The sequence below is a fragment of the Clostridium sp. genome (assembly GCF_030532265.1).
Classification (GTDB): Bacteria; Bacillota; Clostridia; order Clostridiales; family Clostridiaceae; genus Clostridium.
Window position 1 is genome coordinate 1 of sequence record NZ_JAUNLM010000016.1, and the last position, 42,060, is coordinate 42,060.

44 protein-coding genes and 1 riboswitch are annotated in these 42,060 nt (G+C 26.3%); of the genes, 9 read left to right on the top strand and 35 right to left on the bottom strand.

Features of this window, described 5'->3' with window-relative positions; translation table 11 throughout:
• Positions 1–369, bottom strand: a 369-nt coding sequence (locus Q4E08_RS05400; protein WP_303129185.1) for a hypothetical protein, incomplete at its 3' end; no start/stop codon positions are given.
• Between the two features lie 57 nt (positions 370–426).
• On the bottom strand, positions 427–1,308 hold the full coding sequence (locus Q4E08_RS05405; protein ID WP_303129186.1) for a YegS/Rv2252/BmrU family lipid kinase: 882 nt from the start codon (positions 1,306–1,308) through the stop codon (positions 427–429).
• A 206-nt stretch (positions 1,309–1,514) separates the two neighbouring features.
• On the opposite strand from Q4E08_RS05405, the gene pssA reads away from it, so the two are divergent.
• A complete protein-coding gene (gene pssA, locus Q4E08_RS05410) occupies positions 1,515–2,045 on the top strand; it encodes a CDP-diacylglycerol--serine O-phosphatidyltransferase (RefSeq protein ID WP_303129187.1) in 531 nt (176 codons plus the stop codon).
• Between the two features lie 42 nt (positions 2,046–2,087).
• On the opposite strand, the gene Q4E08_RS05415 is transcribed toward pssA, so the two are convergent.
• The 6 genes from Q4E08_RS05415 to Q4E08_RS05440 form a co-directional block, all read right to left on the bottom strand.
• Positions 2,088–2,471 carry a hypothetical protein gene (locus Q4E08_RS05415; RefSeq protein WP_303129188.1) on the bottom strand — a complete coding sequence of 128 codons (384 nt, stop codon included), beginning with the start codon at positions 2,469–2,471 and terminating at the stop codon, positions 2,088–2,090.
• A 138-nt stretch (positions 2,472–2,609) separates the two neighbouring features.
• Complete coding sequence (locus Q4E08_RS05420; RefSeq protein WP_303129189.1) at positions 2,610–2,855, bottom strand: hypothetical protein; 246 nt, start codon at positions 2,853–2,855, stop codon at positions 2,610–2,612.
• An 11-nt stretch (positions 2,856–2,866) separates the two neighbouring features.
• A complete protein-coding gene (locus Q4E08_RS05425; RefSeq protein ID WP_303129191.1) occupies positions 2,867–3,406 on the bottom strand; it encodes a rubrerythrin family protein in 540 nt (179 codons plus the stop codon).
• A gap of 40 nt (positions 3,407–3,446) precedes the next feature.
• Complete coding sequence (locus tag Q4E08_RS05430) at positions 3,447–4,835, bottom strand: SpoVR family protein (protein WP_303129192.1); 1,389 nt, start codon at positions 4,833–4,835, stop codon at positions 3,447–3,449.
• Between the two features lie 6 nt (positions 4,836–4,841).
• Complete coding sequence (gene yhbH, locus Q4E08_RS05435) at positions 4,842–6,023, bottom strand: sporulation protein YhbH (RefSeq protein WP_303129193.1); 1,182 nt, start codon at positions 6,021–6,023, stop codon at positions 4,842–4,844.
• Positions 6,024–6,032: 9 nt separating this feature from the next.
• Complete coding sequence (locus Q4E08_RS05440; protein ID WP_303129195.1) at positions 6,033–7,955, bottom strand: PrkA family serine protein kinase; 1,923 nt, start codon at positions 7,953–7,955, stop codon at positions 6,033–6,035.
• A 451-nt stretch (positions 7,956–8,406) separates the two neighbouring features.
• Between Q4E08_RS05440 and Q4E08_RS05445 the strand changes: the two genes are divergently transcribed.
• Positions 8,407–9,570 carry a dicarboxylate/amino acid:cation symporter gene (locus Q4E08_RS05445; RefSeq protein WP_303129196.1) on the top strand — a complete coding sequence of 388 codons (1,164 nt, stop codon included), beginning with the start codon at positions 8,407–8,409 and terminating at the stop codon, positions 9,568–9,570.
• Positions 9,571–9,782: 212 nt separating this feature from the next.
• Here the strand turns inward: Q4E08_RS05445 and recQ are convergent, their stop codons facing one another.
• The gene (gene recQ / locus Q4E08_RS05450) at positions 9,783–11,549 is read right to left on the bottom strand and encodes a DNA helicase RecQ (protein ID WP_303129197.1); all 1,767 of its coding nucleotides are present in this window, start codon (positions 11,547–11,549) and stop codon (positions 9,783–9,785) included.
• A gap of 183 nt (positions 11,550–11,732) precedes the next feature.
• Between recQ and Q4E08_RS05455 the strand changes: the two genes are divergently transcribed.
• A complete protein-coding gene (locus Q4E08_RS05455; RefSeq protein WP_303129198.1) occupies positions 11,733–12,092 on the top strand; it encodes an SdpI family protein in 360 nt (119 codons plus the stop codon).
• Positions 12,093–12,128: 36 nt separating this feature from the next.
• On the opposite strand, the gene Q4E08_RS05460 is transcribed toward Q4E08_RS05455, so the two are convergent.
• The 9 genes from Q4E08_RS05460 to sdaAB form a co-directional block, all read right to left on the bottom strand.
• On the bottom strand, positions 12,129–13,052 hold the full coding sequence (locus Q4E08_RS05460) for a sensor histidine kinase KdpD (RefSeq protein ID WP_303129200.1): 924 nt from the start codon (positions 13,050–13,052) through the stop codon (positions 12,129–12,131).
• A 13-nt stretch (positions 13,053–13,065) separates the two neighbouring features.
• Positions 13,066–13,803: an ABC transporter permease gene (locus tag Q4E08_RS05465; RefSeq protein WP_303129203.1), complete on the bottom strand. Its 738-nt coding sequence runs from the start codon at positions 13,801–13,803 to the stop codon at positions 13,066–13,068.
• A complete protein-coding gene (locus tag Q4E08_RS05470; RefSeq protein WP_303129204.1) occupies positions 13,796–14,716 on the bottom strand; it encodes an ATP-binding cassette domain-containing protein in 921 nt (306 codons plus the stop codon). The genes Q4E08_RS05465 and Q4E08_RS05470 overlap by 8 nt, the downstream gene beginning before the upstream one ends.
• A gap of 109 nt (positions 14,717–14,825) precedes the next feature.
• Positions 14,826–15,527: a response regulator transcription factor gene (locus Q4E08_RS05475; RefSeq protein ID WP_303129205.1), complete on the bottom strand. Its 702-nt coding sequence runs from the start codon at positions 15,525–15,527 to the stop codon at positions 14,826–14,828.
• Between the two features lie 34 nt (positions 15,528–15,561).
• A complete protein-coding gene (locus Q4E08_RS05480; RefSeq protein WP_303129206.1) occupies positions 15,562–16,071 on the bottom strand; it encodes a hypothetical protein in 510 nt (169 codons plus the stop codon).
• 137 nt (positions 16,072–16,208) lie between these two features.
• The gene (gene thiW, locus Q4E08_RS05485) at positions 16,209–16,718 is read right to left on the bottom strand and encodes an energy coupling factor transporter S component ThiW (protein ID WP_303129208.1); all 510 of its coding nucleotides are present in this window, start codon (positions 16,716–16,718) and stop codon (positions 16,209–16,211) included.
• Positions 16,719–16,786: 68 nt separating this feature from the next.
• A riboswitch (TPP riboswitch) is annotated at positions 16,787–16,897 on the bottom strand.
• A complete protein-coding gene (locus Q4E08_RS05490; protein WP_303129209.1) occupies positions 16,898–17,458 on the bottom strand; it encodes a hypothetical protein in 561 nt (186 codons plus the stop codon). It abuts the riboswitch before it with no gap.
• Between the two features lie 82 nt (positions 17,459–17,540).
• Positions 17,541–18,419, bottom strand: a complete 879-nt coding sequence (sdaAA, locus tag Q4E08_RS05495) for an L-serine ammonia-lyase, iron-sulfur-dependent, subunit alpha (RefSeq protein WP_303129211.1) — start codon at positions 18,417–18,419, stop codon at positions 17,541–17,543.
• A complete protein-coding gene (sdaAB, locus tag Q4E08_RS05500; RefSeq protein ID WP_303129213.1) occupies positions 18,419–19,102 on the bottom strand; it encodes an L-serine ammonia-lyase, iron-sulfur-dependent subunit beta in 684 nt (227 codons plus the stop codon). The genes sdaAA and sdaAB overlap by 1 nt, the downstream gene beginning before the upstream one ends.
• Before the next feature lie 225 nt (positions 19,103–19,327).
• Between sdaAB and Q4E08_RS05505 the strand changes: the two genes are divergently transcribed.
• Complete coding sequence (locus tag Q4E08_RS05505; RefSeq protein ID WP_303129214.1) at positions 19,328–19,810, top strand: hypothetical protein; 483 nt, start codon at positions 19,328–19,330, stop codon at positions 19,808–19,810.
• A gap of 49 nt (positions 19,811–19,859) precedes the next feature.
• On the opposite strand, the gene Q4E08_RS05510 is transcribed toward Q4E08_RS05505, so the two are convergent.
• Complete coding sequence (locus tag Q4E08_RS05510) at positions 19,860–20,207, bottom strand: hypothetical protein (RefSeq protein ID WP_303129216.1); 348 nt, start codon at positions 20,205–20,207, stop codon at positions 19,860–19,862.
• Positions 20,208–20,383: 176 nt separating this feature from the next.
• The gene (locus Q4E08_RS05515; RefSeq protein WP_303129218.1) at positions 20,384–22,042 is read right to left on the bottom strand and encodes a nucleoside kinase; all 1,659 of its coding nucleotides are present in this window, start codon (positions 22,040–22,042) and stop codon (positions 20,384–20,386) included.
• Positions 22,043–22,173: 131 nt separating this feature from the next.
• On the opposite strand from Q4E08_RS05515, the gene Q4E08_RS05520 reads away from it, so the two are divergent.
• Complete coding sequence (locus Q4E08_RS05520; protein WP_303129220.1) at positions 22,174–22,905, top strand: DUF421 domain-containing protein; 732 nt, start codon at positions 22,174–22,176, stop codon at positions 22,903–22,905.
• Entirely contained in the window at positions 22,906–23,286 is a 381-nt protein-coding gene (locus tag Q4E08_RS05525; RefSeq protein ID WP_303129222.1) for a DUF4363 family protein, read from the top strand.
• Between the two features lie 38 nt (positions 23,287–23,324).
• Here Q4E08_RS05525 and Q4E08_RS05530 read toward each other — a convergent pair whose 3' ends face one another.
• Together Q4E08_RS05530 and Q4E08_RS05535 are read right to left on the bottom strand one after the other, a co-directional pair.
• Positions 23,325–23,639, bottom strand: coding sequence for a DUF1540 domain-containing protein (locus tag Q4E08_RS05530; RefSeq protein WP_303129224.1), 315 nt, complete (start codon positions 23,637–23,639; stop codon positions 23,325–23,327).
• 133 nt (positions 23,640–23,772) lie between these two features.
• On the bottom strand, positions 23,773–24,810 hold the full coding sequence (locus Q4E08_RS05535) for a nucleoid-associated protein (RefSeq protein WP_303129225.1): 1,038 nt from the start codon (positions 24,808–24,810) through the stop codon (positions 23,773–23,775).
• Between the two features lie 181 nt (positions 24,811–24,991).
• Here Q4E08_RS05535 and Q4E08_RS05540 point away from each other — a divergent pair, with 181 nt between their 5' ends.
• Both Q4E08_RS05540 and Q4E08_RS05545 read left to right on the top strand, forming a co-directional pair.
• Complete coding sequence (locus tag Q4E08_RS05540) at positions 24,992–25,336, top strand: hypothetical protein (RefSeq protein WP_303129227.1); 345 nt, start codon at positions 24,992–24,994, stop codon at positions 25,334–25,336.
• A gap of 47 nt (positions 25,337–25,383) precedes the next feature.
• On the top strand, positions 25,384–27,054 hold the full coding sequence (locus Q4E08_RS05545) for a hypothetical protein (protein ID WP_303129229.1): 1,671 nt from the start codon (positions 25,384–25,386) through the stop codon (positions 27,052–27,054).
• 14 nt (positions 27,055–27,068) lie between these two features.
• On the opposite strand, the gene Q4E08_RS05550 is transcribed toward Q4E08_RS05545, so the two are convergent.
• Entirely contained in the window at positions 27,069–28,667 is a 1,599-nt protein-coding gene (locus tag Q4E08_RS05550) for a Na/Pi cotransporter family protein (RefSeq protein ID WP_303129230.1), read from the bottom strand.
• Between the two features lie 231 nt (positions 28,668–28,898).
• On the opposite strand from Q4E08_RS05550, the gene Q4E08_RS05555 reads away from it, so the two are divergent.
• On the top strand, positions 28,899–29,444 hold the full coding sequence (locus Q4E08_RS05555) for a class IV adenylate cyclase (RefSeq protein ID WP_303129232.1): 546 nt from the start codon (positions 28,899–28,901) through the stop codon (positions 29,442–29,444).
• A gap of 72 nt (positions 29,445–29,516) precedes the next feature.
• Here Q4E08_RS05555 and Q4E08_RS05560 read toward each other — a convergent pair whose 3' ends face one another.
• The 12 genes from Q4E08_RS05560 to Q4E08_RS05620 all read right to left on the bottom strand — a co-directional run bounded on the left by Q4E08_RS05560 (position 29,517) and on the right by Q4E08_RS05620 (position 41,775).
• Positions 29,517–30,263 (bottom strand): FAD-binding oxidoreductase, encoded by a 747-nt coding sequence (locus tag Q4E08_RS05560; RefSeq protein WP_303129234.1) that lies wholly within the window; start codon positions 30,261–30,263, stop codon positions 29,517–29,519.
• 103 nt (positions 30,264–30,366) lie between these two features.
• On the bottom strand, positions 30,367–30,549 hold the full coding sequence (locus Q4E08_RS05565) for a hypothetical protein (RefSeq protein ID WP_303129235.1): 183 nt from the start codon (positions 30,547–30,549) through the stop codon (positions 30,367–30,369).
• Positions 30,550–30,558: 9 nt separating this feature from the next.
• Positions 30,559–30,972, bottom strand: a complete 414-nt coding sequence (locus Q4E08_RS05570; RefSeq protein ID WP_303129236.1) for a hypothetical protein — start codon at positions 30,970–30,972, stop codon at positions 30,559–30,561.
• Positions 30,973–31,371: 399 nt separating this feature from the next.
• A complete protein-coding gene (gene aroF / locus Q4E08_RS05575; protein WP_303129238.1) occupies positions 31,372–32,385 on the bottom strand; it encodes a 3-deoxy-7-phosphoheptulonate synthase in 1,014 nt (337 codons plus the stop codon).
• Between the two features lie 78 nt (positions 32,386–32,463).
• Positions 32,464–32,970, bottom strand: coding sequence for a shikimate kinase (locus tag Q4E08_RS05580; RefSeq protein WP_303129240.1), 507 nt, complete (start codon positions 32,968–32,970; stop codon positions 32,464–32,466).
• 9 nt (positions 32,971–32,979) lie between these two features.
• Positions 32,980–34,053 carry a shikimate dehydrogenase gene (gene aroE, locus Q4E08_RS05585; RefSeq protein WP_368410165.1) on the bottom strand — a complete coding sequence of 358 codons (1,074 nt, stop codon included), beginning with the start codon at positions 34,051–34,053 and terminating at the stop codon, positions 32,980–32,982.
• Between the two features lie 5 nt (positions 34,054–34,058).
• Entirely contained in the window at positions 34,059–35,138 is a 1,080-nt protein-coding gene (aroC, locus tag Q4E08_RS05595; RefSeq protein ID WP_303129241.1) for a chorismate synthase, read from the bottom strand.
• A complete protein-coding gene (aroA, locus tag Q4E08_RS05600; RefSeq protein WP_303129243.1) occupies positions 35,135–36,409 on the bottom strand; it encodes a 3-phosphoshikimate 1-carboxyvinyltransferase in 1,275 nt (424 codons plus the stop codon). Before aroA ends, aroC begins: the two co-directional genes overlap by 4 nt.
• A 16-nt stretch (positions 36,410–36,425) precedes the next feature.
• A complete protein-coding gene (aroB, locus tag Q4E08_RS05605; RefSeq protein ID WP_303129244.1) occupies positions 36,426–37,478 on the bottom strand; it encodes a 3-dehydroquinate synthase in 1,053 nt (350 codons plus the stop codon).
• 240 nt (positions 37,479–37,718) lie between these two features.
• Positions 37,719–39,149 (bottom strand): cardiolipin synthase, encoded by a 1,431-nt coding sequence (gene cls / locus Q4E08_RS05610; RefSeq protein ID WP_303129246.1) that lies wholly within the window; start codon positions 39,147–39,149, stop codon positions 37,719–37,721.
• A 178-nt stretch (positions 39,150–39,327) separates the two neighbouring features.
• Positions 39,328–39,576 (bottom strand): hypothetical protein, encoded by a 249-nt coding sequence (locus tag Q4E08_RS05615; RefSeq protein WP_303129248.1) that lies wholly within the window; start codon positions 39,574–39,576, stop codon positions 39,328–39,330.
• Between the two features lie 351 nt (positions 39,577–39,927).
• Positions 39,928–41,775 (bottom strand): DNRLRE domain-containing protein, encoded by a 1,848-nt coding sequence (locus Q4E08_RS05620; protein WP_303129250.1) that lies wholly within the window; start codon positions 41,773–41,775, stop codon positions 39,928–39,930.
• Between the last annotated feature and the right edge of the window lie 285 nt (positions 41,776–42,060).

Here is a 42,060-nt window from a genome sequence, read left to right on the forward strand (position 1 = left end):
ATTTAGTATTATTTTTCCTTGACTAAATTTAATAAATATTACATATAAACATATACATATTAAACTTAATAAATATATTTTATTAAACGAAAAATTATCTATTCTAAAATAAACATAATAAATGCAAATTATAACTAACGGAACTATTAAATAATCTAAATATACTATTCCCTTCAAATTATATGCTAAAGATGAGTCTTTTACTATACTCATAAATAATATAGATAAATTTCTAATAAATATTCCAATCATACAAGGTATAAAAAATATTTTTATTTTTATAGGTGAATTTTTATAAAATTTATTTATTGCTATTAAAAATAAAAAAAGTATAAGTAAAATCTGTACATAATATATAATACTTATCATATTAAACACTCCTAAATACAAACTATGTTACTTATACTTATTAAATATTATTTTATTTTATTCCTTTAATCCTAAAACTTGTATTCCACCCTTTATACATTTTATATCAAGAGGGAAGTCAGGACCCTTTTCTCCATCTATATCAGTTACTATATCTTCATCACATTCTACTATAACTTCATCAGTTTTAAAGTGAATTACTTTATCCGATTCTAAATGATCTCCTCTTAATACTTTTAAAAAAAGAGGTAATAATTCTATAACAGGAACTGCTTTAAATAAAATTAAATCTAACTTTCCATCTTGTATATCAGCTTTAGTAGCTAAATTAAGATTTCCAGCTGTTCTACCATTAAAGACTAATAACAAATACATTTCCCCATTATAATTAACTTCTTTTGATTTTAAAGTTACATTTAATTTTCTAAAATTAGGTAACTCCTCAATTCCTTTTATATAGTAAGCAAGCTTTCCAATAGCATTTTTAAGATGTACATCAGTCTTCTGTGATACATCTGTAAAAAGTCCCGTACTTGCAACATTTATAAAATATTTATTATTTATTTTACCTATATCAACTTTTTGAGGTATTGAAGTAAGAATTCTAACACAAGCATCTTTTACAACTTGAGGCATATCAATAAATTTACCAAAGTCATTTGCAGTACCAACAGGAAGTATAGCTATAGGTATATTAACACCTTTTTTCATCATAGCATTTAAAACTGAATCTACAGTTCCATCTCCTCCAGCTATTAGTATATGTGCATAATTATTATCAATACAATCTAAAGCTTCACTTATATCTCTTCCTCGTTCTATTCTATAAGGAATTATTGTGTAACCATATTCTTGATATATTTTTATTATATTATCTAATTCATTTATTATTGCGTTCTCTCCAGAGTAAGGATTATAAATGAAACGTACCCTTTTCATTATTATTCCCCCTTTAGTCAAAGTTAACTAATATTATACATTTTTAAGAAAATATTGTCTACTTATATTTAACTTAAATACAATTAATAATTATTTCTAAAGTCTATCTAAAGATTTTATTAAAATTTAATTTTTTCTTATATTTAAGTAATTTGTATGCTATAATTACTAACTGTAAGTTATTTATGATTTTTAGGAGTGGTTATATGAAAAAAAGTTGTATTCCTAACGTATTTACTTTTATAAATTTATCATGTGGAGTTCTTTCTCTACTTTCAACATTTGAAGGCAAATACGTTCAAGCATCAATATTAGTGTTGCTTGCAGGATTAGTAGATAGGTATGACGGAAGAGTTGCTAGATACTTAAATGTGTCAAGTGAACTTGGAAAAGAATTAGACTCATTAGCAGACCTTGTATCATTTGGAGTTGCTCCTTCTATTTTAATCTATACTTTATTTAATTTTAAATATCTAGGACCATTTGGAATAATAGGTTATGCTATTCTTTTAGCATTCCCAATCTGTGGTGCATTTAGATTAGCTAGATACAACGCATCTACATTTACTGGTGTATTTACTGGAGTTCCTATTACAATAGTAGGTTGTTTTATGTCATTATTCGCAATTATATCATTTTATATCAAAATAGAAAATATAAACGTATTTATTCCAGTAATACTTATGATTTTAGGATCTTATTTAATGGTAAGCACATTAAAACTTAAGAAATTATAGTATTTTAATATCTCAGATATTTTTAAGTATCTGGGATATTTTTTATTCATCTTCATCTCTTATTGTATTTGCTGTATCATTAAATAAATTTAGCTCTGTATCTATTTCTGTCTGTATTATGCTCTTTATTCCGTTTTTTGCTTTTCCATTTGTATAACTATCAAATACAACATCATTTTTTATCTTACTATATTTTAAATAATTGTGTTGATGCTTATTTATAACATCCATTATTTCATCAATCTTCTCTCCAACTGCATCAACCCTATTAATTGCACTTTTAACTTCCTTATCTTTTCTTCCATATATATTATTAAGTTCTGCCGCACCAGCAACTAATAACCTATATGAATCAACATAGGACTTTAATAAATCAGATAATCTTCTAAGTTCTTCATATTGTACATCCATTGCTTTTTTTGGCATAAAGTACTCCTTCAAAATAGTTCTATATTTTTATATTATTTTTTTTTAAAATTTTTATTCCATTAATTTAAATACAAATTATTATACAAATTAATTTTATATAAAATAAAAATAGGGCTGCTAAAAACAGCCCATATATTACTTATTTAAAGTAATTTCATCTGAAAATTCTACATCAGTGTTTATCCATTTTAAAAAATCATCTTGTAATTTTTTATTATTTTTCATTTCTGTTTCACAGCTTATTTTATCTTTATATTTTAAGCATCCATTTTCATCTTTATTTCTATAATCAAATTCAATATCATTAAAATCTTCTAATTCATCATTTAATACATCTACTTTAAAAAAGAATTCATTTCCATCAGGATATCTACAATACATAAAGCTTCCTCCTATTTATTTACCTTACAATAAGGCTTAAAATATGCTCTCTCATATTTACATAATGGACAAACAGCAGGCGCTTCAGTTCCTTCATGTATATAGCCACAATTCATACACTGCCAATAAGTGATTTCATCAGACTTAAACATTTTACCTGTCCTTATTCTTTCACAAAGAGCTAAAAACCTTTCTTTATGTTTTTCTTCAACTTCTCTAAGCTCTCTATAAAACTCAGCAATTTCTTCAAAACCTTCTTCTTCTGCTATTTTTTCAAATTCTTTATAAATATTTTTATCCTCTTCATTTTCAAAATAAGCCGCATCTATTAAATTATCTTCTGTTGAACCAATTTTGCTTAAATATTTTTCAAAAACCTCTCTTGAATGAGCATATTCATTTCCTGCAGTTTCATCAAATATTTCTGCAACCCATCTAAATCCTTCTTCTCTAGCTTTTTCTGCATATAAATTATATTTACCTCTAGCTCTTGATTCTCCAGAAAAAGTTTTATAAAGATTTTTTTCTGTTTTACTTCCCTTTAACTTCACGGTAAACTCCTAATAATATTATTTTCTATTTATTTTATTCTTATCTTTTAAATTTGTTCCCTTCTGATATGGCTACCTTGCCATTCTCACATATAAGAATAAACTCTTCTCCATTTCTATCTTTAGTATTAAGTCTTACTCTATACCCCCAAAGCTTTCCTAAATACCTTAATGTTTCTTTAGCATAAGATAATTCTAGTTCTCTGCCGTCAAAAACATGTTCTAAAGTTAAAGTATAATCTCTCTTATTTAAGTCTATAACCCTAATATGAGGTATACTTCCTATTCCAGAAGAAAATGCTAAATTATCTCTTATACTTTCCCATCCTATATCATCTGAAACTTCTTCAACAACAAAATCAAAACTTCTTCTTCCATATTGAAAAAGATTAAGTTCCTCACATAATTCCTTTGTAAGATATCTTCTTATAAAAGAAGCATCTCTTTCAAGAGCTCTAACTTCAAATACCTTTTCTCTTCCATATCTTTTTTCTAAATCCATAAATATTTTAAAACCTATATAATAAGGATTTAATCCACCAGGTATTGGAGATACTACATCATTATGCCTTTTTAAAAACTCAAGATATAAATCTTCTGATAATCCTAAATTTTTTAATATATTATAATGACAAAAACATGCAAAGCCTTCATTCATAGTTTTAGTTTCTATTTGTGGTAAGAAGTATTCTGTTTCTCTTTTCACTATTCTTAAAATATTTTTTTCCCACTCCTCAAGTTTTCCATATTCTATTATAAAGCCAACTACATCATCTCTTGGCTCTAATGGAATCTTATCAACTTCTGGTTCTTCAATTTTAATATCACTATCAAGAAAATCTCTATTTACTATTTTATCTTTATAATCCTTTATTCTTCTATCTCTTATTTCACTATCACTTAATTCTTTTACACCTATAGATCTTTTTATGCTATATTTTACAGCATGAGCTGCATCTAATATTTTTTCTACTTTATCATATCCTATATTAGGATTATTTATATATCCTCTAATTATATCAGCATCTAATTTAAACATTTCTAATGCTCTATCAGCATTTGTTCCTTCTTTAAATAATCTATTATTTTTAAAAAAGTCATTATGTCCATAAACATGTGCCATAGTTAATATTTGAAGTAATAAAGTATTATCTTTCATAAGATAAGCAAGACAAGGATTTGAATTTATCACCATTTCATAAGGTAAACCAGTAAGATTTAATGAATATAAAGTTTTATTTTTCTCGTAAGCTTTTCCATAACTCCAGTGTGGATATTTAGAAGGCATACCAATATATGCTTCATATCCTATCATTTCATTAAAACCTATTACTTCAAACTCTTGAGGATAGTAGTCTAATCCTAAAGCTTTAGCTTCTTTTTCTATTTTCTCATTCCACATTTCTAAATCTTTTAAATTATATTCCAAGAAAATCTACTCCTCCCCCATCTCCTTACTTAGCATTTGTCTAAGTGCTTCCCATAAATCCTTTTTCTCTTTTACTATAACTGTAACAAAATTATCTTCTTTTATTTCTTTATTAAATCTATAATACATAGTTGTTGAATAGGTTGATGGTAAAAGTTCTGCATATCCAAACATATTACTAATAATACAAAGCTCTTTTACAGCTTCCATAGCATTTTCATTATCTTCAGTCCAGTTATCTCCATCACTTGCGTAAACAGGATAAATGTTCCACATCTCTTTAGGATATTTCTCTTTTATAAGATCTAAAGCTAAATTAAGTCCACTTGATATATAAGTTCCACCTGATTCTGCTTTATGGAAAAACTCATATTCATTAACTCTTTTAGCAACTGTCGTATGTGATATAAACTCAAATGCTAAATTATTATATTTTCTCCTTAAAAATCTAGATAATACAAAGAAAAATGACCTTGCTAAATATTTTTTTGTACTATCCATTGAACCAGATACATCCATTATAAACACCATAACAGCATTACTTTCTCTCTTTGGCTTTTGTTTAACTCTGTAATATCTTAAATCATCTTCTCTAAATGGAAATCTTCCAATATCAACTGGTTCATTATTATTCCTTAATTCTTTAATAGCTCTTTTTTTCCCCTGCTTTCTAGCTATTTTAGACATTACAGTTTTCTTTTTTGCAAGTCTAGGTCTTATACCATATCTTTGGTAACCACTTCTTCTACCTGCACTTTCACTTATTATTTCTGAATATTTTTTCTTATCTAAATTAGGAAGATTTAAATCTTCTGCTATATAATCCAATAATTCATCTAAAGTAACTTCTGTTTCATATATGTCATCACCTTCTGAATTACCAGCACCTTTATTGCCTTGACCTTTACCTGGTCTTCCTTGACCTATTTTATCTCCACGTTTTTCTTCACCAGTACCAGTTGCAACACCTTTTGAATTTTTACCATAAACAAACTGATATTCTTTAATTCCTCTTATAGGAATTTTAAATTTTTTATTTTTACTTTCTCCAATAATGCTTTCTTCAGATAAAATATCACCTAAATTCTCTTTAATGGATTTTTCTACTAATTGCCTATGCCTTCTTCTATCTTCAATAGATCTATCATGGTCTATTGGATTTATAGTATTATCTCTAAATATAGCCATAATTTTTATCTAATCTTTCCATAAATTATTAGCAGCATATTTTAAGATTACATCACAGCAATGTAGACAGTAACCATTTTTTTGCATTTCTTCTACCATAGCATTATATTTTTCAGTTTGCTCTTTATCTCTTACTCTTGATTTTGTTATTATTCTTGAAAGATCCTTGACTGATGCCATAAGCTTCTTTTCTATAGCTTCTTTAATTGGCTCATAAGATGTATATTCCATCTTTCCACCATTTCTAACTAAATAGAACATATATGATGTTACATCAGCTCTAAATCCTTTAGCTGATGATTCAGATACTCCTATTTGTTCTTCTATACTTCTCATAAATTCTTCATCTGGATTTAATTCTTCTCCAGTTGATAAATCTTTTATTTTACTCTTATTTACAAATGCTTCTGCATTATCTATATAATTATTAAAAAGGCTTTCTGCTTGTTCTCTAAACGAATGTATAAACGCCTTTGTAATTTCTTTTTCTAAAATTTTATTGTATTCTTTTCTAATTGTGTCTTGAATAAATCCTAAATATTTTTTCTTGTCATCAGATCCAATATCCATTTCTTTAACTGATTTAATTATGCTTTCCATTATACTAAGTGGATTTATACAATTATGCTCTGAGTTTGAAAGAGCATTATCTATTGCTTTAATTATAAATCTTGTTGAAATTCCCTTCATTCCTTCATAAGAACCTGCTTCTTCTCTAAGTTCTCCTATATCAATTCTCTTAGTTGATCCTTTTTCAACTATTTCTTCACCATTATATATTTTAAGTTTAGTTATAGGATCTACTTTATTTGAACCTGTAAGTCTTGAAAGAATCGCAAACATAGCAGCTATTTCAATTGTATGAGGTGCTATATGAGCATTAAAACTACTCTTTCCTAAAATCTTTTTATAAATTTTAACTTCCTCATCAAGTTCTAAACAATACGGAACTTCTATTTTCACTATTCTATCTAATATAGCTTCATTTGTATGGTCTGCTTTAAACTTGTTCCATTCAGCTTCATTTGAATGAGCTACAATTACCCCATCAAAGTAAATCATTGAACCTTTACCAGGTGAAGGAACTGATTTTTCCTGAGTGGCAGTAATTATTGTGTGAAGATATTCAACATCATTTTTAAATACTTCTATAAATTCAACCATTCCTCTATTACCAACATTAAAAGCACCATTTAATGAGAAAATTCTTGGATCATCTTCTGGATACATGTCCATTTTAGAAATATCAATTGAACCTGTTAAAATTGAAGTATCTTGGTTATTAGGATCAACTGGTGGAACTACACCGATTCCTTTTCTTGACCTTATAGAGAAATTTTTTCTCTCTATAAGCATATCTTCATATTTACCTCCATACTCATGTGTAAGTCTATATTTACATACTGGACATAAATCTCCTTCTATTTTCACACCAAGTAATTCTTCAAACTCTGGTCTTAAATGATTAGGAATTAAATGCAGAGGTTCCTCATGCATTGGACATCCCTTTATACTATAAATAGGCTCACAATGTTCAAGAGCTTTTTTTAATGATTCAACTAAAGATGATTTACCAGCTCCAACAGGACCTACTAAATATAGAACTTGTCTTGATTCTTCACCTCTCATTGCAGCTGAATGAAAGTAATTAACAAGTTTCATTAAAACTTTATCAATTCCAAAAAAGTCATCTTTAAAAAATCCATATTTTCTTATTACTTCATTTCCATAAATTCTTTTTACTTTATAATTATCTTCTCCCTTTAAAACTTCTACTCCATCTTTTAAAATAATGTCATAAAGCCTTTTATGAGATAACTTTGCAATTTCTGGATTCTTCTTAACTATTTCTAAATAATCAAGAAATGTACCATTAAATTTTTCTTTTTCTCGGCTTTCTCTATCACTTTTAATAAACTCTTTAAAATCCATATAGCGTCCCCTCCCTTTGTTAAAATATATTCATTAAGTAATATAATCTATACCAAAAATAATTAGAATTTATAACTTTTAACAATACCCATCTATTTACATTCTAAAAATTCTCATATATAATTTAAATATATTTTAATAAAATTAAATAAAATCAAAAACTTTGATTAGAAAAATATGGTCTATTTAACTTATACAGAGAATTGTCTTTTTAGCTGAGAGAGACTTTAAAGTAATTTACCAATACAAAGTGCCTCTATGAGTTCTTTAATTGAAATTTATTTAAAGTAGATTAAAGCGTGAACGCACGTTATAGCGTTATATAATTTTGAGTTATATGTTTTTACATATAAACAGAGTGGGACCGTGGAAGCTATTACTTCTGCCTCTGTATTTTGGAGGCAGAAGTTTTTTTATGCTTATAAAAATTTTATAAAAAGGGGGAATTTTTTTGAAAAAATTATTTAACAATTTAATTTTTAAGCTTCTTTTAGGAGTTGTCATAGGTATTATAATTGGTAATATCGCCTCTACTTCAGTAATTGGTGTAATAGTTACCATAAAATATATACTAGGACAAATTATATTTTTCTCAGTTCCATTAATAATTTTAGGATTTATTACTCCATCTATTGCAAAACTTAGAGAAAATGCAGGTAAACTTGTAATGTATACAGTTCTTATTGCTTACCTTTCATCAGTGTTTGCAGCACTTTTATCTATGATTGCTGGATATAATTTAATTCCTAAGCTTTCAATAGCTTCAAATGCATCTGGTCTAAAAAAACTTCCAGATTTATTATTTAAGCTAGATATACCACCTATTATGAGTGTTATGAGCGCCTTAGCTTTAGCATTACTTTTAGGATTAGCTACTGGTTGGACAAAATCAGATTTATTTGAAAAACTATTAGATCAATTTCAAAATATTATATTAAGCATTGTAAATAAAGTAATTATACCAATACTTCCATTTTTTATAGCAACAAATTTTGCTGCTTTAACATATGAAGGTGGAATAAAAACTCAATTACCAATTTTCTTTGTTGTAATTTTAATAGTTTTATTTGGACACTTTATTTGGCTTTCTGTTTTATACATAATAGGAGGAATTATTTCAAAAGAAAATCCTTGGGAAGTTGTTAAATATTATGGACCTGCATATCTTACAGCTGTTGGTACTATGTCCAGTGCAGCTACATTACCAGTGGCCTTAGAGTGTGCTAGAAAATCCAAATCACTTAGAGAAGATATAGTTGATTTCGCAATACCACTTTGTTCTAATATACATTTATGTGGTTCTGTTCTTACTGAAGTTTTCTTTTTAATGACAGTATCACAAATATTATATGGAAAACTTCCTAGTCTTCCAACAATGATATTATTTATATTTTTACTTGGAATTTTTGCAATAGGTGCACCTGGTGTTCCAGGAGGAACTGTTATGGCATCATTAGGATTAATTATAAGTATATTAGCTTTTGATGAGGCTGGAACTGCTCTTATTTTGACTATATTTGCACTTCAAGATAGTTTTGGAACAGCTTGTAATGTTACAGGAGATGGGGCAATTGCTCTTATGCTTACAGGTATCGCTAAAAAGAAAAATTTATAATTTTAAAACTTTAAAGTATAAATTTATTTAAATTATATTTAAATAAAAATAAACTAATAGAATATTATATAGATATAGGATAATTAGTATAAATTATTATAAATCCTATATCTATTTTTAATTTCTATCAGTTTACTTTTTTAAAAGTTATTAAAATTTTTTTACTTTATATTTATTGTATTTTCAAAATAATATAACCATAAATATAATCTCTATGTCATACTTTTTATTAAATTTATTATTTCTTCTCCATATTTTAAAAGTTTTTTTTCACCCATACCTCTAACTTTCATAAGTTCATCTTTATCTTCTGGCTTTTTATTTGCAAGCTCTATAAGGGTAGAATCTGAAAATATTATATAAGGTCTAATATTCTCTTTTACTGCTTTAATTCTTCTCCATGATTTTAAAGCATTATATAGTTCCTTATTTAATATCTTTTCACTATCTTTTTCAATTTTCATAAAAACTTTTTCTTCTGACTTTAATACTTTAATTGATTTATTATTTAATATAAGCATAGAATATGTTCCTGGCTTTAAATTTACATATCCAAATTGTATTAAACCTTTTATTATTTCTCTTATAAATTTATTACTATATTCTTTCATAAGTCCAAAAGTTGTAATACTATCTAATTTATTTTGTATTATTTTTGGTCCCTTTATTCCCCTTAATATATCAACTAAAACAGATATTCCAAATTTTTCTCTTGTTCTAAATATAGTTGATAAAATAATTTGACTTTCTCTTGTAAAATCCTGAATTTCATCGCTATTTATGCAATTTGTGCAATTATTACAAAAATCGTTAATATATTTATTATCAAAATACTTTAGTATAAATTCTCTATAACATCCCTCATATTCAGCATAATTAACTATAGATTGTAGTTTTCTAAGAGCTACTTCACGTCTATCAATTACACTACTTTTATTTATTAGAAACTCAACTCGCCTTATATCTTCTCTTGAATAAAAAAGATAGCAATCACATTCTTCTCCATCTCTTCCCCCTCTTCCAATCTCTTGATAATAGCTTTCTAAATTTTTAGGCAATGTTACATGAACTATATATCTTACATTGGATTTATCAATTCCCATTCCAAAAGCATTAGTTGCAATCATTACTAACTTTCTTTCATACAGAAAATCTTCTTGTGACTCATGCTTTAATTCATCAGACATTCCTGCATGATATTTTAAAACACTATATCCTAAATCTTTAAGATTTTCATATATAATTTCCACTTCTTTTCTTGAATTACAATATACTATTCCTGATTCATCTTCATGACTCTTTATTATACTTTTAAGTTCTTCTTCTTTATAAGCTTCCTTAAGTATATGTATATTTAAATTACTTCTATTTATATCTCCTAAGTATATGTAAGGTTTTTTTAATCCTAAAAGTCTTATTGAATCTTTTCTAACTTCATCTGTTGCTGTAGCTGTAAATGCAGAAACAACTGGTTTACTTTTTAAATTATCACAAAATTTATTTATATATCTATAACTCCGTCTAAAATCATGTCCCCATTCTGAAACACAATGTGCTTCATCTATAGCAACTTGAGATATATTTAAATCATTCATCATATTTTTAAAATAATTTGACTCTAGTCTTTCTGGCGATATATATATAATCTTATAAAGACCTAATGAACAATCTTTAAGTATCTCTTTTATTTCATCATTATTTAATGTGCTATTTATATAAACTCCATTTATGCCTATTTCTTTTAAATTATCCACTTGATCTTTCATAAGTGAAATTAAAGGGGATATTACAATAGTAATTCCTTCAAATAATATTGCTGGAATCTGATAACATATAGATTTACCACCACCTGTTGGCATAAGACAAAAAACATCTCTCTTATTTAATATAGTATTTATTATTTCAAGTTGCCCTTCTCTAAATGTTTTATATCCATAGAACTTATATAAAGCATGATAAACCTTCTCTAAATTATTCATTTTAGTCTATCCTCCTCATATATTTCATATAATTAGTTATACCATCTTACTTTAACAAATTCCACTTAAATATAATATTATTTTTACAAATTTAGTTAATTAAATTAACCATATGATAACATTTACATGATATAATATATATATAAATAAAAAACATTTCTCGTACTAAAAGGAGGAGATTTTATGAGTCCATTAAGTCATTTCGTTGATTTTTTATTACCAGTTGCAATGATAATCTTCGGGGTATTATTTGCTATCAATCCCCCAAGTGATATAAATGAAAATTATGGCTTTAGAACAAAGCGCTCTATGAAATCTAAAGAAGCTTGGAGATTTGCAAATACTCAATTAGGTAAACTCTGGATTATTCTTGGTATTGTTTCAATTATTTTTATTGGTATAATTAAATCAACATTAAATCTTACAGATGATTTAGTATCAATGATTGGTTTATTTGGAACATTATTCTCTATATTTATATCACTTGGTATTGTTGAAGAAGAATTAAAATTAAATTTTGATAAAAAAAATAAACTTAAATAAATTTAAAGTGGCGAAATATTTCGCCACTTTTTGTATTTATACAATCTTCCATTTTATAATTATAGAAATTATACTTAAATCTTCATCTTTTTCAGCCCATATCTCATGTCCTTGTTTTTCAACTAAAATTTTAGTTATAGCAAGCCCAAGTCCAGTATTTTGTCCTGTTCTCATTCTATCAACAGTAAAAAATCTCTCAAAAATTCTATCTACATCTATTTCTTCTATTTCATCTGTTCTATTAGAAAATTTAGTTATTATATAATCATTTTCTTTTTTTAATGATATGCTTACACAGTCTTTTGCATATTTTAATATATTATTAATTAAATTTGTAAATATTCTATTTATAGCTTTTTTATCGCCATATACTTTGTATGAGTTTTCATCTATATCTATACTAGGTTCTATTCCCTTACTTGATATTTCTTCATAAAAGGCTGCTATTATTTCACACAATATATTGTTTAAATTAACTTTTTCTATATCTAAGTCATACTCATTAGCTTGAAGTCTTGATAAATCATAAAAACTTGATATTAAGTTTTTAAGAACTATAGACCTTTTTTCTATTATATTTAAATATTCTTCTTTTACATCCTTATCAATACTTTCATCTTTAAGTAACTGAACATATCCAATAATTGATGTTAATGGCGTTCTTAAATCATGTGATATATTTGCTATAGCCTGCCTAAGTTCTAAATCCATACATCTATATTTTTCTTCTGTCTCTTTTCTTAAAATTATACTTTTATTTATTTCTATTATTAATTTTTCAATTTCTATACTAGGATATTTAATCTTAAGTAATTCATTTGTTTTTCTATTATTTAATTTTTCAACATCAAACCTTAGCGCTTTTATATTTCTTATTAGTAAAATTAAAAATATTATTAAAATAATAATTATAAATAATAAGAATACTATTATTATTCCTTGCAAATTAATCACCAACATCTATTTTCATAATTTATTTTATTTCCTGTCTATTAAATATAAATATTCCTATTGAAGTAAATATCACTGTATATATAATTCCACCTAAAACAGAAAATAATAAAGTTATATTACTTGTATTTATTGAGCCTACATTAGATAATAATGTAGTTAGCAAAATATTATTAAGAATATTAAACTTTTTCCATACAAAAGTCTCCATAATCCAAACTATACCACCTATATTTCCAATAACTAAATAATATATTAAATAAATTATTCCTCTTTTTATAGTTATAGCTAATAAATTTGCAATGGAAATTCCAGCTATATATAAAGGTATTGAACACAAAAATCTATTTATAATGTTGCTTAGCAAACTTATAGACATTCCATCAGATGGCAAAAACATTAATGCTATAATTAATGCTATTATACAAATAATCATACATATGAAAGCTAATATTATTTGAGCTATAAATTTTCCTAAATATATTTCAGTTCTAGTTAAATTTGACACTATAATATTTTTATATGTACCTTCTCTATAATCATCTAAAAAAACAACTGCAAATACCATAACAATCATAAGAATAAAATTAAAGGTCATTCCAAAGCTTCCTATAATAATTTCTCTTGTTATACCTTGACCATCAAAAAAATCAATTCCTAACATCATTAAAGCAATCAATCCTATAAGTGCAATAAGTAACTTATATATAAATGATCTTTTACTATACTTATAAAGCTCTGCTTTAACTAGATTAAGCATTTTTATCACCTCCAACTAATTGTAAAAAATAATCTTCTAAATTACTTCCAATCCTTTGGAGTTGATATACCTTTATACCTTCTTTTACTAACATAGAATTAACTATATAAGGTTCATTTATAAAATCATAAATTCTTAAATTATTTCCATTTAATACATCATAAGATTTACAGCCTAATTTTTCTAATACAACTGATGCCTTTTCAGAGTCGTCCACTTTTATAGATATATGATGTCTACATTTTTCCTCTAATTCTTCCGCTGATAATTCTTCTATAAGTACTCCATTATCTATAAATCCATAACATGTTGCAAGTTGAGAAAGTTCACTTAATATATGGCTTGAAATTAAAATAGTAGTTCTTTTTACTCTATTAAGTTCTATTAAAATATCTCTAATTTCTTTAATTCCCATTGGATCTAATCCATTTATTGGTTCATCTAATATTAAAAAATCTGGATTACCAAGTATTGCAAGAGCTAAACCTAATCTCTGCTTCATACCAAGAGAAAAATCTCTAAACTTTTTATTTCCTGTTTTATCAAGGCCAACAATTTTTAATGTCTTATCAACTGAATCCTTCTCTACAATTCCCTTTTGAATTCTATAATATTCTAAATTATCTTTAGCACTTAATTTTGGAAAAAACATTGGAGTTTCTATTATTGCCCCAATTCTCGAGTGTTCTTTTATTCTTTCTTTTTTATTTACTTTTCCAAATAACTCTATTTCACCTGATGTTTCATCTGTTAATGATGTAATCATCTTAATTATGGTTGTTTTTCCGGCACCATTTCTACCTACTAAACCATAAATATCTCCTTCTTTTATAGTCATATTAATATTATTTACTGCAAATTTATTTATATATTTCTTTGTTACATTTCTTGTAATAACTATATTTTCTCTCAAAATTTTTTCACCTTCTTATTAATGTTTATATATAGAGTCTAATGTAAATTTTAAAAGATATATTAAATTAAACATTAAGAAAGTCTTAATTAAATATTATTAGCATGTATTATTGTAACTTAAATCCAATTCCCCATATTGTTTTTATATAATCATTTTCTTTATCTATCTTATTTATTTTAGAACGTATATTACTTATATGTACATTTATAGTATTATCATCACCTAAAAATTCTTCATTCCATACTGATTCAAAAAGATTTGCCTTTGTAAACACTTTATTAGGATTTTCTAATAATAATTTTAATATTGATAATTCCTTTGCTGTTAAAGGTATTAACTCACCCTTAACTTTAACTTCTAATTTTTCCTTATCTAATTCAATTTCCTTATATCTTAAAACAACTTCTTCTTCAAACTTTTCTTGTGGAAATTTTTTGTACCTTCTAAGTTGAGCTTCAAGTCTTGCAAGTAATTCTTCTATATTAAATGGTTTTGATATAAAATCATCTGCACCTATTTTTAATGCATTTACCTTATCTATTTGTGACGTCTTAGCTGATATAACTATAATAGGCATAAATTTTTCTTCTCTTATTTTTTTTATTATATCTTCTCCGCTTATTCCAGGTAACATTAAATCTATAAGCACAGCATCATAATCATAAAGTTCTATGCATAATCTTCCTTCACTGCCTGAAAAAGCTTGAGTAACATTATATCCTTCTTTAGTTAAAATTCTATATATTAATCCATTTATATCTTGATCATCTTCAATTATTAAAATTCTTTCTTCCCCTATGTTTTTCATCTTATCCCTCTTCTTTCAACCTTTTTATAAATAATTATAAACTTTTAAAAAAGACCTTTCTTATATTATAAATTATAATAATTATAATTATAACTACCAAATAATTAAATATTAAACTTAAGTTATAACTGTGCCACAATACTGTGTCCATAATTCTTATATGTTTTCCAATTGGATACCAATCATAAACATTTAATGTTAAAGTATCAATATTATTTATATCATCAACAAAACTGCCCTTAACTAAAAAATCTACATACTTAGGTTTACCTAAATTAAATGTAGATAATTCTTTATATGGAGTATTTCCAATGGCATTAACTTCTGAATAATTTATATCATTTAAATTATTTACACTTGCATATGCTTTTATATAAGAAGAACCTTTTATAACTAATGGTTCCTCTTTATTTATATTGTATTGAACTATTAAATTAACTCCATTTCCATCAAAACATGTATAATCTGCTGCTTTCTTGTATGGTAAATATGGTATGCCAAATAAAATTATTAATAAAGCTATATTTATTATAATTTTTTTCACTGTAACACTCCTTTGTTTAGTAGTCATTTGTATAATTATATAAAGTAGCATTAAAATTTATTAATCTTTATAAATTCTATTTACATCTATATCTTATTTAATATTAATCAAAACATTTAAAAACTAATATTAATAATTTAAATATTATCTTTTTTGATAACTAATATTTTATTTATTAATGATATTTTCAAGAAGGCATATGCAAAAATTGCTCCAACTATACAGCTTAAGGAAAATGGTATTACATATAAGAATAATGATGCTTCTTTTCCAAGCAATAAAGATGCTATTGGATATGCAAGCATAGCACCTATGATTCCTGTCCCTATAAATTCTCCTATAACTGCAGAAAACATATTTTTAAACCATTTATAAAATAAACCTGCAAATAATGCACCAATCATACTTCCTGGAAAAGCTAACAAACTTCCAGTTCCTAATATATTCCTAATAAATGATGAAGAAAATGCATTTAAAATTGCAAACCAAGGACCTAAAGTTATTCCTGAAATAACATTTACAAAATGTTGAATTGGAGATATTTTTGCTCCAAACATAGGTATTGAAAATGTTCCAAAAAGTACAGATATTCCAATAAGCAATCCACTTAATACTAATTTGTAAGTTAAGTTTTTTTCTTTATTCATTATAAAATCCCTCCAAAATAAAAATTGAGTATAACCTTAAGGTTATACTCAATTTATTAAATATATTTATATTCATAAATAAGCACTCCCTACGTTGGTACTAACCATATCAGGTAATAAGGGTTTAGAAATTTTTAATTTCAATCTCAGCAAAACTTATGGCTCCCCTAGCTTTAAATTTATCTTTTTCTTACATCTTGTAATTCTCTTTTTAATAATTCTACTTCACAAACAAGATTATTTATATCAGACTTTAGTTTTTTTATTTCTTCTTCATATTTTATATTTTTATTAGTTGTAGTAGATTCTGTTGTGTTTATTGAACTTGTAGTTCCATCATTTGCATTATCTGGAGTTGGGTTTTGTTCACAAAAAGGATTTCCTACATTTTTATATTTTCTATTATAATATCTTCCTGGTCCATTTTGAAAATATTGTTGTTGTGCACTATATGTTAAAATAACTTGTCCTATTAACTCAAACCAGTTTCCTATAGAGTTTTGAATATTAAATGGCATATTTCCTGACATTACTTGACCAATTATATCTCCAATAAGCACAAACATTTGTGGATGTAAATCTTGAAATCCTCCTGGAACATCACTACACTGTTCATTTGGATCTGAACTTGCACTATTGTTAGAAGTTCCACTATTATTACAGTTTGAATTATTTTTATTATTAAAATTATTTTCAAATAATGATGAAAATTCATTTATAAATTCATTAAAATCATTCATTTCGTATAATCCAATTTAAATCCCTTAAATAGTACTTTCAGTTATTATAGTATTCTAAATAACCATTCTTATTACTATATATTTATTCTTCTCCAAAAACTTTTTTTCTAAGCTCAATTCCTGTCTTTGTTATTGCAACTCCCCCCATTGCAGTTTCTCTTAATGATGGTGGTAATTGTCTTCCTACTTTATACATAGCTGAAACTGTATCATCAAATGGAATTTTTGATTCTACTCCAGCCATAACTAAATCTGCTGTACAAAGTGCACTAACAGCTCCTGCTGCATTTCTTTTAGCACAAGGAATTTCAACAAGACCTGCAACTGGATCACACACAAGTCCTAATATATTTTTAAGAACTATTGCAGCAGCATCTAAACTTTGCTTTGTGCTTCCTCCCATCATATATACAGTAGCTGCTGATGCCATTGCAGCTGCTGAACCACATTCTGCTTGACAACCTCCTTCTGCTCCTGATACTGTTGCATTCATTGCTATAATAGTTCCTATAGCTGCTGATGCAAAAAGCCCCATAATAAGTTCATCTTCTGTTTTATTTAACTTACCACCAGCTGCCAATATAACTGCTGGAAGTATTCCACATGAACCAGCTGTAGGACAAGCAACTATTCTTCCCATTGATGCATTAACCTCTGATGATGATAATGCCATTGCCATTGCAAGTACTGTTGTTGTACCAGTTAATGTTTTATTTGATTTTAAATATTCATGTATTTTATATCCATCTCCTCCAATAAGTCCACTTACTGAATAAACTTCCTTTTCCATTCCTTCTGTAGCAGAATCAATCATAACTTTTATAGTTTTTCTCATTCTTTCTATAACAGTTTCTCTTGAATCGCCTGACTTTTCCATCTCCATCTCAATAGCATATTCTGCTAAAGAAATATTTCGTTCCTCACATATTTGTAAAAGTTCTTCTCCACTTCTTGCTTGCATTATTCTTCACCTTCCTTAACAGGATTTATCATTATTACTCTGCTTATATGTTCTATATTCTTTATTTTATTTATTGTTTCATCATCAATTCCATGATCTAATTCAAAAACCATATTTGCTCCTTGTCCCTTTTGCTTTCTAAACACACTCATAAATGCAATATTTATTCCTTTATCATAAAGAAGTGTAGTTACTTTAGATACAACTCCTGGGACATCTTTTTGAGCTATTATAAGTGTTGGATAATCTCCAGTAAATTCAACTTTATTTCCATTTACTTCACTTATTTTTATTCCACCACCACCAATTGATGAACCAATAACTTCTCTTCTTTCTCCTGATTTAGTTATCATATCAAATTTAACTGTATTTGGATGCACATCTCCTAAATCAACTTCTTCAAAAGAAAAATCTAATCCCTTTTCTCTTGCAATATTTAAAGAATCTCTAAGTCTTTTATCACTTGGCTCCATTCCAAGTATTCCTGCAACTAATGCTCTATCAGTTCCATGTCCTTTATATGTTTTGGCAAATGATCCATGAAGATAAAATATTACCTTTATAACTTCGTCTCCTGCTACCGCTCTTGCAACTTTTCCAAGTCTTGCAGCACCTGCTGTATGAGAACTTGAAGGACCAATCATTATTGGACCTAAAATATCAAAAACACCTACATTGTTCATATTTATCACCTTATCCTATGAATAAATTTTATAAACTAAAATATTTTTTATTATTTAATGAAATACTATTATTTAGTTATAGTTTAATCCATTATTATAACTTTTATCAATACTATTAAATACAGTCATTAAATTTTATTTTAAAAGCTGTTAATTTATTGTTCATACAATGATGTTATATTTAACTTACTGTTAATGCAATTTAAAATTAAGGGGTGAATTCTTATGGATTTATTTGTAATTATAGAATTAGCTTTTATAATTATCTATTCATTTGCTATTTTAAAGAATTATTTTAAAAGAAATGCACTAAAAAAAGAAGGACCTTTTGTAGTCCTTAAAAATTATAATTTATCATCAATTATATATATAATTATACTTGCTGTAATAGCTTGTATTTATATGATGTGTGTTGATCAAAGTTCAATGATTGAGAAGGTATTATCATTTATAATAATATTACTTTTAATATTAAATATATTTATAAATTCTAAATTATTACTTACACATGGTTCACTTTATTATATGTATTACAATGTTCCTTATAAATCAATAAACTTAGTTAAATATAAGGAAAAATCAAAAGAAAGTTACTTAATTAAATTAGAGTTTGAAAAAACAGTTTTTAATTTTTCTATGAAAAAAGCATCTTTTGACGATTTTTATGAAGTATTAAAATATAAAAAAGTAAAAGTAGAAAAAGCATAACAGATTTAAAGGAGATTATATAAAAATATATAATCTCCTTTTTATTTAACTATTTTTTTAATTTTAATCCACTATTTTTATTATTTCCAGGATTAAATAAACTTTCAAAGAAATTATCAAATCCATCATCTTTTAATTCCACTACTGAATCATCATTTACATAAAATTTACTCATTGTTGATGTTATTAAATCAAATTTCTGTATATTATTTTCTTCTAATAATACATTATAAAGATAAGCTAAATGATTTTGAAGATACTCTTGCATTTCTTTTATTTCCTCATCAGTTAACTTTCCTTCCTCATAAAGTTTTTTTACTGGTCCATTTCTAAATATAAAATATGCTGATGACTTTGATATTGTTTTTATGTAATCTTTAACTTCTTTAGTTTCCATTCCTTACACCTCATTTATTTTTTCTATAATAATTTAACTACATTTGTACTAAATTAACAAGTTTCTCTCTTATCTTCAATTTATTATTTTTTAGTATTTATAGTACTACTACCTTTTTTAATTATATTACTATATAAAAATTCTAAAATAAAAAGAGGCTTAAAGCCCCTTTCATTTTAATATTTATAAAAACAACTACCTCCAATAAATTCACGTAGTATTGAATTTTCTGGAACTTTATCTATTGCTACTTCTTTAAAGAAATTTAATAATGATATAAGCCTTTTAGCCTCATTATATACACTACTTTCTTTTGTTATTTTTTTTAGTTCATTTAAAGCATATGGTTTTAAAACTGAAAGCTCATAAACAAGTGTTGAATTAAACATATCATCGGCTTCTTCTTGATATATAAAAATATTTTTCTTTTCTCCATTTTTTATTGAAGGCCACATCATTAATGTTTCTTCTCCACCATATCCTCTTGATAAAAAGTCTCTAACTATTCTTCTTATTTTTCTTACATCAGTTGTTGGTATTCTATTATGATTATCTAAATTTAATTGAGTTAAAGCAGAAATATATACTTTATGCTTATATTCATTTCCTATTGATTGAGTTAATACAGGATTCAAAGCATGTATACCTTCCAAAACAAGTATTCCATTTTGAGGTAACTTAACTTTATGTCCACACCACTCTCTCTTTCCTTTTTTAAAGTTATATGTTGGTATTTCTACTTCCTCACCATTTAACAACCTTTCTAAGTGCTCATTTAAAGTTTTAAGATCTACTGAATATATTGATTCAAAATCATAATCTCCATTTTCATCTCTTGGACTATCTTCTCTATTTACAAAATAATCATCTATACTAAGAGGAACTGGCATAAATCCATTTACTCTTAGCTGTATACTAAGTCTATTTGCGAAAGTAGTCTTACCAGAAGATGATGGTCCTGCAATTAATACCATTTTAACTCCGCTTTTATCTGATATTCTATCTGCTATTTCTGCTATCTTTTTTTCATGAAGTGCTTCAGAAACTAATATTAAATCTTTAAGACCATTATACAGTATCTTTTCGTTTAAGCTTCCAACTTCTCCAACATCTAATATTGATAACCATTTTTCTGTTTCATAAAATATATTAGATAGTCTTTTTTGTTCCTTATATGGTGGTAAACTATTTAAATTATCCTCAGTAGGTCTTCTCAATATAAAGCCTGGCTCATAAAACATTAAATCCCAAGCTTTTATTACTCCAGTTGAATATGCCATTTCTCCATAAAAATAGTCATATCTTCCTTCTAATTCATATAAATTTACATTTTCAAAATCTACACTTTCTAAAAGTTTAACTTTATCATCCATCTTATAATTTTTAAATATATCTATCGCTTTTTTTCTTGATACTTTTATTTTATTTATAGGTATATCCTTTTCTATAATATTCTTCATATTTTCTTTTATTTTTATAATGTCATCGTAACATAAAGCTTTTTCTTTATGAATTTCTCCAAAAATGCCTTTGCTTATTGAATGCTCTATTGTTATTTTTGAATCTTTAAATAAATCTAATGCTGCTTTTATAAAAATAAATTGTAATGTTCTTGTGTACACATTCATTCCTTCTACAGTATTAAAATAAACTTTTTCTAATGTTCCACTAGAAGGTATTTCCTTCATTAGTTCATAATACTCACCATTAAATTTACATAATGCTATATCTTTTTCTTCATCTTTATAATATTTATCTATAAAATCTTTAAACCTCAATCCCTCATCTACTGATACAGAACTTTTATCTTCTAATGTTATATATAATTTTGTCATATATACTCCTCCTGTAGCTATACCTAGTTTTAATATAATTATATTACTTTTTATTCCCTGATAAAACTTATTATATTTATATTTTGAATAAAACACTTAAATTTACAAATATTATTTATGAGGTGTTATTTATGTTTAATATTTTTTTTAGAACAACTATTTTATATATAATAGTTGTAATAACAATGAGACTTATGGGAAAGCGTCAAATTGGCGAACTTCAGCCTTATGAGTTTGTAATAACTATAATGATTTCAGATTTAGCTTCTATACCTATGCAAGATGCTAGGCTTCCTCTTATATTAGGTATAGTGCCGATAATAACTTTATTGCTTTTAAAGGGATTATTATCCCAAATACAATTAAAATGTCAATTTGCAAGAAGATTAATAGAGGGTGAACCTGCTATACTTATTTATAAAAGTAAAATAATGTATTCTGCTCTTAAAAGTCAACAAATTAATATAGATGAACTTATGGAGGAAATTCGTTTACTTGGTTATTTTGATTTGGAAGAAATACAATATGCAATATTAGAAACAAATGGTCACATATCAATATTACCTAATACCGTTAGTGGTACTTCTAATTCCCAAACTTCTCAAACTCAAAATCAATCTAAAGGTAATAAGGAAAATAGTAAATCTAATCAAACAAGTCCTAAACTTCCTAAAATATTAATCTCAGATGGTAAGATTAATAAAAATCCTTTAACTAAGGTCAATAAGGATGATGAATGGATAAAAAAAGAATTAAAAAAATATGGACTACACGATATTAAGAAAATTTTAATTGCGCTTTATGATACAGAAGGAAACTTTAAATATCAATTGTTTGATAAATACACAAAAGGAGGGAATTAAATGAAAAATATAATAGTATCTTTAATATTATTTTTAACAGTTACTACTTTCATTGTTTTCTCTGACTCAAAAATTCAAACACTTTGTTCAGATATAATTTCTAGAAGTAATAAATTAGAAGAAACAATAGATAACAATGATTTTGAAACTGCTTATAATTATAGTGTAGAATTACTCGATTTATTAAAATCAAATGCTTTTATCTACACAATATACCTTAATCATCTAGATATAGATTCTATAATTGATGAATCAGTTAAACTTACTGTTCTTGTAAAATCAAAAGATCTTAGTAATTCTCTCGTGAGTCTTCATTTGATTAAATATAATGCTGAAAGATTAATGAAATTACAAAATATAACTATAGAAAATATATTATAAAAAAATCTTCTACCAATTTAATTGGTAGAAGACTTTTTTTATTTTTGAGTAAATGATGAACATTGTGTAGTATTTCCATAAGTTGATACACTTGAAGATATATCAACATAATTTGATACACATCTTTGATTTTCATTATGTATGCAATTAGATACATTACAACTAATTGCCATATTAGGATTTGGTGATTGTTCAATTGAGCTAGTCATTTCATTGCCTTTTTCATCAAAGCTCTCACATGCTGTATGTGCAGCAATATTTGCATGAACTCCACCAACTTTTATTGATTGATTACAACAAAAGTTTTCTTTATTATGAGCACATTCATTAACTCCACATCTTAATGTAGCCATTATAAAACCACTCCTTTGTTTTATTTACTACATTATTATTTGCAAGTAAGATAATTTTAATCCCTATTTAATAAAAATTATATTTTCTAATCTAAATTTTATTTTAATTATTTAAATATAATAATAAACTTTCTTATTTTTCTATATAATTTTTAACCCTTTTTATTACCATATTTATACTTCCATCACCATTTCTTACTATTTCAAACTTATCTTGGTCATTATAAACTTCTTCATCTATATAAAGATCTATTTCTTTATCAATTTTAAGCCTTACCCTTTTTAACTTTTTCTCAACCCAAGTTTTATCTACTTCTACATTTTCAATTCCTTGCGATTTAACAAAACTTGAAAATTCATTTTTCATTGTACTTTCATTGTTAAATAGTTCATCCGAAAGATTATCAATATTTATAATTTCTTCCTCTTTAAGTTTATTTTTTACTGTTGATCTAACTCTTTCTGCTCTATCTGCATCTTCTTGAAATTTTTCTCTTGTCCAAGTTTCTGTAGCTTTTAAAAATGTTTTTGTCATATCTCTTTCATTAGTTATTATAGAGCATCCTAAAAAATTATTTATAAAATAATTTGCGCCATATTCATCTTCGTTTTTACTTTTCTTTTGCTTATCAAGAACCATAAGATTATATTTGTCATCTTCCCTTATAGGCTTTATAAAAGCTGCCTTTTGAATCTTTTGAGAACTTCCTGGAAGTCCTGCTGCTTGAGGTACTATTCCAATTCCTATTTTATTATCTATAAAATCTACTTTATGTGTAAAATTCTTTATATAATCCATTTTTAATATTGCAATCATAGGTCCCTTATCTGTTACTACAGATGCTATAATTAAATCACAAGAAGGTATATTAGTATTTCCATTCATTATTGCAAACATCTGTCTTGCAAGTTCTTTTGAAAGGCTTATTAAATCATTATCTATCCCATTTAAAAAATCTTGTGTTACTTCTTTTACAATACTTCTTCCTTCATTAAATTTAGCATACTTTAATTCCTCATCTTTAAAACACTTTTCTATATGTTTAAATATAAATTTATATATATCTTCATTTAAATCCAATGAATATTCATTTAATATAGGTTCTCCCCCATTACTATCTAAAATATGTATAACAGCTTCATTTATATTAATATCGTTTATGTACTCCATAAAATAAAAATCCTCCAAACAAAATTTCAATAACATTTTATATTTTAACATAAAAATTTTGAAATTTATTCTTTTAAATTAGTTCTTATAAAAGTCAAAAAAATAAATATTCTATATTTTTATAGAAATTTTTGTAAATTTTGTTATAATGTAAATATATTTATTAAATAAGGGGTATTTTATGGGAAAGTTTTCTAAAGAGTTTAATCCGTCAAGAATCAAATTAAAAAAAATATTATTAAGTTTAATTGGTGTGTTTGCATTACTACTTATAGTATTTCATACAACTCCCGAATTATCTATTAGATCTAAATTATTTTTAACTGGCTATCCTATTGAAGCTATTAAATATAATTTTGAAATTAATGAATTTCAAACTAATTTAGATGCTGAAATTTTAGAAAAAGAAAATTCAAAAATTTATAAGATTACAAACTTTAAACCTAATGATAAAAGTGATTTTTTTAATTTTAAAGTTAAAAAATCGGGAATTCTTTACTTTTCCTCTACTTATGGTGAAGCATAAATTTTAAAAATTTTATTAACACTTTTAGGAAGGACTAACTAATCAATATGAAAAAAACAACTATAATAACATATATATTTATTGTTATTGCTTTTGTAATTGTGTTGTTTGTAAAATATGATTCTAATAAATTTAATTCAATATTTTTTACTAATAATAATTCAAATTACTATTTTACACTTTCAACATCAAATGGAAATACTAATGATATAAATGAAAAAAACTATTTAATTCTTACAACTTATAATAAAAATAATAATAACAAAAAGGAAATTTTTAATTTAAAAGACTTAAATAAAGATAATAATAAATCTATTTATATTACAACTGCTAAAAGTAATAATAACTTTATTTTTATACATGACTTAATATCTGAAGAAATCATATCTATCAATATAAATAACAAAAAAACTCAATTACTATTAAGTGGAGTAGAAAATTCTAATAATCTTTTTACTATAAAAGATTTTGAAGTAACTGATAATAAACTTATATATTCAGGTATTAACAAAGAAGGTTCTTTTATAAATATACTTGACTTAAATACTAATAAATCAACTAATATTTTTAAATCTAATATTCGTGCTGAAATACCTGTTACTATTGATTTAAATAAAGCCGCATTTCTTTTTGAAAACAAAATTTATTTATATTCTATAGATAATAATAAAATATTAAATAAAACAGCTCCTTTATATAAAGATAATTTATTACTTTATAAAAATACAATATACACAATAAAAAATACTGATGAAAATCTTAAAACTTTTGTATCTTTACCATTAGATTTTAATAATAATTTATCCATAGAAAAACCTATTTTAAAATATGTAAATAAAACATCTGATATTTATAGGTCTAATGATAATATAGTGATTGAAAATTACTTTTTCAATACAAAATCACAAAAATTATATACAACAATTTTAAATAATAAATCACAACCTTATAATACAACTATAATTGGTGATTATATTATTTCTAAAAAAGGTAAATTTAAAAAATTAGAATATGACAAAAATTACAAAGAATATAATTTAGACTTTGATATTAATTATGCTCCAAATACTTTAGATATTGATGAAGATAGAACAATAAAAGTTTCTTGTGATGGTGCTGTTGTTGTACTAAAAAAAGGGACTAATGAAATAATAGATAGTTTTAATGGATTTATGCCTGAAACCCCATCTTTATTACTTAGAGACTTTTACTACAAAGATAATCATCTATATGGTATAGTTGAGCAAAAAAATTCACCACCACAAATTATATCTTTAAATATTAAAACTGGAAACTTAAGAGTTATTAAGCAAATACTTAAAAATATGGATAATATACTTCAATTTTACATCTTCAATGATACTATTGGTTACTTAAGTTATTCTGATAATAATTATATAGCTAGTATTTATAATAATTCAGAACATAAATATTATAATTATAAGTTAAATTGCTCTGATACTATAAATGAAATGTTATTTAACGATAAATATATCGTTTACCAAAGTTATAATAATTTAAGTATTATTAATACTTCTACTGGAGAAAGTAAAAATTTTAAACCTGAAGTTAATTATAATCTTTATAATATAACCTCTGATTCTATTATAATGAAATCAAATAATAAATTTATTATTATGGACTTTAATTTTAATAAAATAAAAACATTTTCAAATAGTAATAAATTAAATAATCATTTAAACAAAAATAAGGACTAAATAGTCCTTATTTTTTAAATACTTTCTGCAATATTAGCTGCATGATCTCCTATTCTTTCTAAATTACTTATAACATCTAAGAATATTACACTTGCATATGCAGTTGTTTTACCATTATTAAGTCTTCTAATATGACTAATTCTAAGTTCTTTTTCCATAGCATCAATTGCATCTTCTAATTTATCTATTTTACAAACCTTTTTAACGTCTTTTTCGCCGTAAGTCCTTATTGCCATTTCCATTGATTCTAATGTAGTATTAAACATAACTTTTAAATCATGTTTATCTTCATCATTGTAAGTAACTTTTTCATATATTTTTTCTCTTGCTAAATCTGCTATATTTTTAGCATGATCTCCAATTCTTTCTATATCATTTATTACATTAAATGCTGATGTAACTTCATTAGATAAATCATCTGATAATTCTTGTTGAGAAATTTTAACTAAATAATCAGCAATTTCTCTCTCTAATGTATTTATTAATACTTCATTTTTAATAACTTGATCTATGTATGATTCATTGTCTTCAGAAAAAGCTTTCATGGCAAGTTCAAAGTTTTCCATAGCTTTATTAGCCATTCTTATAGTTTCTTTTTCTGCTTGAACTGCAGCAATAACTGGAGTTTCAAGTAACTTTTCATCTAAATATAATGCTCCATTTCTTTCTATCTCTCCGTCACCTGGTAATATTTTATTTGCAATAAATACTAATACATTTGCAAATGGTAATAAAACAAGAGTAACTATAATATTGAATATTGTATGAGCATTAGCTATTTGTCTTGTTATATCAGTTCCACTTATAGCCTGAACTGTTTCTATTAATATTCCTATAAAAGGTAAGAAAATTAATGTACCTATACTATTAAATAAAAGATGTATTATAGCTGCCTTTTTAGCAGTTCTATTAGCACCAACAGATGAAAGTAGAGCTGTTACACATGTCCCTATGTTACATCCTAAAATTATTGGTATAGCAACATAAAGATCTATTGCTCCAGTTGTTGCAAGTGCTATAAGTATACCAGTTGTTGCTGATGAGCTTTGAACTATAGCAGTCATAACAACACCAGTTAATAATCCTAATATTCTATTATTCCCAACTAAAAATACAAATTCTTTAAACATATTTGATTCTGCAATTGGTTTCATAGCATCTGACATTAATCCCATTCCTAAGAATAATAACCCAAATCCTAAAAGTATACTTGCAACATCTCTATGCTTTTTACTTTTTGCTATAAATGTTATAAAGACACCTATACCAATTACTAATGGTGCTATGCTTTCTAAATCAAGTGAAACCATTTGAGCTGTTATTGTTGTCCCAACATTAGCTCCCATTATTACACCAGTTGCTTGAATTAAATTCATTATACCTGCATTTACAAAACTAACTACCATAACAGTTGTTGCACTAGAACTTTGAATTATGGCAGTAACTAATGCTCCTATTAGAACACCTATAAACCTATTACTAGTGACTTTTTCAACTATTCCCTTTAGTCTATCCCCTGCAGCGTTTTCAAGACCATCTCCCATTAATTTCATTCCAAAAAGAAATAAACCTAATCCACCTATAAGTCCTGAGAATATTCCTAATATCTCCAAAATAAATTCCTCCAAATCTTTGTTTTTATAAAAATTTGTTTTATACAAATCAATTCTATCTATTATTTAAAATAAAGTTAATACTCATTACTATTTATTTATCATTTATTCACAAATATCAATGTTTTCTAACCTAGTTTTAACATAACTTAAATAAATTATTATATTTAATATAATTTAATATGTATCTGATATAATATTATAAATAAATAAATTTAGGAGGAATCTTTTATGGCAAAAGAATTAGAAACTAGAATTATAAATATAAATGTAGACCATATGAGAAGTAAACTTAAAGATTTAAATGCTAAACTTGTAAAGTCTGAGGATCAAATTAATGATATTTATGATTTTGAAGATGGAAGATTACTTAAAAATAAAGGTTATGCAAGAATTAGAACTATAAATGACAAACTAAATAATAAAGAAATTATATTTATGACAACAAAAAAAATGTTATCTCAAGGAAAATTTAAAGAAATGGAAGAAAATGAAGTTATAGTTGATAATAAAATTATGGCAGAAGGAATATTTAAAGCCCTTGGTCTTAAACTTCATCAATCTATAAAAAAATATAGAGAAAGTTATAAGCTTTTAGATGGATTAGTTGAAATAGACATAAATGATAAAGATTTTTGTCCATTTCCTTACATAGAAATAGAGACATCATCAGAAGAATCTCTAGATAATATGCTTAAACTACTTGGATATTCAATGAAAGATACTACTTCAAAAACTATATATGAATTAATTGATGAGTATAATAAAAATAAATAAAAAATGGCTGGGCAAAGTCTATCACTAAGTCCAGCCATAATTTCTTATACTTAATATATTATATTCATACAATTATAAATTTGCTAAATCCTTTGAAGGACCAAACATTTCATAATGTATAGAATCATCTTTGACTCCCATTCCTTTTAATGTATCATATATGTGCTTCATAAATCCTAGCGGTCCACAAAAATAAAAATCTCCATCTTTAGGTAAGTTTTCTTCTATCCATTCCTTTGTTATAAATCCAACTTCATCATAATCTTCACCTAATATATCAGAATCTAATGGTGTTTGATAAAATACACCTGTTTTCATATTTTTATTATTTTTCTTTAATTCTTTAATTTCACCCTTAAATGTATGAGCAGTTGAATTTAAAACAGCTTGTACAAATGTTACATCTCTCTTATCCTCCAAAGATTTATATAACATTGACATCATTGGTGTAACTCCAATACCACCACTTAATAAAACTACTGGTCTATTATCTTCTTTTAGGATGAAATCGCCAAGTGGTTCAGTTATGAATATTGTATCTCCAATATTTACTTTGTCATGCATATATCTTGATACTAATCCATGTTCTTCTCTTTTTATGCTTATTCTATAAAAATTTGAACCAGGCTTCATTGACAAACTATATTGTCTTATTTCTTCTTTATCTTTTCCCTCTTTAATAGGGCTTATTGATATAAATTGACCTGGCATATTTTTCTTTAACTCACCTTTATCAACCGGTCTCATATAAAACGAAGTAACTACATCATTTTCTTTTACTTTATTAAATATTTCAACCTCTCTCATATTGTTAATCATAATAAATTCTCCTCCTTAAGTTATAACCTTTATCCATTAAATATATTATATACCATTTTAAATTATTATTAAATAATAATTATTAAATAACATTAAAGAAATTTTATTTATTCTTTTTAAGTAAGTATTTTTCAATATTTTTATCTATACTTGCTATTAATATCATAAATAATAATGATATTGTTAATGTATTTTCTATAACAGATTTTTGGTCTAATATAAGAATAATTATAAGACCTGACCATAACAAAAATTTTATTATTTTTAATTTTTTAAGCTTATCCATATTATCCCCCTAAATAACACTTAATTTATCTGATTTTTTATTTAGTTTTTTTATTATAATTGAATAAGACATAAGGGCAATTAAAATCATATTAAGTGAGAATCCGTAGATATTCATATTCATTATTTCTTTTGTTGGTGAATTTATTGAAGTCATAAGCCATCCCATAGCCATTACTATAGTTATTATTATGTTTATTAATAAATACTTTGAAAATACTAAGGGTATAATAGCTATAATAGCAAGTACTATTACAATTTTAAAGAAATATAAAAACTCACTAATAGGAATAGAGATTCCCTCTATTGAAAATGTAAAAGTTGTTAACCAAAGCATAGTTGAAAAATAACTATAAATTAAAAACAAAATATTAGAAATAATTATTAATGTAATTTTCCCAATCTTCTTATAATCAATACCCATTTACTCCCCCTCCTTATAAAACATAATAACAAATTTCGCTCTATATTAATACATATTTTTGTATTTTTTATATATAATTACATAAAATAAAATAGAGAAACTTAAAGTTTCTCTATTTTACTCTACCTTATAAGTTCCCAATCAATTTCTTCTTTCTTTAAATTTCTTTTTCTATTTGTATGTTCCTTAACTACTTCTCTTTTCTTTTCCTTTTCTTCACCCTTTGCTTTAATCATAAAAACCTCCTATTTAAATTTATTTTACATTTAAATACTATATATTTTATAAATTTAATTTACTTAAATTTAGTTTTACCTAGTAACAAAAAAATATTTAATAAAAATCTATTATATTTTGAAGTAAAAAAATAGAGAGAATAAACTCTCTCTACTTTAACAATTAAATTATTTTTCCTTCAAACTCTGCAATTCTTTTAATTTTTTTCATAAGATTATCAAAGTTTTCAGGTTTTATTGATTGTTGTCCATCACTTAAAGCATTTTTTGGATCATTATGTACTTCTATCATAAGCCCATCGGCTCCCGCCATTATAGCCGCCTTTGCAAGAGGTTCTACTAAATACCAGTATCCTGCTGCATGACTTGGATCAACTATTACTGGTAAATGACTTAATCTTTTTATAACTGGTATAGCGCTTAAATCTAATGTATTTCTTGTTGCTGTTTCAAAGGTTCTAATTCCTCTTTCGCAAAGAATTACATTTTCATTTCCACCTGCCATTATATATTCTGCTGACATAAGCCATTCCTCTATTGTTGCTGATAGCCCTCTCTTTAAAAGTACTGGCGTTCTTGTTTTACCAACTTGCTTTAAAAGATCAAAGTTTTGCATATTTCTAGCACCAATTTGAATTACATCTACATTTTCAACAAATTCATCTAAGTAATCAGTTGACATAAGTTCTGTAACTATTGGTAAACCAGTTACTTCTTTAGCCTTTTTTAAAAGTTTAAGTCCATCAAGTTCTAAACCTTGAAAACTATATGGGGAAGTTCTTGGTTTAAATGCTCCACCTCTTAAAAAATTTGCTCCTGAATTTTTAACACTTTTTGCAATTTCAATAATTTGTTCTTCACTTTCTACAGAGCAAGGCCCAGCCATAATTCCAAGATTTCCTCCACCTATTTTATTACCTAAAACATCTACTATTGTATCATCTGGTTTAAATATTCTATTTGCTTTTTTAAAAGGTTCTTCAATTTTAATTACTTTATCTACACCATCAAATCTTAATAATTTCTTTTCATCTAATATTGCAGTTTCCCCCATTGCTCCAACTATAGTATAATTATCTCCTATTGATAAATATGTACTAAGACCTAATTTTTCTACGCATTCTCTAACTTTTTTTATATCATCATCTGTTGCATTTTTATTCATTGCAATAATCATATGTACTTCCCTCCAAAACTTATTATAAGCTATAATTAACCCCTAAATTCTGTTATTTATCACATATATAATAAACATTTATTTAATTTTTCCCTTTAAACTACGTTTTATTGAATTAATAACATCTCTTATAAAGCCTTCATTTAAAATTTCAATATCACAAGAATTTTTATATTTGTGAAATCTTTCATTATATAATTTATAAAGTTTTTGTTTGCCATCTTTTAATAATGGTCTTTTCGATATATCAATATCTCCAATTATTTTTTCATTTGGTCTATTTATAAATATAATAATTCCTGACTTTAGTATATCAATATTAATATCTTTTTTTATTACGCCACCACCTGATGCTATAACACATCTTTTCTTCTTTATAAGTTCCGTGCAAGCTTTAGTTTCAGCTTCTCTAAATCTTTCTTCTGAATGACTAAATAATTCTTTAATAGATTTACTTTCCATTTTTTCAATATAATCGTCCATGTCATAAAAGTTATACGAAAGCTCTTTCGCTAAAATTTTACCTATTGTAGTTTTGCCACAGCCTGGCATTCCAATAAGAATTATTTTATCTTTCTTTTCCATAACTTCGCCTCAATTCAAAAGTTTTAAAAGTTTATTATATATCTCTAATGCAATTTGTTTATCAATACTTTTCTCTTGCCATATTTCTTCTGCTTTTATAGCTTGTAATACAAGCATCATAAGTCCATCACAAGTTACTTTGCCTTTTTCCATACCAATTTTTAAAAACTTTGTTTTAAGTGGATTATATATTAGATCAATTAATACATCAAATTTTTCAATTACCTCAAAAAAAACAGGAGAATTATGAATATTTGGATACATCCCAACAGGAGTTGTATTTATAAGTGCATATCCTTCTATATCATTTATTTCATCATAAGTTAAAACTTTTATATTTTTAATATCCTTATATAGTTGTTTTTTATTTCTGCTTACTATAATTATTTCTTTAGCACCATTATCTAATAAATAGGTAACTACTGCCTTGCTAGCACCACCAGTTCCTAGAACCATAACTTTTTTATCAAAAACATTAATGTCTTTATATTCTAACATATATTTAAATCCATAATAATCAGTATTATAACCTAAAAGTTTATTATTTTTATTAAATATTGTATTAACTGCACCAATTTTTTTAGCTTCTTCTGAAACAAAGTCTAAATCTTTAATAACTGTTTCTTTATATGGTATTGTTACATTAACTCCTTTAATATCTAATTTCTTTAATGTTTCTTTTATATTTTTTATTTCATCTTTTGGTATTTCAATTAAATTATACTCTCCTTCAATATTAAGCTTATTAAATATAAATTTATGAATTTCAGGAGAAAATGAATGAGAAAGTTTTTCCCCAATTAATCCATAACTTTCTCTATTTAACTTTCTTTTTTGGAGTGATTTAGATATTTCCATCATTTCAATAAAGAATTTCTTCAATTCTTCTTTATAATCTTTATTTTTTAATCTATGTATATTTTTATTAATTACATCGTCTTCTCTTCCCTTATGAAATATTTCTAAGTTATTTTTCTTTTTATATTCTGCAACTTTAAGGACAACATCCATTCTTTCTTCAAATAATCTTGTAATTTCTTTATCTATATTATCAATCTCTTTTCTGAAATCTTCTAAATCCATAATTACTATCGTCCTTTCAAAAGTTCTAAAATCCCTATAGCTGCTACACTTTCAATAACAGGTAAGGCTCTTTGTACTATACAAGGGTCATGTCTTCCTTCTATATTTAATTCTTCTTCTATTTTTTCTTCTATATTTATAGTATGTTGTGGCTTTAATATAGAAGCAGTAGGTTTTATTGCAACTTTAAATACTATTGGCATACCATTTGTTATTCCACCCAATATTCCACCATTATTATTAGTTTTAGTCTTTACTTTATTTTCTTCATAGTAAAATTCATCATTAGCTTTTGAACCCATAAGCTTTGTAATATTAAAACCTTCTCCAAATTCAACACCTTTAACAGCGGGTACTGAAAATAAAAGATGTGCTAAAACTGATTCTACTGAATCAAAAAATGGATCACCTATTCCTGGATTTACATTTATTATTGCACATTCAATAACTCCTCCAACAGAATCTCCTGATCTTTTGGCATTTAATATTTTTTCTCTTATCTTTTCTTCTAATGATTTATTTATTAAAGGTAATTCTTCTTTTGGAAGATTATTTATTAATTCATCACTTATATTTGTATAATCAAAACTATCATCTTCTATATTATAAATACTCTTTATGTGAGATACAATTTTTATTCCTTTTTCTTCTAATATTTGTTTGCATATTGAACCTGCAAAAACAATTGGTGCTGTTATTCTTCCTGAAAAATGGCCTCCACCTCTATAATCATTAAAGCCATTATATTTAACAAAGCCTGTATAATCTGCATGACCAGGTCTCATTAAATTTTTAAGCTTACTATAATCTTTAGATCTTTTATCACCATTTTTTATTATTCCACAAAGAGGTGTACCTGTAGTTTTTTCATTAAATATTCCACTTAATATTTCTACTTTGTCTCCTTCTTTTCTAGCAGTTGATAAGTTATTTCTTCCTGGAGCTCTTCTTTCCATTTCAAAATTAATTTTATCTAAGTCTATATTAAAACCAGAAGGAAGTCCATCTATAGTTATACCAATAGCATTTCCATGAGATTCTCCAAATATAGATAACTTTATATTGTTTCCAAAAACTCCGCTCATTCTACTTTTCCTCCTAGTCTTTTAAAATCTTCAAAAAATCTTGGATAAGACTTTGATACACATTCAAAATCCTTAAGTATTATACTTTCTTCACATCTAGTTGCAGCTATAGAAAGCATCATAGCAATTCTATGGTCTTTATGACTCCAAACCTCAACATTTCCATTAAAGTTTTCTATTCCATATATAATTAACGAATCTTCTTTTTCAACTATTTTAGCTCCAAGCTTTGAAAGTTCTAAATTTATTGCATGAAGTCTATCGCACTCTTTTATTCTAAGTCTTCTTGCATTTATTATTTCTGTTTTCCCATTAGATAAGGCTGCTACTACTGATAATATAGGTATAATATCAGGACAACCTGATGCATCAATAATTGTACCAAAAGTTTCATTTGAATAACCAATTATCTTATCTAACTTTATTTCAAATTTAACTCCCATTCTTTCTAATATATCTATAACCTCTTTATCACCTTGGAGAGAATTAATATTTAATCCATCACATAAAACCTTATTTCCTATTGCATCAGCACATAAAAAGAATGCTCCTTGCGAATAATCCCCTTCAACTTTATATTCTCTTCCTTTATATTTTTGATTTCCTTTTATAAAAAACTCTTTATAATTTTTATTTTCTATAATAATTCCAAAATCATTAAGTGCTTTTAATGTTAAATCTATATATCCTTTTGATTCTAAATTTCCTTCTATAATAATTTTTGAATCTCCATTTAATAAGGGTAATGTGAACATAAGTCCTGTTATAAATTGTGAACTTACATCACCTCTTACATAAAAATCTCCACATTTTAATTTTCCAGAAAACACAAAATCAAGTTCATTTTCTTTATATGTATACTTAATATTATTATTTTCAAATATATTATAATAAATATTCAATGGTCTTTTTCCTAAATTTCCTCTGCCTATAAATCTATTAGTTCCATTTACTAATGTAGCAATTGGAATTAAAAATCTTAAAGTTGAACCTGATTCATTACAATCTATTATTTTATCTTCTTTAAAAGATTTATTATTTAAGTTTATTCCTTTTATTCTTAATGAGTTTTGTAAAATTTCTATTTGAGCTCCAAGAGCCCTCATTCCATTTATTGTTGCTATTATATCATCTGATAAATCTATATTTTTAATTAAGCTTTCCTCATTACTTAAAGATGCACAAATTACCGCTCTATGGGCCATACTTTTTGAAGGAGGAATTAAAAGTTCACCGCTTAACTTATTATTTCCAATTTTAATACTAGCCATAAAATAATTCTCCCTTCTATTTAAAGAAATCTATTGTTGTATTATAAACTTCTGCATTTCCTATCTCTTTCATAATTACAACCTTTAAAACACTTCCCATATTCTTTTTATCTAATGATATAGTTTCTATTATTTCATCTTTATCACCTAAATCTATATTAAAAGGAAGACCATGTCTTACTAATATTTCTTTAACACTTTCAGAATAATTATTTAAAACCAATCCTTTTTCTTCTGAAAGCTTTGTAATTAAATACATACCAATTCCAACAGCTTCTCCATGAGTAAACTCTTTAAATCCATATTTTTTCTCTATTGCATGACCTAAAGTATGACCAAAGTTTAAAATCATTCTTTCTCCTAAATCTTTTTCATCTCTTTCTACTATTTCTCTTTTAATATTACAGCAAGTATAAATTATATGTTCTATATTCTCCATAACTTCTTCTCTGCTATTTAAACTATTTAAAAGTTTATAAAGCTCAAAGTCTTTTATGAATCCATACTTTATAACTTCTCCCATTCCATCTTTAAAAAACTTTTCTTCTAATGTATTTAAAACATATGGATCAATTAAAACAAGTTTCGGTTGATAAAAACTTCCAACTAAGTTTTTTCCTCTTTCTAAATCAACTCCAACCTTTCCTCCAACACTACTATCAACTTGTGAAAGTAAACTTGTTGGAATTTGTACAAAAGGGACACCCCTTAAAAATGTTGATGCAATAAATCCACCAAGATCTCCAACAACACCTCCACCTAAAGTTATTATTAAATCTTTTCTAGTTAACCTAAAGTCTAATAATTTATTATATATAGGTAAAAGAGAGTGGAATGACTTACTTTCTTCTCCTGGAATAATTACATATTTTAATGTTTCAAACTCAGCTTCTTCTAATGACTTTTCTACTATATCACCATAATATTTATCTACATTTTTATCAGTTAAAATAAACACTTTATTACAATTAAATAATTCTTTTATTTTGTTTCCTACATTTTTTATTAATCCTTTTTCTATTTCTATGTTATAAGAGTTATCTCCTAAATTAACTAAAAGTTTTTTCATAAAGCACCTCTTTTAATTTTCATGAATTTTTTAATAAATAGCCTAATTTTATTTATTAATCATAGTAAATTACTATTAATTCTTATAATAGTTTACCATAAACATAATATTTTATGGACTATTACATCTTATAAAATAAAAAAGAGCCCTTAAGCTCATTTTTATTTTATAAGATACTAACTAATTATGTTGTTTAATTTATAATAAAAATAATATCAAAAAAATTTTAAAATAACTATTTTAAAGTATTGGGGCTAGCAATCTTACTATAGATTCCATAATTCTTCTACCTCTTGACCTATTTACAAATTTCTCAAGTTTTATTTCTGTAGAATCTTTTAAATCCATCATAAAGTCATTTTCACATTCTTTTGCTTTATTTTCATCAAAAATAAATGCATTAACTTCAAAATTAAGATAAAAACTTCTCATATCCATATTTGCAGTTCCTATACTAGAAACAGCTGTATCTACAACTAAAGTTTTTGAATGAATAAAACCCTTTTGATAATAATAAACCCTTGCCCCTGCTTTTAAAAGCTCACCTATATAAGAATCAGCTGCCCATTTCATAAACATATGGTCTGGTTTTCCTGGTATTAAAATTCTAACATCTACTCCAGATAATGCTGATAATCTTATAGATTCAAACATTGGCTCATCTGGAACAAAATAAGGTGATGTTATATATACACTTTCTTTTGCATTATTTATCATCTTTATATATGCATTTTTAATATATTCTTCATTATGGTCTGGACCGCTTGTTACTATTTGAACGCCCACATCTCCACCTGTATATTCATGCTTTGGCATAAATGTACTAAAATCTTCTATATTTTCTTCTGATGCATAACACCAATCTAATAAAAATCTTTCATTTAAATCATTAACTGCTTTTCCTTTTATTCTTACGTGAGTGTCTCTCCAGTATCCAATTTTTTTGTCACGGCTTACATATTCATCTCCAACATTAAAACCACCTACATATCCATACTCTCCATCAATTACAACAATTTTTCTGTGATTTCTATAATTTATACGTGTATTAATATGTGGAAGAATTCCCGGAAAAAATATAGCAAATTTTCCTCCAAGCTCTAAAAATATTTTTAATTTTCTTTTAGTTATAGTGTAAGATCCCATACTATCTACTAATAGCCTTACTTCTACACCATGAGCTAACCTTTCTTCTAGAGCTTTTATTATTTTTGCACCTAATAAATCTTTTCTAAATATATAATATTGAATATGAATATATTTTTTGGCATTCTTTATATCTTCTAATAATTTTTCAAATTTTACTTCACCGTCTATAAATATATCTACTTCATTTCCAATAGTATATCTTGCACCATTGTTATTGTAGTTCATTCTTCTTAAATCTAAAAATCTTTTTCCACCATCATGTCCGCTTTCATCATTTAATATTTCATTTAATTGCTTTTTCTTATTTACATCCTTTACTATCTTTTCTCTAAATAATTTTTGCCTACTAAAATTTTGTCCTAATAGTATGTAAATTACAAATCCTAAACCAGGTAATAATATAAATATTAAAAGCCAAGCCCATGTTGTTGTTGGATCTTTTCTTTCTATAAAAATTAAAGAAAAAGCTAAAATAATATTTAATGTTATTAATGAAATTGCTACTACCACAAATATACTCATATATTTACACCTCCTATTTAATTTTTCTTTATTTTTAGTATATTATATTATCTTTAAAATTTGTATTCAATTATTACACTTTTCATTTTATTAATATAAAATTAATTATAATTATACTGTTTAATTTAAATTATATTAAAATAAGGTATAAGAATAAATCTTATACCTTATCTAATAATTATATTATTTTTACTATATTTATACGTGTTAAGAAATAATTTAAAGGAAGTTTACTTCCATTTACTAATTTCAGAAAAGCTTTATTATCACAATCGCAAACATTAATTATTGCACTACTTGATATATTAATAAGCATACCTTTTTTAATTATTTCACTAGCTGCTATACCAACTGACTTTCCATTTAAAATTAATCTTACCTCAGCAATTGAGCAAACTTCTCCTGAAACAGATGTTGAAAAGTTCACTAAATAACTTCCATTCTCTAAGCATATATTGCTTGCTCCTTCAACATGTTGTATTGATGTTCCTGATATAATTATATTTTCAAAAAGCTTTATTTCATCGTGCCCTTGAACTAATTGACACTTATCACTAGAAATATATGCATATTCATCAGTTACTGGAGTTCCTGGATCTCCTTTTGGACCTCTTGGTCCTTCTTTACCTTCTGGTCCCTGTGGTCCTCTTAATCCTATTGGGCCTTTTTCTCCTTCTGGACCTCTTTCTCCTTGAGCTCCTTTTGCTCCCTCTGGTACACTTGGTCCTTATGGTCCCTGTGGTCATACTGGTCCTTGCTCTACTTGATCTACCTTTGCTCATTCTGGTCCCCTTGGTCCTTCTGGCCCTATTGGTCCCCTTGGTCCTTCCTTACCTTCTGGGCCCTGCTCTCCTCTAGGTCCCATAACTCCTATTGGACCTACTGGTCCTTCTTCTCCTCTATCTCCCTTATCTCCTTTTAATCCTTGTGGTCCTCTTGGTCCTATTGGTCCCATTGGTCCTTCTTCTCCTCTATCTCCCTTAGCTCCTTTTGGCCCCTCTGGTCCCCTTGGTCCTTCCTTACCTTCTGGGCCTTCTGGTCCCTCCGGTCCTATTGGTCCTTCTTCTCCTCTTGGTCCTACTAATCCCATTGGTCCTATTGGCCCTATGTCTCCTTTTTCTCCTTTTAATCCCTGTGGTCCTCTTGGTCCTTCTGGGACAACTGGGCCAACTGGGCCAACATCTCCTTTTGGTCCTTCTGGGCCAATTTTACCTCTTGGTCCTTCTGATCCTTTTGCTCCTTCTGGACCTTGCTCCCCTTGATCTCCTTTTGGTCCTCTTTCACCTTGAATACCTTGCGGTCCTCTTGGTCCTTCTGGACCTCTTAATCCCTGTTCTCCTGGATCTCCTTTTTCTCCTTTTTCTCCTCTTAGTCCTCTTGCTCCTACTGGTCCTTGAATTCCCTGTGGTCCTTCTGGCCCTTCTGGACCTTGTTCCCCTTTTTCTCCTTTAGGCCCTTGTATTCCTTCTGGCCCTCTAGCTCCTTGCTCTCCTTTATCACCTTTATCTCCTTTTGGTCCCATTGGTCCTACTGGTCCTCTTGGACCCCTTTCACCTTTTAATCCTTGAATACCTTGAGGTCCTTCTGGCCCCTCTTCTCCTTGTTCTCCTTGTGGCCCCTCTGGTCCTTCTATTCCTTGAGGTCCTTGTGGCCCTTCTATACCCATTGGTCCTTCTGGTCCTCTTAATCCTTCTGGTCCTTGTTCTCCTCTTGGTCCTTCTGGTCCTCTTGGTCCCTCACTACCATCTGGACCTATCGGACCTTCTTCTCCTCTTGGTCCTTCTGGACCTTCCGGTCCCTCTTTACCAACTGGCCCTTCTGGTCCTTCTGGACCTTCTTCTCCTTGTTCTCCTTTTTCTCCTTTAGGTCCTTCTGGTCCTCTTGGCCCCTCTGGTCCAATTAATCCAATTTCACCAGTATATCCTCTTGGACCTTGCGCACCTTCCGGTCCTTCTTTACCAACGGGCCCTATTGGTCCTTCTTCTCCCCTTGGACCTTCTGGTCCTCTTGGCCCCTCTGATCCCATTTCGCCTTTTGGTCCTCTTGGCCCTTCTTCTCCTCTCGGACCTTCTGGTCCTCTTGGTCCTTCTATACCATCACAACAACAATTTTCCTTATATAAAATACTTAAAATAGGTCCATTAATACCCCTAGATGAATCAAGTATAACCTCACCATTATAATTATCTGATGATTTTATCGTTATACTTATATTTTCTAGGTCAAGTTCAGAAAATTCTTCAAAAAGTTCAGTTATATCTATACTTATATAATTTCCTTGTGACTTTCCTGATATGAATAAATTTTTCTTAAATAAATTGCCCTTAGGAGCTGTATCATAATCGACACATTCAAAATCATAATCTTCTAAATTATATAATATATCAATATACATTCCATTACAGCTAATCTTTCTTACAAAAAGTTTAAGCTCTACTTTACATATATCTGAACAAGGTATATTTTCTTCAATATTAAACTTTATAAGTGAATTAATTAAATTTTCATCACACTCAAAGTTTTCTCTTTTCAATACTACTAATACATTTTCATTTGAAAAATTTTTATTAGGATAACTTGATGAAACAAAAGTATCATCAAATATCTTTATATTTTGGACTTTCAAAAAACCACCGCCTTTAAGTAATCATTACATTATATTCCTATTAAATTACTTTGTTATTAAAAATAACTATTTTTAAAAATCCAATTATACTTTCTAAAAATGAAGACTTTATCCTGTAGTATTCATAATTATTTTAATTATAAAACATATAAAATTTAAAACCTTAAATGATATATTGTTAAAATATTTTAATATAAAGAAAAAAAGCCTTTAGTAAAACTAAAGACTTTTTCGACAATAATTTAAAGTGTTATATATTAATTATGAGAAATATCTATCTAATAC

What these genes read in the sequence shown, in the direction of transcription:
- Q4E08_RS05405 (WP_303129186.1), bottom strand. Translation starts at nt 1,308, where the DNA reads ATGAAAAGGGTACGTTTCATTTATAATCCTTACTCTGGAGAGAACGCA.
- pssA (WP_303129187.1), top strand. Translation starts at nt 1,515, where the DNA reads ATGAAAAAAAGTTGTATTCCTAACGTATTTACTTTTATAAATTTATCA.
- Q4E08_RS05415 (WP_303129188.1), bottom strand. Translation starts at nt 2,471, where the DNA reads ATGCCAAAAAAAGCAATGGATGTACAATATGAAGAACTTAGAAGATTA.
- Q4E08_RS05420 (WP_303129189.1), bottom strand. Translation starts at nt 2,855, where the DNA reads ATGTATTGTAGATATCCTGATGGAAATGAATTCTTTTTTAAAGTAGAT.
- yhbH (WP_303129193.1), bottom strand. Translation starts at nt 6,023, where the DNA reads ATGGCTATATTTAGAGATAATACTATAAATCCAATAGACCATGATAGA.
- Q4E08_RS05440 (WP_303129195.1), bottom strand. Translation starts at nt 7,955, where the DNA reads ATGGATTTTAAAGAGTTTATTAAAAGTGATAGAGAAAGCCGAGAAAAA.
- recQ (WP_303129197.1), bottom strand. Translation starts at nt 11,549, where the DNA reads ATGAATAATTTAGAGAAGGTTTATCATGCTTTATATAAGTTCTATGGA.
- Q4E08_RS05455 (WP_303129198.1), top strand. Translation starts at nt 11,733, where the DNA reads ATGAGTCCATTAAGTCATTTCGTTGATTTTTTATTACCAGTTGCAATG.
- Q4E08_RS05460 (WP_303129200.1), bottom strand. Translation starts at nt 13,052, where the DNA reads ATGTTGGTGATTAATTTGCAAGGAATAATAATAGTATTCTTATTATTT.
- Q4E08_RS05465 (WP_303129203.1), bottom strand. Translation starts at nt 13,803, where the DNA reads ATGCTTAATCTAGTTAAAGCAGAGCTTTATAAGTATAGTAAAAGATCA.
- Q4E08_RS05475 (WP_303129205.1), bottom strand. Translation starts at nt 15,527, where the DNA reads ATGAAAAACATAGGGGAAGAAAGAATTTTAATAATTGAAGATGATCAA.
- thiW (WP_303129208.1), bottom strand. Translation starts at nt 16,718, where the DNA reads ATGAATAAAGAAAAAAACTTAACTTACAAATTAGTATTAAGTGGATTG.
- Q4E08_RS05490 (WP_303129209.1), bottom strand. Translation starts at nt 17,458, where the DNA reads ATGAATGATTTTAATGAATTTATAAATGAATTTTCATCATTATTTGAA.
- sdaAA (WP_303129211.1), bottom strand. Translation starts at nt 18,419, where the DNA reads ATGCAAGCAAGAAGTGGAGAAGAACTTTTACAAATATGTGAGGAACGA.
- sdaAB (WP_303129213.1), bottom strand. Translation starts at nt 19,102, where the DNA reads ATGAACAATGTAGGTGTTTTTGATATTTTAGGTCCAATAATGATTGGT.
- Q4E08_RS05505 (WP_303129214.1), top strand. Translation starts at nt 19,328, where the DNA reads ATGGATTTATTTGTAATTATAGAATTAGCTTTTATAATTATCTATTCA.
- Q4E08_RS05510 (WP_303129216.1), bottom strand. Translation starts at nt 20,207, where the DNA reads ATGGAAACTAAAGAAGTTAAAGATTACATAAAAACAATATCAAAGTCA.
- Q4E08_RS05515 (WP_303129218.1), bottom strand. Translation starts at nt 22,042, where the DNA reads ATGACAAAATTATATATAACATTAGAAGATAAAAGTTCTGTATCAGTA.
- Q4E08_RS05520 (WP_303129220.1), top strand. Translation starts at nt 22,174, where the DNA reads ATGTTTAATATTTTTTTTAGAACAACTATTTTATATATAATAGTTGTA.
- Q4E08_RS05525 (WP_303129222.1), top strand. Translation starts at nt 22,906, where the DNA reads ATGAAAAATATAATAGTATCTTTAATATTATTTTTAACAGTTACTACT.
- Q4E08_RS05530 (WP_303129224.1), bottom strand. Translation starts at nt 23,639, where the DNA reads ATGGCTACATTAAGATGTGGAGTTAATGAATGTGCTCATAATAAAGAA.
- Q4E08_RS05535 (WP_303129225.1), bottom strand. Translation starts at nt 24,810, where the DNA reads ATGGAGTACATAAACGATATTAATATAAATGAAGCTGTTATACATATT.
- Q4E08_RS05540 (WP_303129227.1), top strand. Translation starts at nt 24,992, where the DNA reads ATGGGAAAGTTTTCTAAAGAGTTTAATCCGTCAAGAATCAAATTAAAA.
- Q4E08_RS05545 (WP_303129229.1), top strand. Translation starts at nt 25,384, where the DNA reads ATGAAAAAAACAACTATAATAACATATATATTTATTGTTATTGCTTTT.
- Q4E08_RS05555 (WP_303129232.1), top strand. Translation starts at nt 28,899, where the DNA reads ATGGCAAAAGAATTAGAAACTAGAATTATAAATATAAATGTAGACCAT.
- Q4E08_RS05560 (WP_303129234.1), bottom strand. Translation starts at nt 30,263, where the DNA reads ATGATTAACAATATGAGAGAGGTTGAAATATTTAATAAAGTAAAAGAA.
- Q4E08_RS05565 (WP_303129235.1), bottom strand. Translation starts at nt 30,549, where the DNA reads ATGGATAAGCTTAAAAAATTAAAAATAATAAAATTTTTGTTATGGTCA.
- Q4E08_RS05570 (WP_303129236.1), bottom strand. Translation starts at nt 30,972, where the DNA reads ATGGGTATTGATTATAAGAAGATTGGGAAAATTACATTAATAATTATT.
- aroF (WP_303129238.1), bottom strand. Translation starts at nt 32,385, where the DNA reads ATGATTATTGCAATGAATAAAAATGCAACAGATGATGATATAAAAAAA.
- Q4E08_RS05580 (WP_303129240.1), bottom strand. Translation starts at nt 32,970, where the DNA reads ATGGAAAAGAAAGATAAAATAATTCTTATTGGAATGCCAGGCTGTGGC.
- aroE (WP_368410165.1), bottom strand. Translation starts at nt 34,053, where the DNA reads ATGGATTTAGAAGATTTCAGAAAAGAGATTGATAATATAGATAAAGAA.
- aroC (WP_303129241.1), bottom strand. Translation starts at nt 35,138, where the DNA reads ATGAGCGGAGTTTTTGGAAACAATATAAAGTTATCTATATTTGGAGAA.
- aroA (WP_303129243.1), bottom strand. Translation starts at nt 36,409, where the DNA reads ATGGCTAGTATTAAAATTGGAAATAATAAGTTAAGCGGTGAACTTTTA.
- aroB (WP_303129244.1), bottom strand. Translation starts at nt 37,478, where the DNA reads ATGAAAAAACTTTTAGTTAATTTAGGAGATAACTCTTATAACATAGAA.
- cls (WP_303129246.1), bottom strand. Translation starts at nt 39,149, where the DNA reads ATGAGTATATTTGTGGTAGTAGCAATTTCATTAATAACATTAAATATT.